Annotated in this window: 54 protein-coding genes (2 of these 54 only partly in view); 36 read left to right on the top strand and 18 right to left on the bottom strand. The window is 64.1% G+C overall.

Annotation, left to right across the window (positions count from 1 at the left end):
* A protein-coding gene (gene soxR, locus OOJ09_RS10600; RefSeq protein WP_269905165.1) for a redox-sensitive transcriptional activator SoxR crosses the window boundary here: on the top strand, positions 1–97 show its 3' end. It extends 347 nt beyond the left edge of the window; 97 of the gene's 444 nt are visible here — the last part of the coding sequence; its start codon lies beyond the left edge, outside the window; it ends in the stop codon at positions 95–97.
* A gap of 27 nt (positions 98–124) precedes the next feature.
* Here soxR and OOJ09_RS10595 read toward each other — a convergent pair whose 3' ends face one another.
* Positions 125–382 carry a hypothetical protein gene (locus tag OOJ09_RS10595; protein WP_269905164.1) on the bottom strand — a complete coding sequence of 86 codons (258 nt, stop codon included), beginning with the start codon at positions 380–382 and terminating at the stop codon, positions 125–127.
* A gap of 169 nt (positions 383–551) precedes the next feature.
* Between OOJ09_RS10595 and hemF the strand changes: the two genes are divergently transcribed.
* From hemF to OOJ09_RS10575, 4 genes are all read left to right on the top strand, one after another.
* The gene (gene hemF / locus OOJ09_RS10590; RefSeq protein ID WP_269905163.1) at positions 552–1,466 is read left to right on the top strand and encodes an oxygen-dependent coproporphyrinogen oxidase; all 915 of its coding nucleotides are present in this window, start codon (positions 552–554) and stop codon (positions 1,464–1,466) included.
* Positions 1,467–1,633: 167 nt separating this feature from the next.
* Positions 1,634–1,819 carry a DUF1059 domain-containing protein gene (locus OOJ09_RS10585; protein ID WP_027044022.1) on the top strand — a complete coding sequence of 62 codons (186 nt, stop codon included), beginning with the start codon at positions 1,634–1,636 and terminating at the stop codon, positions 1,817–1,819.
* 375 nt (positions 1,820–2,194) lie between these two features.
* A complete protein-coding gene (locus OOJ09_RS10580; protein WP_269905162.1) occupies positions 2,195–2,773 on the top strand; it encodes a hypothetical protein in 579 nt (192 codons plus the stop codon).
* Between the two features lie 84 nt (positions 2,774–2,857).
* Complete coding sequence (locus OOJ09_RS10575; RefSeq protein ID WP_269905161.1) at positions 2,858–3,838, top strand: S8 family serine peptidase; 981 nt, start codon at positions 2,858–2,860, stop codon at positions 3,836–3,838.
* A gap of 100 nt (positions 3,839–3,938) precedes the next feature.
* Here the strand turns inward: OOJ09_RS10575 and OOJ09_RS10570 are convergent, their stop codons facing one another.
* Genes OOJ09_RS10570 through OOJ09_RS10560 form a run of 3 tightly spaced genes read right to left on the bottom strand, consistent with a single transcriptional unit; the run spans position 3,939 to position 6,459 of the window.
* Positions 3,939–5,201 carry a CCA tRNA nucleotidyltransferase gene (locus OOJ09_RS10570; protein ID WP_269905160.1) on the bottom strand — a complete coding sequence of 421 codons (1,263 nt, stop codon included), beginning with the start codon at positions 5,199–5,201 and terminating at the stop codon, positions 3,939–3,941.
* Positions 5,198–5,830, bottom strand: a complete 633-nt coding sequence (locus tag OOJ09_RS10565; protein WP_269905159.1) for a CoA pyrophosphatase — start codon at positions 5,828–5,830, stop codon at positions 5,198–5,200. The genes OOJ09_RS10570 and OOJ09_RS10565 overlap by 4 nt, the downstream gene beginning before the upstream one ends.
* Entirely contained in the window at positions 5,830–6,459 is a 630-nt protein-coding gene (locus tag OOJ09_RS10560) for a DUF1285 domain-containing protein (RefSeq protein ID WP_269905285.1), read from the bottom strand. The genes OOJ09_RS10565 and OOJ09_RS10560 overlap by 1 nt, the downstream gene beginning before the upstream one ends.
* 142 nt (positions 6,460–6,601) lie before the next feature.
* Between OOJ09_RS10560 and OOJ09_RS10555 the strand changes: the two genes are divergently transcribed.
* The 4 genes from OOJ09_RS10555 (at position 6,602) to OOJ09_RS10540 (ending at position 13,864) form a co-directional block, all read left to right on the top strand.
* On the top strand, positions 6,602–7,606 hold the full coding sequence (locus tag OOJ09_RS10555; RefSeq protein ID WP_269905158.1) for an AAA family ATPase: 1,005 nt from the start codon (positions 6,602–6,604) through the stop codon (positions 7,604–7,606).
* Between the two features lie 265 nt (positions 7,607–7,871).
* Positions 7,872–8,909: a DUF58 domain-containing protein gene (locus OOJ09_RS10550; RefSeq protein WP_269905157.1), complete on the top strand. Its 1,038-nt coding sequence runs from the start codon at positions 7,872–7,874 to the stop codon at positions 8,907–8,909.
* The gene (locus tag OOJ09_RS10545) at positions 8,906–11,728 is read left to right on the top strand and encodes a DUF4159 domain-containing protein (RefSeq protein ID WP_269905156.1); all 2,823 of its coding nucleotides are present in this window, start codon (positions 8,906–8,908) and stop codon (positions 11,726–11,728) included. Before OOJ09_RS10550 ends, OOJ09_RS10545 begins: the two co-directional genes overlap by 4 nt.
* Positions 11,729–11,791: 63 nt before the next feature.
* Positions 11,792–13,864, top strand: a complete 2,073-nt coding sequence (locus OOJ09_RS10540; RefSeq protein WP_269905155.1) for a hypothetical protein — start codon at positions 11,792–11,794, stop codon at positions 13,862–13,864.
* Positions 13,865–14,322: 458 nt separating this feature from the next.
* Here OOJ09_RS10540 and clpS read toward each other — a convergent pair whose 3' ends face one another.
* The 4 genes from clpS to OOJ09_RS10520 form a co-directional block, all read right to left on the bottom strand.
* Positions 14,323–14,628, bottom strand: a complete 306-nt coding sequence (clpS, locus tag OOJ09_RS10535; protein ID WP_091579443.1) for an ATP-dependent Clp protease adapter ClpS — start codon at positions 14,626–14,628, stop codon at positions 14,323–14,325.
* 140 nt (positions 14,629–14,768) lie between these two features.
* A complete protein-coding gene (locus OOJ09_RS10530) occupies positions 14,769–15,083 on the bottom strand; it encodes a hypothetical protein (RefSeq protein ID WP_269905154.1) in 315 nt (104 codons plus the stop codon).
* Between the two features lie 218 nt (positions 15,084–15,301).
* The gene (locus OOJ09_RS10525; protein WP_269905153.1) at positions 15,302–15,577 is read right to left on the bottom strand and encodes a hypothetical protein; all 276 of its coding nucleotides are present in this window, start codon (positions 15,575–15,577) and stop codon (positions 15,302–15,304) included.
* A gap of 38 nt (positions 15,578–15,615) precedes the next feature.
* A complete protein-coding gene (locus tag OOJ09_RS10520) occupies positions 15,616–15,915 on the bottom strand; it encodes a hypothetical protein (protein WP_269905152.1) in 300 nt (99 codons plus the stop codon).
* A gap of 270 nt (positions 15,916–16,185) precedes the next feature.
* On the opposite strand from OOJ09_RS10520, the gene OOJ09_RS10515 reads away from it, so the two are divergent.
* Positions 16,186–16,902 (top strand): response regulator, encoded by a 717-nt coding sequence (locus OOJ09_RS10515; protein WP_269905151.1) that lies wholly within the window; start codon positions 16,186–16,188, stop codon positions 16,900–16,902.
* On the top strand, positions 16,899–18,305 hold the full coding sequence (locus OOJ09_RS10510) for an ATP-binding protein (protein WP_269905150.1): 1,407 nt from the start codon (positions 16,899–16,901) through the stop codon (positions 18,303–18,305). The genes OOJ09_RS10515 and OOJ09_RS10510 overlap by 4 nt, the downstream gene beginning before the upstream one ends.
* 51 nt (positions 18,306–18,356) lie before the next feature.
* On the opposite strand, the gene choV is transcribed toward OOJ09_RS10510, so the two are convergent.
* From choV to OOJ09_RS10495, 3 genes are all read right to left on the bottom strand, one after another.
* Positions 18,357–19,538 carry a choline ABC transporter ATP-binding protein gene (gene choV / locus OOJ09_RS10505; protein ID WP_269905149.1) on the bottom strand — a complete coding sequence of 394 codons (1,182 nt, stop codon included), beginning with the start codon at positions 19,536–19,538 and terminating at the stop codon, positions 18,357–18,359.
* A complete protein-coding gene (gene choW / locus OOJ09_RS10500) occupies positions 19,535–20,389 on the bottom strand; it encodes a choline ABC transporter permease subunit (protein WP_269905148.1) in 855 nt (284 codons plus the stop codon). Before choW ends, choV begins: the two co-directional genes overlap by 4 nt.
* A gap of 132 nt (positions 20,390–20,521) precedes the next feature.
* The gene (locus OOJ09_RS10495) at positions 20,522–21,457 is read right to left on the bottom strand and encodes a choline ABC transporter substrate-binding protein (protein WP_269905147.1); all 936 of its coding nucleotides are present in this window, start codon (positions 21,455–21,457) and stop codon (positions 20,522–20,524) included.
* A 238-nt stretch (positions 21,458–21,695) separates the two neighbouring features.
* Here OOJ09_RS10495 and OOJ09_RS10490 point away from each other — a divergent pair, with 238 nt between their 5' ends.
* The 9 genes from OOJ09_RS10490 (at position 21,696) to OOJ09_RS10450 (ending at position 32,643) form a co-directional block, all read left to right on the top strand.
* A complete protein-coding gene (locus tag OOJ09_RS10490) occupies positions 21,696–22,307 on the top strand; it encodes a thymidine kinase (RefSeq protein WP_269905284.1) in 612 nt (203 codons plus the stop codon).
* Between the two features lie 112 nt (positions 22,308–22,419).
* Positions 22,420–22,809, top strand: a complete 390-nt coding sequence (locus OOJ09_RS10485; protein WP_269905146.1) for a c-type cytochrome — start codon at positions 22,420–22,422, stop codon at positions 22,807–22,809.
* Positions 22,810–23,143: 334 nt separating this feature from the next.
* Positions 23,144–24,232, top strand: coding sequence for a hypothetical protein (locus OOJ09_RS10480; protein WP_269905145.1), 1,089 nt, complete (start codon positions 23,144–23,146; stop codon positions 24,230–24,232).
* 40 nt (positions 24,233–24,272) lie between these two features.
* Complete coding sequence (locus OOJ09_RS10475; protein ID WP_269905144.1) at positions 24,273–25,418, top strand: hypothetical protein; 1,146 nt, start codon at positions 24,273–24,275, stop codon at positions 25,416–25,418.
* A gap of 24 nt (positions 25,419–25,442) precedes the next feature.
* Positions 25,443–27,353 carry an AAA family ATPase gene (locus OOJ09_RS10470; protein ID WP_269905143.1) on the top strand — a complete coding sequence of 637 codons (1,911 nt, stop codon included), beginning with the start codon at positions 25,443–25,445 and terminating at the stop codon, positions 27,351–27,353.
* A 131-nt stretch (positions 27,354–27,484) separates the two neighbouring features.
* Positions 27,485–27,901, top strand: a complete 417-nt coding sequence (locus OOJ09_RS10465) for an endonuclease domain-containing protein (RefSeq protein WP_269905142.1) — start codon at positions 27,485–27,487, stop codon at positions 27,899–27,901.
* Between the two features lie 109 nt (positions 27,902–28,010).
* Positions 28,011–29,312 carry a DUF6638 family protein gene (locus tag OOJ09_RS10460; RefSeq protein ID WP_269905141.1) on the top strand — a complete coding sequence of 434 codons (1,302 nt, stop codon included), beginning with the start codon at positions 28,011–28,013 and terminating at the stop codon, positions 29,310–29,312.
* Positions 29,313–29,416: 104 nt separating this feature from the next.
* The gene (locus OOJ09_RS10455; protein ID WP_269905140.1) at positions 29,417–30,541 is read left to right on the top strand and encodes a DUF2333 family protein; all 1,125 of its coding nucleotides are present in this window, start codon (positions 29,417–29,419) and stop codon (positions 30,539–30,541) included.
* Positions 30,542–30,963: 422 nt separating this feature from the next.
* The gene (locus tag OOJ09_RS10450; protein ID WP_269905139.1) at positions 30,964–32,643 is read left to right on the top strand and encodes a formate--tetrahydrofolate ligase; all 1,680 of its coding nucleotides are present in this window, start codon (positions 30,964–30,966) and stop codon (positions 32,641–32,643) included.
* A gap of 66 nt (positions 32,644–32,709) precedes the next feature.
* On the opposite strand, the gene OOJ09_RS10445 is transcribed toward OOJ09_RS10450, so the two are convergent.
* Positions 32,710–33,354 (bottom strand): cysteine hydrolase family protein, encoded by a 645-nt coding sequence (locus OOJ09_RS10445; protein ID WP_269905138.1) that lies wholly within the window; start codon positions 33,352–33,354, stop codon positions 32,710–32,712.
* A 127-nt stretch (positions 33,355–33,481) separates the two neighbouring features.
* On the opposite strand from OOJ09_RS10445, the gene OOJ09_RS10440 reads away from it, so the two are divergent.
* Positions 33,482–34,477: a GlxA family transcriptional regulator gene (locus tag OOJ09_RS10440; RefSeq protein WP_269905137.1), complete on the top strand. Its 996-nt coding sequence runs from the start codon at positions 33,482–33,484 to the stop codon at positions 34,475–34,477.
* Positions 34,478–34,482: 5 nt separating this feature from the next.
* Here the strand turns inward: OOJ09_RS10440 and OOJ09_RS10435 are convergent, their stop codons facing one another.
* Entirely contained in the window at positions 34,483–35,040 is a 558-nt protein-coding gene (locus tag OOJ09_RS10435) for a sugar O-acetyltransferase (protein ID WP_269905136.1), read from the bottom strand.
* Positions 35,041–35,224: 184 nt separating this feature from the next.
* On the opposite strand from OOJ09_RS10435, the gene OOJ09_RS10430 reads away from it, so the two are divergent.
* The 6 genes from OOJ09_RS10430 (at position 35,225) to OOJ09_RS10405 (ending at position 42,891) form a co-directional block, all read left to right on the top strand.
* Positions 35,225–35,686, top strand: coding sequence for a DUF4126 domain-containing protein (locus OOJ09_RS10430; protein ID WP_269905135.1), 462 nt, complete (start codon positions 35,225–35,227; stop codon positions 35,684–35,686).
* Positions 35,683–37,059 carry an FAD-containing oxidoreductase gene (locus tag OOJ09_RS10425; protein ID WP_269905134.1) on the top strand — a complete coding sequence of 459 codons (1,377 nt, stop codon included), beginning with the start codon at positions 35,683–35,685 and terminating at the stop codon, positions 37,057–37,059. The genes OOJ09_RS10430 and OOJ09_RS10425 overlap by 4 nt, the downstream gene beginning before the upstream one ends.
* Before the next feature lie 121 nt (positions 37,060–37,180).
* Positions 37,181–38,359: an MFS transporter gene (locus OOJ09_RS10420; RefSeq protein WP_269905133.1), complete on the top strand. Its 1,179-nt coding sequence runs from the start codon at positions 37,181–37,183 to the stop codon at positions 38,357–38,359.
* An 86-nt stretch (positions 38,360–38,445) separates the two neighbouring features.
* Positions 38,446–39,501, top strand: coding sequence for a succinylglutamate desuccinylase/aspartoacylase family protein (locus tag OOJ09_RS10415; protein ID WP_269905132.1), 1,056 nt, complete (start codon positions 38,446–38,448; stop codon positions 39,499–39,501).
* Positions 39,502–39,748: 247 nt separating this feature from the next.
* Positions 39,749–41,938: an anthranilate synthase gene (locus OOJ09_RS10410; protein ID WP_269905131.1), complete on the top strand. Its 2,190-nt coding sequence runs from the start codon at positions 39,749–39,751 to the stop codon at positions 41,936–41,938.
* A gap of 5 nt (positions 41,939–41,943) precedes the next feature.
* On the top strand, positions 41,944–42,891 hold the full coding sequence (locus tag OOJ09_RS10405; RefSeq protein ID WP_269905130.1) for a cation diffusion facilitator family transporter: 948 nt from the start codon (positions 41,944–41,946) through the stop codon (positions 42,889–42,891).
* A 182-nt stretch (positions 42,892–43,073) separates the two neighbouring features.
* Here the strand turns inward: OOJ09_RS10405 and OOJ09_RS10400 are convergent, their stop codons facing one another.
* A complete protein-coding gene (locus OOJ09_RS10400; RefSeq protein ID WP_269905129.1) occupies positions 43,074–44,183 on the bottom strand; it encodes a hypothetical protein in 1,110 nt (369 codons plus the stop codon).
* 100 nt (positions 44,184–44,283) lie between these two features.
* On the opposite strand from OOJ09_RS10400, the gene OOJ09_RS10395 reads away from it, so the two are divergent.
* The 4 genes from OOJ09_RS10395 to OOJ09_RS10380 all read left to right on the top strand — a co-directional run bounded on the left by OOJ09_RS10395 (position 44,284) and on the right by OOJ09_RS10380 (position 47,283).
* Entirely contained in the window at positions 44,284–44,721 is a 438-nt protein-coding gene (locus OOJ09_RS10395) for a DsrE family protein (protein WP_269905128.1), read from the top strand.
* Between the two features lie 61 nt (positions 44,722–44,782).
* A complete protein-coding gene (locus OOJ09_RS10390) occupies positions 44,783–45,565 on the top strand; it encodes an SDR family NAD(P)-dependent oxidoreductase (RefSeq protein ID WP_269905127.1) in 783 nt (260 codons plus the stop codon).
* Positions 45,566–45,627: 62 nt separating this feature from the next.
* Positions 45,628–45,936, top strand: a complete 309-nt coding sequence (locus tag OOJ09_RS10385; protein ID WP_127414722.1) for a putative quinol monooxygenase — start codon at positions 45,628–45,630, stop codon at positions 45,934–45,936.
* A 246-nt stretch (positions 45,937–46,182) separates the two neighbouring features.
* Positions 46,183–47,283 (top strand): AbrB family transcriptional regulator, encoded by a 1,101-nt coding sequence (locus tag OOJ09_RS10380; protein WP_269905126.1) that lies wholly within the window; start codon positions 46,183–46,185, stop codon positions 47,281–47,283.
* 132 nt (positions 47,284–47,415) lie between these two features.
* On the opposite strand, the gene OOJ09_RS10375 is transcribed toward OOJ09_RS10380, so the two are convergent.
* Genes OOJ09_RS10375 through OOJ09_RS10365 form a run of 3 tightly spaced genes read right to left on the bottom strand, consistent with a single transcriptional unit; the run spans position 47,416 to position 49,677 of the window.
* On the bottom strand, positions 47,416–47,730 hold the full coding sequence (locus OOJ09_RS10375; RefSeq protein ID WP_269905125.1) for a nuclear transport factor 2 family protein: 315 nt from the start codon (positions 47,728–47,730) through the stop codon (positions 47,416–47,418).
* Entirely contained in the window at positions 47,730–48,506 is a 777-nt protein-coding gene (locus OOJ09_RS10370; protein WP_269905124.1) for an esterase family protein, read from the bottom strand. Before OOJ09_RS10370 ends, OOJ09_RS10375 begins: the two co-directional genes overlap by 1 nt.
* A 4-nt stretch (positions 48,507–48,510) precedes the next feature.
* The gene (locus OOJ09_RS10365; RefSeq protein ID WP_269905123.1) at positions 48,511–49,677 is read right to left on the bottom strand and encodes an ATP-grasp domain-containing protein; all 1,167 of its coding nucleotides are present in this window, start codon (positions 49,675–49,677) and stop codon (positions 48,511–48,513) included.
* A 524-nt stretch (positions 49,678–50,201) separates the two neighbouring features.
* Between OOJ09_RS10365 and leuA the strand changes: the two genes are divergently transcribed.
* From leuA to OOJ09_RS10345, 4 genes are all read left to right on the top strand, one after another.
* A complete protein-coding gene (leuA, locus tag OOJ09_RS10360; RefSeq protein ID WP_269905283.1) occupies positions 50,202–51,878 on the top strand; it encodes a 2-isopropylmalate synthase in 1,677 nt (558 codons plus the stop codon).
* A 184-nt stretch (positions 51,879–52,062) separates the two neighbouring features.
* Positions 52,063–53,835, top strand: coding sequence for a tetratricopeptide repeat protein (locus OOJ09_RS10355; protein ID WP_269905122.1), 1,773 nt, complete (start codon positions 52,063–52,065; stop codon positions 53,833–53,835).
* 217 nt (positions 53,836–54,052) lie between these two features.
* Positions 54,053–54,856 (top strand): alpha/beta fold hydrolase, encoded by an 804-nt coding sequence (locus OOJ09_RS10350; protein WP_269905121.1) that lies wholly within the window; start codon positions 54,053–54,055, stop codon positions 54,854–54,856.
* Positions 54,857–54,968: 112 nt separating this feature from the next.
* Positions 54,969–55,586 carry a hypothetical protein gene (locus tag OOJ09_RS10345; protein ID WP_269905120.1) on the top strand — a complete coding sequence of 206 codons (618 nt, stop codon included), beginning with the start codon at positions 54,969–54,971 and terminating at the stop codon, positions 55,584–55,586.
* Here the strand turns inward: OOJ09_RS10345 and OOJ09_RS10340 are convergent.
* Positions 55,570–56,493, bottom strand: a complete 924-nt coding sequence (locus OOJ09_RS10340) for a metallophosphoesterase family protein (protein ID WP_269905119.1) — start codon at positions 56,491–56,493, stop codon at positions 55,570–55,572. The two genes, OOJ09_RS10345 and OOJ09_RS10340, sit on opposite strands and share 17 nt — an antisense overlap.
* 53 nt (positions 56,494–56,546) lie before the next feature.
* Between OOJ09_RS10340 and OOJ09_RS10335 the strand changes: the two genes are divergently transcribed.
* Positions 56,547–56,561, top strand: partial view of an NUDIX domain-containing protein gene (locus OOJ09_RS10335; protein ID WP_269905118.1) — the 5' portion only. 483 nt of this gene lie beyond the right edge of the window; 15 of the gene's 498 nt are visible here — the first part of the coding sequence; it begins with the start codon at positions 56,547–56,549; its stop codon lies off the right edge, out of view.

The raw sequence follows: 56,561 nt of genomic DNA, 5'->3' as shown, positions 1-56,561 counted from the left end.
CTGCGGCTGCATGTCGATCGACAAATGCCCGCTCAGGAACAAGGGCGACCGGCTGGCAAGGGAAGGCACCGGCGCAAGGCGACTGGTGGCGGGCTGAGCCCCCTTGCCGGGAGCACGCCGCGCTTCAATCCGCCGCCGGCAACCGCCTGATGGTGAATTCGATGAGGTCCCCCGGCCGCTCGAACCAGCTTTCGATCTCGGTCCAGTAGGCCTGCTTGGGAAAGCGCTCGAACCATTCCTTGGCCTTGAGCCGCGCATCGGGGCGCGGCAGCAGGAAGGTCTCGCGCAGGAACCCGTCGCGCGGCACGCGCGCACGCTCGGCCCGGCTTTGGTCGAGCCTTTTCTTCAGGCCATCCAGCGGCGGTCTTGCCGGGGTGCGCACGAAAGAACTCCTTGCACCTGGCGCATGACCCCGAAGTCGGAATCGGGTTTCGGAAAGGATCATGCGCAAAACCAAAGTGACTTGACCCTGCTCCTTAAGAGATTAGGGATCGCGCCCGGAAAAGACGAGTCTTTTGTAGGGACTCACCGCGCGCATCCGGAGACGGCACTTGGAACGACCTGAAATACCGGCTGGCCTGCCCGCCGACATCGAAGAGAAGAAGATGAAGGCGCGGTTGTGGTTCGAGGCGCTGCGCGAACGCATCTGCGCTGGGTTCGAGCAGATCGAGCAGGATCTGCGAGGCCCGCTGGCTTCATGGTCGCCGGGCCGTTTCGAAAAGACACCGTGGGAGCGTGATCAAGGCAAGGGCGGCGGCGGCACAATGTCGATGATGCACGGCCGCGTCTTCGAAAAGGTCGGCGTCCACACCTCGACCGTTTACGGCGAGTTCTCGCCGGAATTCAGGAAGCAGATGCCCGGCGCCGAGGAAGACCCGCGCTTCTGGGCCTCCGGCATTTCGCTGATCGCACACCCCTGGAACCCCAACGTGCCGGCCGTGCACATGAACACGCGCATGGTGGTCACATCCAGACAATGGTTCGGCGGCGGCGCCGACCTGACGCCGGTGCTCGACCGCCGCCGCGTCCAGGACGACCCCGATACAACAGCCTTCCATCGCGCCATGCAGTTCGCTTGCGAGAAGAACGCCGACATCGCCGATTACCCGAAATTCAAGGCATGGTGCGACGAGTACTTCTATCTGCCGCATCGCAACGAGCCGCGCGGCACCGGTGGCATCTTTTTCGACTGGCTGCATTCGGGCGAGGACAAGGGCGGCTGGAATGCCGACTTCAACTTCGTCCAGGATGTCGGGCGCTCCTTTCTCGTCGTCTACGGCCACCTCGTGCGCGCCAATTTCAACGAGAACTGGACCGACGGCGACCGCGACGAACAGCTCATCCGCCGCGGCCGCTATGTCGAATTCAACCTGCTTTACGATCGCGGCACCATCTTCGGCCTGAAGACCGGCGGCAATGTCGCATCCATCCTGTCCAGCCTGCCGCCCGAGGTCCGCTGGCCGTAAACGCCTGGTAAGCGGAAGTCGCGCGGCGCTTTGATGCAACCAGACCGCCCCTTCCGTGTTAAAGTCCCTCCCGCTCGTGGTCCGAAGATCCGACCCCGGAATTGGACGATGGGCCAAAAAGTGCCGGAGCCTCGACCAGGCTCCACGGAGGAAAAAGGAGAAATCCCATGAAGGAATTTCACTGCGGGTCGCTCGTTCCCGGCTGTGACTGGCACACACGTGCCGACGAGGAGGCCGAAGTGATGCGCCGTGCCGTCGAGCACATGCGCGAGACGCATGGCGAGACGGTCATCCGCGAGACGATGATCGAGGCGATCCGCTCGCGCATCGAGAAGGTCCGCGACGCCGCGTAGGTTTTGCGCGGCCTGGGGTTTGTCACCTCAAGATTGAGTGCAAGCAGATCAAGAGCGTTGGGCGGCGATGCCCGCGATTGGCGTTTGACGCCGTCGCGGGCGATCCAATGCATGTCGCCCAAAAGGTGCCCGGGTATCGGGACAACGACATGCATGAAAACTAAAGACGCAAGCGCGGCGCATGAATCCGTTTCGGCGCGGCGCGACCCACAGCCTGCGAGGTCAATAAATTACATTTGCCTCAGCTAAGGTAAACCCTGCGGTAACCGAACCCGTGCGACTGTCAGGCGGATAATCCCGGCTACAGAGGGCTGCCAGAGAAGCCCGTCGCCGCCAGGCACTGGTCCGGAGTCGGTGGGGCGAGGTGTTTCGCGCATGCGCGAAAAGTCCGGCAATAGAGTGAGTTTCCGCACGACGGCGCTCCTGCTGTGCGCGCTCCTTGGGGCGTCTCCGGCGATTGCCCAGGAAATGACGACATCGGTGGTCGACATCCATCAGGGCTCGCCGCTCAGCGATCAGGCGAGAGGCCTGGGCGACGGCGGTTATGAACTGCAGAACGGCAGCCGGGTATCGTTCAACCAATGGTACCGCGCGAGCTGGGTCGACATGCACGTGGACCTGCTGACCCAGATCACGGAGGATACCGGCATCCTTTGGGGATTTGGGACCGGAGAAGAAGGCGAGAAGTATCGCATCGAGCCCAGCCTCAAGCTTGGTTTCCTCACCCAGATGCATCCGAGTCCGAACAGCACCCTTTCCCTGTCGCTCACCACGACCATCGGCGGCAAGCTCACCGAAAAGCCCTGCGAGGCAAGCTACGGCGATTTGGGTACCTACAGCGTCAATTGCCGGCTCGCGGCCAGCCAGCTGGCGCCTGAGGAAACCTTGAAATATCTGGTTAACGCTAAACCGGAGAGCCAGCATCTCTGGCTGAATTACCGTGTTACTTTCTGATCGCGAGGGGTGCGTGAGACGTCACGTGGCCACCGGAAATTCGCGATCGTCCATGCTAGCTCTTGTTTGAACCGGGGTAGGAATATGTCAGATAATCGTTGGAAGTTCGGTATCGCCACGGCCCTCGCCATCCTGTCGGCGCCGGTAGCATCGGCACAGGAGGCCCCCGATGCGGACGAGATGGCCGCGCTGTGCCACGGCGGCGGCCTGTCCATATGCGTGAGCGCAACGATCCCTGCTGCGGGCACACAAGCGGTGCAGGGGTGGATGAGCCCCGACGTTGGCGCCGCTTGGGCCGCGGGATACAAGGGCAAGGGCGTCACGATTACGATCGTCGATGACTTCAGAAGCTCATCGCGCTTCTCCGGCAATTTCGGCGTCGGAGTACAAACCCAGCGGCACGGTGAATGGACCCGCGAAGAAGCCGGCATGATTGCGCCCTTGGCGACCATCAGGTCGAAGGACTTCTCAACCAGTTCGGCCGTCGGCCTGGCGCCCGGCCTGAACGTGCTCAACCTGAGCTATGGCATGTACGCCAAAGCGGGCTACAGCCCGAACCAGATCGGATGGAGCGCCGAGGAAGCCTCCATAATCTCCTATGCCACCAAAGGTACGGCCGTTGTTTCGAAGGCCGCGGGCAACGACGCGGTTGCCGTGGGCGGTGTCACGGGCGGCCAGCAGGACTATCTCGACCTCGCCCTGACCGGCAAGCAAACGGCGATCTTCGTCGGCGCGCTGTCGACGAATGGCACGACAACCAACAAGGCCCAGCTTGCCTGGTACTCCGACTACGCTGGCTCCAACCCGCTCGTGCAAAGCCACTTCCTCGTGGTTGGTGTTGATGGAAGCAAGACAGGCCTTTATGGCACCTCCTTCGCCGCGCCGATCATTTCAGGATATGCTGCGATCATCGGCAGCAAGTTCACCAAGGCGACGCCGACCCAGATCACCAACGATCTGCTCAATACAGCTCGTACCGACACGCTGGTCAACTATAGTGCTTCCGTCTACGGCAAGGGCGAGGCAAGCCTTTCACGCGCCCTCGCTCCCGTATCGATCAGGTAGGTCAGCGACGCTTCGTCCGGCGAGGTCGTCGCCTCGGCCGTGTTCCAAATGGCGGTTTTCGGCGACGTCGGACCGCAGGGAGCGGCGGTCGAACCAGGCTCTAAGTTTCAAGTGCCTTCGCGGCGCGTTCAAGCAACGCGCCGCGATCAGGCGCAAATCCCGCTTCGATCCATTCCGCCTCGAGATTCTTGAGGATCTCACCGAGCTTCGGCCCTGGAACAGCGCCGAGCGCGGTCAGATCGGCACCTTTCAGCGGAAACAGCGGTTTTTCCCATTTGAGCGCATAGGCCAGCAGTCGCGAAAAGCCGCCGGCCTCGAGCAGCGCGTCGGTGTCCTCGACAGCACGCACCCGTGCCCCGGCGAGCGACAGCCGGAGCCGGTCGACAAATCCCTGCCGGTCGCCGCGATAGAGCCTTTTCGCCAGCTCGCTCTCGCTCGTCTTCGGCTCGACGGCAGTGGCCAGCGCCCAGTGGCGCAGGCGCTCGGCTTCCGCCGTCGACAGTCTCAGCCTGTCGGCGAGCGTCTTCATGCGCGCCGCGTCCGGCGGCACGATCGCCTCCAGCCTGAGCAGCGGATCCGCCGCCCAGCCCAGATCCTTCTCGGCCTTGGTCACTCCATGGATGGCATCGATGCCCCATTTCTCGCTCTCGGGCAGCGCGCCGGTCAGCACGCCGGCCTGGCGCATCCACAGCAGCGCCCGCGATGGATCGGGCGCCGACAAGAGCTTCTTCAGCTCGGACCAGATGCGCTCGGCCGAAAGCTGGACCAGCCCATCCTTCAGCCGGGCACAGGCTTTCAGCCCTTCGGCGTCCGGCCGGCCGTCGCCGTACCAGGCGAAGAAGCGGAAGAACCGCAGGATGCGCAGATAATCCTCGCGGATGCGCGCTTCCGGATCGCCGATGAAGCGCAGCCGGCGCGCCTCGATGTCGGCGACGCCGCCGACCAGGTCGACAACCGTGCCGTCGGCCTCCGCATAGAGCGCGTTGATGGTGAAATCGCGCCGCTCGGCGTCAAGTTTCCAGTCGCGCCCGAACGACACCTTGGCACGCCGGCCGTCGGTCTCGATGTCGGCGCGCAGGGTGGTGGTCTCATAGGGCTTGCCGCCGGCGATCACCGTGATCGTGCCGTGCTCGATGCCGGTCGGCACCGCCTTGAAGCCTGCCGCCTCGGCGCGGCGGATGGTGTCCTGCGGCAGGCAAGTGGTGGCGATATCGATGTCGGCGACCGCTTGGCCCATCAGCGCGTTGCGCACGGCGCCGCCGGCGACACGTGCTTCTTCACCGTTCTTCGCCAGAACGGACAGCAGGCGCTGCAGATGCACATTACCGAGCCAGTCGACCCTGCCCGCGATCGAGACACTCACGCATAGAGCCTTTCATAGAGCGTACGGATGATGCCGGCGGTGACGCCCCAGATGCGCTGGTCGCCATAAGGCATATCGTAGAAGAACCATTCGAGATCGTTCCACATGCGGCTGTCGCGCTTGTGATTGGCCGGGTCCATCAGGAAGCGCAGCGGTACTTCGAAGGCGGCGTCGACCTCGTCGGCGTTGAGCGTCAGCTGGAAACTGGGCCGCACGATGCCCAGCACCGGCGCGATGCGATAGCCGCTGCCGGCAACGTAATCGGGCATGCGGCCGATGATCTCGATGCGATCCCGGCCAAGGCCGATCTCCTCGAAGGTCTCGCGCAGCGCCGCCGCTTCGGGGCTGGCATCGGCCGCATCGATGGTGCCGCCGGGAAAGGCCACCTGCCCCGAATGGCTGCGCAGCTTTTCGGCCCGTTTGGTCAGAAGAACCGTGGCGTCCCCGTCGTGATCGACCACCGGGATCAGCACCGCGGCATTGCGCAGCGCCTTGGCCTGGCTGAGGCGCGGATGGCCGGGATTGAAGCGATGATCGCCGTAGTCGTCGCCGGCATGCGCATCCGGCTGCGCGGCAAAGCGCGCGCGAAAATCGGCTGACGAAAACGGCCTCTGCGTCGTCTGGTCCATCACCTACTCAGCCGCTTCAGTTGGTCCGCCGGCATGATTGGAAACACCGCGCCCTTCGAGCGCACGGCGAACATGGTCCTGCCGCCGATCGCGATTTCCTCGCCATGCCCGACCAGCTCGTACATCACCGGCCGCGCCACCAGCGCCTCCAGCCGGCCGCGCACCAGCACATAGGGCTTCAACCCGCCGGTCTCGCTTTCGTCGACGAAGCGCAGCGGCCGCTCCGGCCCGGCTTCCACGACATCGCCGACATTGGTGCGGAAGGTAATGGCTTGCGCGTCACCGCTGCCCGAAACATCCATTTCGACGGCGATGAACGGCGCGTCGGCAACGCGGATGCCGACCTTTTCCACAGGCGTTACCAGATAGGTCCTGCCGTCCGCGTCCTTGCGCAACACGGAGGAGAAAAGCTGCACCAGCGGCATGCGCCCGATCGGCGTGCCCAGGTAAAACCAGGTGCCGTCGGCCCTGATCTCCATGTCGAGATCGCCGCAGAAGTCGGGATTCCAGCGTTCCACCGGCGCCGCGCCCTTGCCGGCGCGGGCGGCACGCGAGATCAGCGCCTCGAGACCGCGCGCCTCGGTGGCGGTTGTAAGGCTTTGTTCGCGATGTTCGGAGTGTTCCGTCATGGTCACGAAATAGTCACTGTTGTTCCGCTTGTCAGCCTAGGTCTGTGATTTAAGTTTTGGCATAGGCGCCACGCGAGGCCGAATCGCGGCAACCTGTGCTATGGTGCGGGCCGGTATTTCCAACCACAAGGATCGATGCGGCATGAGCGTGATGGTCAAGGAAAGCCCGATCAGCGAAAAGGACATGATCGCCGAGGCCGAGAGGGCGCTGGCCGATATTTCCAAGGTCCGCGACGGGGTCGGCCGGGTCATCTTCGGCCAGGAGAACGTCGTCGAGCGCACGCTGGTGGCGCTTTTGGCCGGCGGCCATGCGCTTTTGGTCGGCGTGCCGGGCCTCGCCAAGACCAAGCTGGTCGAGACGCTGGGCATCGTGCTCGGCCTCGATTCGCGCCGCATCCAGTTCACGCCCGACCTGATGCCGTCCGATATCCTTGGCTCCGAAGTGATGGAGCAGGATGAATTCGGCAAGCGCTCCTTCCGCTTCATCTCCGGGCCGATCTTCGCCCAGCTTCTGATGGCCGACGAGATCAACCGCGCCTCGCCGCGCACCCAATCGGCGCTGCTGCAGGCCATGCAGGAATACCACGTGACCATTGCCGGCGCCCGCTACGACCTGCCGGCGCCCTTCCATGTGCTGGCAACGCAGAATCCACTGGAGCAGGAAGGCACCTATCCGCTGCCCGAGGCGCAGCTCGACCGTTTCCTGATGCAGGTCGACATCCTCTATCCCGAAATCGAGGCCGAGCGCCGCATCCTTTTGGAAACCACCGGCATCGAGGATGCGAAAGCGCAGAACGTGCTGCAACCGGTTCGGCTGAAGGAAATCCAGACGCTGATCCGCCGCATGCCGGTGCCCGAAAGCGTCGTCGAGGCGATCCTGACGCTGGTGCGCTCGGCGCGTCCCGGCCAGGGCAACGCCGAGACCGACAAGCATGTCGCCTGGGGCCCCGGCCCGCGCGCCAGCCAAGCGCTGATGCTGTGCACAAGGGCGCGCGCGCTTTATGAGGGACGGCTGGCGCCCTCGATCGACGACGTCCGTGCGCTGGCCGAGCCGGTGCTGCAGCATCGCATGGCGCTGACCTTCGCCGCTCGCGCCGAAGGCACCAGCGTGCGCGACGTGGTGGCGAAGCTCGTGAAGGGGATTTAGGGTCTGGACCCGATAGTATGATCGAAATGGCGCCTGAAATGGCAAAAAGATGCGAGGAGAATCGCGAAGGTCGGGAGCTTTCGCCCGCCCAAGCGATTCGACGACGCAGCTTGCAGCCATTTCGGCGTCCGGAGGATGTGGTCCATCTGCCCGACTATTTTGTCGCGAAGGGCTTGAAAGCCGAATGGCTTCCTGCGCCTTCGCTCCGCGTATCCGAACAGATGGCCTCACACCATTTCGGCCTAATTAGCGGGTCCAGACCCTGATGGCGCGCATTGGCGAGGTCCAGGCCCCGGCGGCGACGCGCGACGCGCTCGCCCGTGGCCGCTTGCGGGCCTCGCTTGTGCCTGACCTGCTGGTCGAGGCGCGCCGCATCGTCAACACCGTGATCGCCGGCTGGCATGGCCGCCGCAAGCGCGGCATCGGCGAGAACTTCTGGCAGTTCCGGCCCTATGTCGAAGGCGATGCCTCGCGCATCGACTGGCGCCGCTCGGCCCGCGACGATCATACCTATGTTCGCGATCGCGAATGGGAAGCCGCCCATACGGTCTGGCTGTGGGCCGACCCCTCGCCGTCCATGCTCTACAAGTCGACCGGCGCCGGGGTTTCCAAGCAATCGCGCGCGCTTGTGCTGGCGCTGGCCATGGCCGAGCTGTTGTCGCGCAGCGGCGAGCGCATCGCCTGGCCGGGTCTCACCGATCCGTTCACCGCCCGCAACGGTGCCGAGCGCATCGCCGCCCAGCTCATGCACGCCGGCGAGTTGCCGGCAAAACCCGATCTGTCCGGCATCCGCCGCTTCTGCGACATCATTATCGCCAGCGATTTCCTCGACCCGGTCGAGGAAACGATGGCCTGGCTTGATGTGCTCGCCCGGCATGGCGTGCGCGCCCACCTGATCGAGGTCGCCGACCCGGCCGAGGAAACCTTCCCCTATGCCGGCCGCACCGAGTTCACCGATCCCGAGACCGGCGACAAGCTGACCGCCGGTCGCGCCGAAATGCTCGGCGATGAGTACCGCCTGCTCTACATCGCCCGGCGCCAGGAACTGGCCGCCTGGTGCAAGCGCCTCGGCTGGAGCTTTACCGTCAACCATACGGATCGGCTGGCTTCCGACGCGCTGGTCCGCCTGCACATGGCCATGACCGCCGATGGCGGTTATGCCGGGCTGATCGCTGGTGGCGGTTATGCCGGGCTGATCGCTGGTGGCGGTCATGCCGGGCTGACCGCCAGTGGTCATGCCGGGCTGACCGGTGGCGGTCATGCCGGGCTGACCGCCGATCATGCCGGAAAGGTCGGCGCATGAGCTGGCTGCCGCTCTCCTTTGGCGCTCCCATGGTGCTGTGGGGCCTGCTGGCGCTGCCGGTGATCTGGTGGCTGTTGCGGCTGACGCCGCCGAAGCCGCAAACCGAAATCTTCCCGCCGCTGAACATCCTGGCACGGGTGCTGAAGCGCGAGGAGACGCCGCAGCAAAGCCCGTGGTGGCTGACGCTGCTCAGGCTCCTGATGGCGGCCCTGGTCGTCGCGGCACTCGCCGAACCGGTGTTCAATCCGCGCGAAAAGCTTCCCGCCGAGGGTGCGGCCCTCGCGCTCGTCATAGACAATGATTGGGCAAGTGCCGCCGATTGGGGCAAGCGCGTCGCCACCGCCGAGCGGCTGATAGCCGACGCCGGCTCGAACGGCGTGCCGGTCATCATCGCTTTCACCGCCGAAAAGCCCAATTCGGAAATCGGCCCCTTCGATGCCGCCACGGCCCTTGACCGGCTGCGCGCCGCCAAGCCGCGACCGATTCCAACCGACCGGCCCGCCGTCTATGCCCGCGTCGCCGGCGTGCTGGACACCTTGCCTGGCGCCAGCGTCGCCGTGCTCGCCAATGGCCTGGCGGCAAAGGGTGACGAGGCCGCCTTCAACACGCTTTTGTCCAGAAATGCCGCCCGCGTCGTCTGGGCGACCGCCGACCGGCTTTCGCTGGCCGGCCTGACCGCCGCTGACAACCAGGTCGACGGCTTTGCGCTGACCGCTATCCGCGCACCGGGCGACCCAGCCCCGGCGCAGGTCACCGCCGGCGCCTTCGACGACAAGGGCCGCCGCATCGCCGACGCGACGCTGACCTTTGCGCCGGGCGAATCCACCGCCACCGGCACCATGGCGGTGCCGTTCGAACTGCGCAACGACTTCGCCTCGATCGCGCTCGACGGCGAGCGCCAGGCCGGTGCGGTCCGCGTCCTCGACGAAAGTTCCAAGCGCCGTCGCGTCGGACTGTTGTCGCAGGCCGAGGCCGACCAGGCACAGCCGCTTCTGTCGCCGCTCTATTACATCAGGCGCGCGCTGCAGCCCTTCGCCGATCTCGTCGAGCCCTCCAGCGCCGACCTCGCCGACGCCATCCCGCAAATCCTCGACCAGAAGCCGGCGATGATTGTCATGGCCGATATCGGCACCATTCCCGCACAGGTCCGGCAAAGGCTGGTCGACTGGGTCGACAATGGCGGCACGCTGGTGCGTTTCGCCGGCTCGCGGCTGGCCGCCGCCGGCAATGACGATGACCTGCTGCCGGTCCGCCTGCGCACCGGCGAGCGCTCGCTCGGCGGTGCGCTGTCATGGACATCGCCGCAGCCGGTCACCGAATTTCCCAAGGCCGGCCCGTTCGCCGATCTTGCCCCGCCCACGGAGGTCACCGTCACCAGACAGGTGCTGGCCGAGCCGACGCCCGATATCGTCGAGCGCACCTGGGCGGCACTTGCCGATGGCACGCCGCTGGTCACCGGTCTGAAGAAAGGCAAGGGCACGCTGGTGCTGTTCCACGTCACGCCCGAGGCGACATGGTCGAACCTGCCGATCTCGGGCAGCTTCGTCGAGATGTTGCGCCGCCTCGTGCAGCTGTCGCGCAACCAGGGCGCGGCGGTCGCCAGTGCCGAAGCCGCCGCCACCTCGCTGGCGCCCTATCGCATGATATCGGCCGACGGCTCGCTGGTGCCGCCGACGCCGGATGCGCGGCCGCTGGTGCCGGCCGCCGGCCCGTTGCCTGTGACTTTCGAGAACCCGCCTGGCCTCTACGGCTCCGAGACCGGCGTCTTCGCCCACAACCTGCTTGAATCCACAAGCACTTTCGCGCCGCTGGCGCGCCCGCAAATCACTGTACCCGTCACATCGATCCAGTATGCGTTTGATGAATCGCGCAACCTGAAGGGCGCGCTGGTCGTGGCCGCCCTGGCGCTGATGCTGCTCGATACGCTGGTGGTGTTGTGGATGGGCGGACTGTTTTCGCGCCGTCGGCGCCGTGCCGGTGCCGTGGCAACCACCGCCGCGATCCTGATTGCGCTCGGCGCGCTGTTCGGCCATGCCGACCTTGCCCGCGCCGACGACGCCAAACCGGGCGACCAGGCGGCAATCGAGGCGATTTCGAAAACCCGCATTGCCTATGTGCTGACCGGCGTGCCGGGCGACGACGCGATCAGCCGCGCCGGCATGGAGGGCCTGACCCGCTTCCTGATCGAGAAGACCGCATTGGAACCGGGCGCACCCGCGGGTGTCGACATATCGAAGGACGAGCTGTCGTTCTATCCCTTGATCTACTGGCCGATCGATCCAGCGGCACCGATGCCGAGCCAGGCCGCGATCGCCCGCATCGACGCCTATATGCAGCAGGGCGGGACGGTGCTGTTCGACACGCGCGACCAGTTCGCCAACGGCATCGGCGCCGATTCGGCCAGCCCGGCGACGGAGCGGCTGCGCGACATCCTCGGCAACCTCAACGTGCCGCCGCTGGAGCCGGTGCCGTCCGACCACGTGCTGACCAAATCCTTCTTCATCCTGCCCGAATTTCCTGGCCGTTTCGCCGGCAGCCCGCTCTGGGTCGAGGCATCGCTCGATGCCAGCAACGCCGAGAACCGGCCGGTGCGCACCGGCGACGGCGTTTCGCCGATCATGATCACCGCCAATGATTTCGCCGGCGCCTGGGCGGTCGACGGGAATGGCGATCCGTTGCTGCCGACAGTGCCCGCGGACCCGATGCAGCGCATCTACGCGCTGCGCGCCGGCGTCAACATCATGATGTACATGCTGACCGGAAACTACAAATCCGACCAGGTGCACGTGCCCATACTGCTCGAACGGCTGGGGCAGTAGGATGACGGTCTTACCTGCACTCCCCACGCGGATCGACCCTCCCCACAGGGAGGGGGGTAACGCATGAACTGGTCGATCTCCTTCGAACCGCTGATCTCCTGGCCCTTGCTGGCCCTGGTGTTGGTGCCACTGCTGGCGCTCGCGCTCGTCGGCCTGTGGGTTCGCCAGCGCGGCGCGATGTTGCGCTTCGTCGCCCTGCTGGCGCTGGCCGCCGCGCTGTTCAACCCGGTGTTCCTCAATGAGGAGCGCGAGCCGCTGAAAAGCGTCGTCGCCCTGATCGTCGACCGCAGCCAGAGCCAGGATATCGGCGACCGCACCAGGCAGACGGACGAGGCGCTGGCCGGGCTCCAGCAGCGTCTTGGCCGCTTCAAGCAGTTCGACGTGCGCGTTGTCGAGGCAGGCAAGTCCGAAGCCGCCGAGGAGCGCACCGAAACGCGGCTCTTCGGCGCGCTCGAGGGTGCCTTCCGCGACGTGCCGCCGTCGCGCATCGGCGGCGCCATCATGATCACCGACGGCGAGGTGCATGACGCACCGGCCGGCGCACCCGATTTCAACGCGCCGCTGCATGCCTTGATCACCGGCAACGACCACGAAAAAGATCGCCGCATCCGCTTCGAGAACGCGCCCCGCTTCGGCATCGTCGGCAAGCCGCTCGACATGACATACCGGGTCATTTCAACGGAAAACGAGACCGGCCCGGTCGACGTGCGCGTCTCGGTCAATGGCGAGCAGGTCGCGGTCGAGCATGCCACCGTCGGCCAGGCCATGCCGCTGCAGGTGACCATTCCGGGCGCCGGCCGCAACATCGTCGAACTCGCCATCGATCGCGAGCCGGGCGAACTGACCGACACCAACAACCGCGCCATCGCGCTGATCGACGGCATCCGCGAGAACCTGCGTGTGCTGCTCGTCTCCGGCGAGCCGCATGCGGGTGAGCGCACCTGGCGCAATCTGCTGAAATCCGACGCCTCGGTCGATCTCGTCCATTTCACCATTCTGCGGCCGCCGGAAAAACAGGACGGCACGCCGATCAATGAATTGTCGCTGATCGCTTTCCCGACCCGCGAACTGTTCGTCGAGAAGATCAAGGATTTCGACCTCATCATTTTCGATCGCTACCAGCACCGGGACGTCCTGCCGATCCTCTATTACGACTACATCTCCGAATATGTCGAAAAGGGCGGTGCGCTGCTGATCGCGGCCGGCCCCGAATATGCCGGCGAAAGCTCGATCGCGCGCACGCCGCTGATGTCGGCCTTGCCGGCGATGCCGACCGGCGAGGTGGTCGACAAGGCCTTCTATCCGCGCCTCACCGATCTCGGCCAGCGTCACCCGGTGACGCGCGGGCTGGATGGTTCCGCCACCGAGCCGCCGCACTGGAGCCGCTGGTTCCGCACCATAGGCGTGCAGAACCCGGAAGGCGAAGTGGTGATGAAGGGTGCCGACAACCGGCCCCTGCTGCTGCTCGACCACAAGGGAGAAGGCCGCGTCGGCATGCTTCTGTCCGATCAGGGCTGGCTGTGGGCGCGTGGCTTCGAGGGCGGTGGTCCGCATGTCCAGCTCTATCGGCGCATTGCGCACTGGCTGATGAAGGAGCCCGAACTCGAGGAGGAGCGGCTGACCGCCGACGGTCGTGGCATGGTTCTGGAAATCCGGCGCCAGACCATGGCCGATGATCCGGGCACCGCGCAGATCATCACCCCGTCCGGCAAGACGATGACGGTCAAGCTCCAGAAATCCGAACCCGGCGTCTTCCTCGGCAGTATCGCGACCAGTGAAATCGGCCTCTATCAGGTCGCCAATGGCGACCTCACCGCACTCGCCCATGTCGGACCGGTCAATGCACCGGAATTCGCCGACGTCATCTCCACCGAGGACCGGCTGAAGGCGCCGGCGGAAGCGACCGGCGGCGGCGTGCGCCGGCTGGCGCCATCCACGGGCAGCGACGTGACGCTGCCCTCCATCGTGCCGGTGCGCTCGGCGGGCGACGCGTCCGGCAGCGACTGGATCGGCCTTCGCACCACCGACGACAGCGTGCTCAAGGCCGTCTCGCGCGTGCCGCTGTTTGGCGGTTTCCTCGGCCTCGGCCTGCTGCTTCTGGCAATGGGTTCGATGTGGTACCGCGAGGGACGGTAGTTTCCTTCTCCCCGTTCACGGCAGGGCGATCGCATATGGATTCTTACGAAGATAGACCCCCACCCTAACCCTCCCCACAAGGGGGAGGGAATGCCGCCGCGCGCTCTTACTCGGTGTCAAAACGTCGGCGATCTGCCGATGTCAGCGCCAACGGAAGTCTCCCTCCCCCTTGTGGGGAGGGTTAGGGGTGGGGGTTAATCGTAGAGCGAAAGCCCCGGCCGCCTATATGCGATTGCCCTGCCGTTCACGGGGAGAAGGTGCCCGAAGGGCGGATGAGGGGCGACGCCAGCATTGCTGCTGTGCCGAATCCGAAGGTCCCAGCGGCGGCGCTATTGCTCTCGACGCTTTACGACAAAGGTCGTCTGCCGGGGACCCCGTTGCCTGCGGCAACTCCCCAGCGTTCGCGGCCTTTCATCGGGCCACTGACACGATGAATTCGCCTATGGCGAACCGACCGCTCACTCTTCCGGTTCGGTCGTGAACAGCAGCGGGTAACCCTTGGCCTTGCCGGCATCGGTGGCCCGTGTCGCCTTGGTCTCTGCGACGTCCTTGGTGAACACCGCGACGACGCAGACGCCACGCCGATGCGCGGTGATCATGATCCTGTGCGCCTGGTCTTCGCTGAGCTTGAACTCGCCCTTCAGCACCGTCACCACGAACTCGCGCGGCGTGAAATCGTCATTGATGAGGATGACCTTGTAGAGTTTCGGCCGTTCGGTCTGCGGCTTGACCTGGACGCGCGGTTTTGTGGTGATTTCAGGCATCGGAACCGACAGTCTCGCCATCGACAGTTTCGCCCCGCATTTTGCCACGGGCGAAAGCGATCGTCCATTTTGATTGGCACGCGCACTGGCAGCGGATGAGCGCTGTCATTGGCAATGATGTGGGAATTGTTGGTGGCGGTTCAACGGCCCTGACGGCCAAAGATGCGGCGGTTTCCGCCCGCATCCGCCCGGCGTTCCATCCACGCAGCGATCGGCCACGCGACAACGCAGCCCAGCGTCACGCCGGTGAGTATGATCAGCAGCCAGGCCTGTACCGGCGTGATGTAGTCCCAGTTGCTGGAGATTGCCGGCGCGAACAGCGAAGGCTCGGTACGCCCGCTCGCCGGATCCGGCACCGGGCTGGCGGTGAGCAGGATCAGCACCCTGGCCACGCCGCTGGCGACCAGGCCACCGAGCACCATCGAACGCAGAATGGACGAAAGCCGCTTCTTCATGCGGACTGTCCTACACGGCCGGCGTTGCGAACGGGTTAAGCTTCATCGAGACGCCTGGCTGGAAGCCGCCGGCTTTCAGGCTTCGGCCAGGGTCGGGCCGGTTTTGCCGGTCCGCTTTCGTCGCCGGTGCACCGCCCTTCGATCACGCGCTTGGCAGAAGGCCGCTCCAGCCGGTTTGCGGCGGGAGCGGCCTTGATGGAAAGCAGACTTTGGACCGATCAGGGCTTCTTCGGAGCAGCCTTCGGGGCGGCCTTCTTGGGGGCCTTCTTGACCGGGCACTTGTGCTTCTTGGTCACCTTGCAGGCCTTCTTGGTGTCCTTCTTCGGAGCAGCCTTGGCCGGAGCGGTGGCAGCCGGAGCGGTAGCAGCGGGCGCGGTGGTCGTCGTGGTAGCAGCCGGAGCAGCGGTCGTGGTGGCGGCAGCGTTGCCCAGGACCGGCATCGAGAAGGCGAGAGCAACGGCGAGACCGAGGGCGGACAGGAGGGACTTCTTCATGGCTTCATTTCCTTTTTATGCGGGTCGAGTTTCGAGTGTCACTGAACCGGGTCGTTCGGCGTCACTCCAAGCAGCTTCAAAGCGTTTGCGAGCATCCGGATGCCCTGTGCCTGTTTCTTGGCGGCGCAGTACCGGTTTCCCTTTCTTTGAAGTGCCTTCGCCGCGGTGACCTGCGTTGCCGTGGCGTGGGTTTCGAGGGCTTCGTCAAATTGGCGGCTGAGATTGGCGCAACGTTCGGCCCGGGTGAGCGTCACCTTTGCATTCGATTGTCCGGCAGCGGCGGTGACCAGGCAAACGCCCAGCAACGCACCCAACAAACTGATCGACAACCTTGGCATCGGTTTATCCGTAACCCGCAGACTTGCGTCGCAGCCAATGACCTGACCGCTGCGGCACCGTTATGCCGTCCAACCTTTTCAGGAGTTTTTCCGGATTGTAGAATTTTGTTTCTGGATTGTTTCTGGATGGCCGGCGAAGGCGCCGATGGTGCGGAGACGCGCAATTCGCTGCACCTTGAAATGCAGGGCACTGGCCAACATATGGCCCGAATTCTATCGTGTGGCTCACCAACCAAGGATAGCTTGGCCGGCAACAGAGACGGGGCACCTGTGAAATCCGACGCACACATACTGATCGTCGACGACGACAAGGGCATCCGCGACCTGCTGCAGGAGTTCTTCCAGAAGCGCGGCCTGCACACCTCGGTTGCCGCCGACGGCACCGAGATGGAGACCATCCTGCGCCGCTCGCATGTGGACCTCATCGTGCTCGACGTGATGTTGCCCGGCAAGAGCGGGCTGGAACTGTGCCGCGACCTGCGCGCCCAGTATTCGACGCCGATCATCATGCTGACCGCCGTCACCGAGACGACCGACCGCGTGGTCGGCCTGGAAATGGGCGCCGACGACTATGTGCCCAAACCCTTCGACCCGCGCGAGCTGCTGGCCCGCATCCGCGCCGTGCTGCGGCGCAACGGCGCCGCCGAGCCGAAGCGCGCCACCGCCAAGCAGATCTACCGCTTCGCCGGCTGGACGATGGACTGTTCGCGGCGCCGGCTGACCGCTCCCGACGATGTCAGGGTCGAGCTGACCATGGCGGAGTTCAACCTGCTGCAGACCTTCGTCAAGAGCGCCGGACGCGTGCTGACCCGCGACCAGCTCATCGAACTCTCCGGAGGCGACAGTGACTATTCCTTCGACCGCAGCATCGACATCCTGGTCAGCCGGCTGCGGCGCAAGATGGAAGACGATCCCAAAACGCCCAAGCTCATCCTCACCGTGCGCAGCGGCGGCTACCAGTTCCTGCCCGAGACGACTTCCGAATGAGACGTTTCCTGCCGCAGACCCTACCCGTCTGGGTGCTGCTGATCGTCATTGCCGGCCTGCTGATCAGCCAGGTCGCGACCCTTTATATCGTGTCGCGCGACCGCGCCGCCGCCAACGACGTCGTTGACCTTTATCGCCTTAACGATCGTGCTTTCTCGCTGGTGCAGCTGATGCATGACGCCACGCCGGAGGAACGCAAGACGACGGCGACCGGCCTGTTCAATTCCGCCTACGCGCTCACCGTGTCCGACACGCCCGCGGTCACCTCGTCGATCGCAAGCGACGACGAACTGGCCGAACTCGAAGACATCCTCGTTGGCCGGCTGTCAAAGTTCGGCATCACCGACGCGCGCGTGCGGCGCGATCCGGCAACGCGCGAGGCCGACGACGCCAGCGGCACGGCGCCGGGACCCGATATCGGCCAGGTGGAGCGCGATCTTCTGGTGCTGGCCGCCGACTTCGCCCAGAGCGACAAACTGACGGCCTCGCTGCGCTTTGCCGACGGCCAGTGGCTGAACTTCACCGAGCCGATCACGCCCGTCGGCCCGATCCTGAGCTTCGACAGCCTGCCGCTTTATTCGCTGATCGCCGGGCTTGTGGTGATCATGTCGATCTGGTCGCTGCGCCGGCTGACTGCACCCTACCGGATGATGGAAACCGCCGTGAACAGGATCGGCACGGATCTGAAGAGCCCGCCTATCGCCGAGACCGGCAGCCGCGAGGTGCGTGCCGCCGCCAAGGCGATCAACGCCATGCAGGCCAGGTTGCGTGAATATGTCGAGGACCGCGAACATCTCGCTGCGGCGTTGGCGCATGACCTGCGCACGCCGATGACGCGGATGCGCCTGCGCCTGGAGCTGCTGCGCAAATCGGCGGTCCGCGAGGCGCTGGCGCACGATCTCGCCGATGTCGAGAGCATCGCCAGCTCGGTGATCGACTTTGCCACTTTCGAGGTGACCGAGGAAAAGAGCGAACGCATCGACTTCTGGTCGCTCGTGGAATCGATCGCCGACAGTTATGACGACGTCTCGTTCGACGACGATACCCGCTCACGCGGCCTCATCTGCATGGCGCGGCCTGTCGCGCTCAGGCGCTGCGTCACCAATCTGGTCCAGAATGCCGTGACCTATGGCAAGAAGGCGCATCTCAGCCTGCGCCGGTCGGACAACATGATCCTGCTCACCATCCGCGACGAAGGGCCTGGCATACCGCAAGCCCAGATCGACGCCGTGTTCGGCTCTTTCGTGCGCCTCGAACAATCCCGCAACCGCCAGACCGGCGGGCTCGGGCTCGGCCTGACCATTGCCCGCAACATCGCGCGCGCCGCCGGCGGCGAGATCAGCCTGTCCAACAACCCGGGCGGCGGCCTGCTGACGCAACTGCGCCTGCCGCTGGCGGCATAGAACGAGGCGCGCTCGATCGCTTCGCCTCGTCGCCTTCGGGTTCCGGAGAAACTACCGCCGCAGCACCGCCGACAGCACGTCGCGTATGCCGATGGCGCCGACGAAACGCGACTGGTCGTCGAACAGCGCCACGGGTGCGGTCTGCGAACGGTGCATGGCCAGCATCACCGTTTTCAGCGAGGTGCCGGGATTGGCCCAGAACACTTGCGCAGCTTCCTCCGACTGGCTCTCGACATCGGCGCATGACACCCAGACCGCCGGCTTGCCGTCGCGTTCGGCCGCCGCCACCAGCCCGTGATCATCGATCTTGAAGCGCGTCGTCTTGCGCCGGTCGAGCCACACCCAGCCGTCCTTGCCCTGTTCGAGGTCGCGCCGGTCGCGCATGACGTTCCAGGCGGTCAGCACCGACAGCGGGTTCACATTGGCGATGAAGTCGCGGACGTAGTCGTTGGCGGGCCGCAGCACGATGTCCTCCGGAGCGCCGGTCTGCACGATGCGGCCGCCCTCCATGATGGTGATGTGGCTGCCGATCTTCAGCGCCTCCTCGAGGTCGTGGCTGACGAAGATGATGGTCTTCTTCAATTCGGCCTGCAGCTGCAGCAATTCGTCCTGCAGCTTGGTGCGGATCAGCGGATCGAGCGCCGAGAACGGCTCGTCCATCAACAGGATCGGTGCCTCGGTGGCGAAGGCGCGGGCCAGGCCGACGCGCTGCTGCATGCCGCCCGAAAGCTCATGCGCGTATTTCTTCGACCACTGGTCGAGATTGACCAGCTTGAGCTGACGGTGCACGCGTTCCTTGCGCTCGGCCTCCGGCACGCCGGCAAGTTCGAGGCCGAGGCCGACATTCTCCTCCACCGTGCGCCACGGCAACAGGCCGAACTGCTGGAACACCATCGCCACCTGCTTCTGGCGCAGGCGCCGCAAGGTGGCCTGGTCGCACGTGACGACATCGACGATCTTGTCGCCGTCCTTGACCAGCACCTGGCCGCGCGACACCACGTTCAGCCGGTTGACGGCCCGCAGCAGTGTCGACTTGCCCGAGCCGGACAGGCCCATCAGCACCGAAATCTCGCCCTCGTTGACGGTCAGGCTGGCGCCGGCGCAGCCCAGCACGTTGCCGGTCTTCTCGAGAATCTCGGCGCGCGTCGCGCCGGCGTCGATCATCGCCAGAGAGCCGGCCTGGTCGGCACCGAAGACGATATCGACGTTTCTGAAATCGACGGCGACGGTCATTTCTTGCCTCCAACACCGATGCGGGTCATTCGGTCGAGCACGATGGCGAGCACGACGATGGCCAGACCAGCCTCGAGCCCGAGGTCGATGCGGCGCGAACCGAGCGCCCGGTTGATCTCGGTACCGAGACCGCCGGCGCCGATGAGCGCCGCGAACACCACCATCGACAGCGACAGCATGATCGACTGGGTGAGACCGGCCATGATGGTCGGCAACGCCGAGGGCAGTTCCACCTTCCACAACAGCTGGCTCTTGGTGGCGCCGAACGCCTCGCCCGCTTCGATGATCGACTTCGGCACTGAGACGACGCCGAGATGCGTGAGCCTGACCGCGGTCGGTATGACGAAGATGATGGTGACGATGAGGCCGGGCGCGTTGCCAAGACCGAACAGGGTCAGCACCGGGATCAGGTAGACGAAGGTCGGCAGCGTCTGCATCAGGTCGAGCACCGGCAGCATGACGCGATAGACCTTCGGCTTGTGCGCCGCCCAGATGCCGAGCGGCACGCCGATGGCCATCGCCATGGCGGCGGCCGCGACGACCAGCACCAGCGTCTGCACCGTCTGCTTCCAGAGGTTCTGGTTGATGATGAAGATGAGCCCGAGGAAGACACCGATGGCGAGCGGCCGCGAGCGCTGCAGCAGCCACGCGATGCCCGCGATGACCAGCGCCAGCAGCACCGGTGGCACCATCAGCAGGATGTTGACCAGCCCGTCGAGCAGGAAATTGAGGCCATTGGAGAAGGCTCTGAAGATGGTGTCGAAATTGTCGGTGAGGAAGCCGAAGAACGCCTTTCCCCAGGCCCCGATCGGGATCTTGTGATCGACCATGAATTGCGAAATCGGATCCATCTCACCCCTCTTCGTCCAGCAGCCGCCCTGCTCTCGGCTCGCGCAACGTCATCTTGTCACAGGATATGAAAAAGGGCAGCCTTTTCCAAAATGGCTGCCCTTAATTTCGGTCATGCCGAAATCACAGTCGGCTCAGCTTCCAAGCGCGGTCTTGATCGCCGCGGCAGCGTCGCCGCCGTCGAAGGTGGTCACGCCGGCGATCCAGGGTGCAACCGCGCCCGGATTTTTCTTCAGCCAGTCGGTCGCAACCGTGGTGGCATCGCCGCCCTTCAGGATCGCGTCCATCATCTGGCCTTCCATATCCAGGTTGAACTTCAAATTGGCGATCAGCTTGCCGGCATTCGGGCATTCGGTGGTGTAGCCCTTGCGCACATTGGTAAACACGGTGGCGGCGCCGAAGCCGCTGTCGCCCATGCCGTCGAGATAGGTGATCTTCATGGCGCCCATAACCGGATGCGGCGTCCAGCCGAGGAAGGCGATCCATTCATTGTTCTTCATCGACTGCTCGGCCTGCGTCAGCATGCCGGCCTCGGAGGATTCGACCAGCTCGAAGCCTTCCAGATTGTCCTTCGGGTTCTTGATCATGTCGAGGATGATGCGGTTGCCGTCATTGCCGGCCTCGATGCCGTAAATCTTGCCGCTGAACTTGTCCTTGAACTTGCCGAGGTCGGTCAGCGACTTGACGCCGGCGTCCGCCACATAGGTCGGCACGACGATGCCGTAGCCGGCACCGGTCAGGTTCGTGCTGATCGTCTCGACCGAACCGTCGGCGGTGTAGTCCTTGATGTCGTTGGTCATCGACGGCATCCAGTTGCCGAGGAAGACGTCGAGGTCCTTGTTCTTCAGCGACGCCATGGTGACCGGCACCGACAGCTGGATCACCTTCGGCTCGTAGCCGAGCGCGGTGAGCAGCACTGAAGCGACACCGGTCGTCGCCTGGATGTCGGTCCAGCCGACATCGGAAAGGCGCACCGTCTTGCAGCTTGCCGCATCCCCGGCATAAGCGGCACTCGTGGACAGCAGAGCCGCCAGGCCAAGGCCGGCGACGAAGGAATTCATACGCGACATAGATATTCTCCCATTGTGATTCTTTGGCGAAGCGTGGTTACGGTTTCTGTGCCCGCCTTGTTTCGTCAGCCAAACATCATTCTCGTGCGGTTTCAAGCGTCAAGGCAATCACGATCAACGGCGCGGACTGGCCAATCAGCGACACGCTTCCTGCTTTTGCGATGCGAGGGTGGTGTTTTTTGGGGGGAATGCGATGGCGCCCCTCCCCGCGCCGGGTCAAGTCGGCTTAAAAGGCGGCATGGCCAAGCTCTACTTCCACTACGCGACGATGAATGCCGGCAAGACGACGATGCTCCTGCAGGCGTCGTACAATTATCGCGAGCGCGGCATGACGACGATGCTGTTCGTTGCCGGCCATTATCGCAAGGGCGACAGCGGCCTGATCTCATCGCGCATCGGACTGGAGACGGAAGCCGAGATGTTCCGCGACGGCGACGATTTGTATGCCCGTGTCGCCGAGCACCACGGGCATACAACGGTGCATTGCGTTTTCGTCGACGAGGCGCAGTTCCTCGAGGAAGAGCAGGTCTGGCAGCTCGCCCGCATCGCCGACCGCCTGGACATCCCGGTCATGTGCTACGGCCTGCGCACCGATTTCCAGGGGAACCTGTTTTCCGGCTCGCGCGCGCTGCTGGCCATCGCCGACGACCTGCGCGAGGTGCGCACTATCTGCCGCTGCGGCCGCAAGGCGACGATGGTGGTGCGCCTCGGCGCCGACGGCAAGGTGGCCCGGCAGGGCGAGCAGGTGGCGATCGGCAAGGATGTCTATGTCTCGCTGTGCCGCCGCCACTGGGAAGAAGAGATGGGCCGCGCCGCGCCCGACGATTTCATCGGCTTTGTCGGGGGCTGACAGCGTGGCGGCCATCAGCGCCTTCCGCAATCCCGCCACGATGTAGCGTTTGTTAAGGCCTCGGTCCTATTTTGCGTCATCTCGTTCCAGCCAGAACTCGTCGGGGTCAGCCATGTTTCGAGCCGCTTCGCCTGCCGGTGTCCTTCTCCTTGCCAGTGCCCTTGCCGCCCATGCCGGAGGCGACCCGGCGCTTGGCAAGCACGTCTTCAACCGATGCATCGCCTGCCACGAAGCGGCCACCGATCGCGACAAGGTCGGCCCGCATCTGATGGGTGTGGTCGGCCGCACCGCCGGCAGCGCCGAGAGCTTCCTTGCCCACTACTCCGAGGCGATGAAGGGCGCCGGCGCCGCCGGCCTTGTCTGGAACGAGGCGAACCTTGCCGAATATCTCAAGGCCCCCAAGCTGAAGGTGCCTGGCAACAAGATGGCTTTCGGCGGCCTGACCAGTGACGACGACATCGCCAATGTCATCGCCTATCTGAAGGCCGATCCGAAGCCCTAGCAATCGTCGGCGCGCTTGGCGACGGCGCTCGCTCCAGCTGTTTCTCGAAGCCCTCGACTGGTTCAGTGCTGTGTCGAATTTCGAGGCATCCGCATCGGCGGAGATTGAACGCTTTCCCAGTCGCTTTGCTGGCGTGAAAGTTCAATGACAGCTGAACTACGCTCGCCCGACGCGGTAATCACGCCATGACCACGTCTCCACTGTCTTTCAAGGCCTTGGCGGATTCTTTTGTTTTCGGGCCGGCCTTGTCTTCACGTCTTTCAATCCCCGGATGCCCCACATATATTCGCCGCTGTTCGCAACCAGCGACCTGATGCCGAAGCGGGAGGCCCTAATGGCGACATTGCAGAATTTCGATGCCGAAATTGCCAAGACCAAGCAAGTCGTCCAGGACATGCGCACCAAGATCGAGCAGTCCGGTACCGTGCTGGATACGCTCGCCACCGCCGACAAGAAGATCGGCGACGCCAATTTCGACATCGAGAATGCCCGCATCGAGGATGTGCTGAAGCAGCAGAAGGTGATGGAAGGCAACATCGCCGACCTGATCATCGGGCTCGAGGATGCCACCAACGTCTTCGGCGCCGAATTCGAGAGCATGAAGAACTACACCGGCTGGGAAAATTTCGTCGGCATCTTCTCCAGCCAGAGCAAGCAGCGCATGCGCACCGACCGTGTCCGCAACATGTCGCTGGCCGGCAATCTGCAGGAACTGCTGGCCAAGTCCGACACCATCGTCGGCATCCTGAAGGCGCAGAAAGAGGTCCTCGATCAGCGCTACAAGACCTCCGAGGCCAGCCTGTCGCAGGTGATCGAGCGCCGCAAGACCACAATGTCCAACCTCGAAGCCGTGCAGAAGCGCATCGAGGAACTCAATCCGATGCTGCTCGACATCGAGAACAAGATTGCGGCCTCTACCAGCCAGAAGGATCGCACGCAGCTCGAAGGCGAGCGCTCCAAGCTCGCCACCGAATACAACGAGAAGCAGGCCAAGGAACAGGAGCTGCTGGCCGAGAGCCAGACGCTCGAGCGCTACACCTCGATGTTCCAGACCTTCGTCGATTCGCTCAACAACCAGATCGCCGCGCAATCGACGCTGATCAACAAGCTGACCATCGATACCGAGCAGCGCATCGTGCTCTACAAGGCGCTGGAAGATTCGCTGAAGACCGCCGCCCAGCAGGACGTCGCCCACAAGATCAACACGCTGGGCAGCCAGGTCGACAACACCGCCGAGGAAACCATGGCCGGCATTGGTGCTGCTTCGCAGAAGCACATCGGCGACCTGCTCGAGATGCACGAGAAGAACATGGTCGCCAGCGCCGACATCCAGCGCCGCAAGAAGCTGGCCGACGATGCCTTCGCCCGCCGCTTCGACGAGGTGCTGAAGAAGCACAATTCGGCCAACTACGTGCAGCAGTAATTGCCGCACGCACCGGTGCGACAATCCCAGGGCTGACAGCATGACCCCCGAAAACGACGCGGCGGCGCGATATTTCTCGGCGATAACGGCAGCACTCAGCGGGCTCGAAGTGTTCATGCGCGACGACCGCTCGCCGCTTTACCGGCATGGCATCGTCGCCGGGATCGTCGCCGAATACATCGCCCGGCTCGACAAGTCCTTTTCCTGCTGGCGCAACCGGCTGGGCTTCATGGACACGTTCCGCATCTCGCGCGCCGAAAGCGGCTTTCCGGTCTTCCAGAACCTGCTCGAACTGGAAAACGACCGCCGCCAGGCCGACGCGCGGCTTGCCAACATCCCGCTGGCCGGCGAACTGCGCGAGGAGATGGCCGACTTCATCCTGCGCCACAAGGAATTCCCCGAGGCGCTGCAGAAGTCGATGGCCGAGCGGCTCTACCTCGAGGACGTGAAAAGCGAGACCACGTTCGGCCCGTTCACGCTGGCGCAGACGGCCAAGGTCTCGGTCAATCCGAAGACCGCGCGGCCCTATTATCTCGTCCACTGGGCGACCTTCGACGGCAGCGCCAACCTGCCGCTGGTCTACATGGTGACGGTCGAGGATTCCTCCGAAGCGATGATCCGCCAGCTCGTCGACAGAAATGGCAAGCTGAACGAGGCAGTCGACATTCCGCTGCCGGTCGATGGCCTGCTCAATCCCGAGCTTGCCCACCGTTTCGACGATTTCACCGAGAAGAACTCGGCCTACACGCTGTCGCCGGCGACGATCGCCGTCAACCTCGACAAGGATTTCGAGCCGCTGCATCCCAAGCAGTTGCGCCGCGTCGTGCTTGGCCCGTTCTATTCGGCTGGCATTACCGACAACAACTCGACGGTGACCGAGGTTCTGGCCAAGGTGCGCAAGCCGGAAAATGCCTGGTTGCTGACCTGGACTATCCAGGAGGTCTATTCCAAGGGCGAGAAGCCCGGCCGCAAGGGGTTGTTTTCGAGCGAAAAGACGACCCAGGAATTCTTCATCAACACCGACGACCTCGAGGCCGCGCGCCAGGGCGTGTCTAGCTACGAAAACCACGCATTGATCCCGCACGAGGCCTATCAGGCGCTCTACGCCGCCGGCGAGGCGCAGAAGATCTTTTCCGGCTACAAGGTCCATATCCTGTCCAACGGACAGGTCATCTCAGACGTCTGACCGTCACACCACGGAGCACCCTTCATGGACACCGGCCTGACCACCATTCCGGAAGCGGCGATCGAGAAGCACCGCGCCACCGCGCAGAGCTTCATCACCCGCATCGTCGTGCTGGAGGATCCCTCACGCGAATCCGGCACCGCGCTTGCCGGCACCAACCGCCGCTTCGTCTCCACCGTCTCGGTCGGCTCGGTGCGCCGCACGCGTGAGGTCGAGCTGTCGAAAACCGTCGGCGCCGTCCATCCCGACGATCAGCTGCTGACCATCCCCCAGCACACGCTTTTGTTTCGCGCCCGGCGCGGCACGGCCATCGCGCTCGCAATATCGGACGTCTTCGCCGAAGGCTCGGACCTCGAAAGCCTGCAGGCCAGGAACACCCGCGCGCCCCTCGAAGGCGACGAGGCGTCCACCTTCAAGAAGCTTCTGTCAGCCTCGGCTTACATTTCTGCCTTCAGTCTCGCTTCCTATCTGTTCCAGCTGATCGACAGCGACGGCGAGGCGCCCAACGATAGTCCCGAGCCGGACTTCCTGTTCGATACGCCGCAGGACGCGGTGAAGTCGATCCTGGCCGGCCTCGACAAGGCGATATCGGGAGCCTCCGACGACGCCGACCTGATGACCAGGGCACGCGCCTTCGCCCGTGTCGCCATCGACGGGCTGTTGGCGCGCAAGGGCCGCTTCGACGGCATCGGCCCGTTCGAGAACGCCCATATCCGCATCGATGTCGACGACTTCACCCTCGACGGCTTCGATGTCGCGCCGGGCAAGCGGTCGAAGCCCCTGGTGATGACCTTCAAGACGCCGGAAGAGGTCGTCGGCAACCACATCGCCAAATACCAGTCGGTCAAGCTTGCCAAGATGCTGATGGCGTATGATTTCGAGCGCGAGCTGAACCCGTTCGTCGAGCTCGGCGGCTTCCTGTTCACCTTCATCGGCGATGGCGCGCCCGGCACCGGCAAGACGACGCTGATCCAGATGATCGCCGGTCTCGTGAACGGTTACTGCCAGGTCGCCGGTTATCCCTTCGCCTACGAGAATTTCGGCGTCGACCAGATCTCGTCCTACCAGGGCAAGTCGGGCCAGAACTGCCGCCAGTTCATCAACAACGTGCTCAACCCGCGCGTCATCGGCTTCGGCACCATCGACGACATCGACCAGGTGGCGGCCAGACGCTCCGACGACCGCGCCTCGGCCGGCCAGCAGGAGATCACCGGCGTCTTGATGGACGCCTTCGCCGGCGCCGCCACCGTGGTGCGCGGCAACTGCTCGTTCGGCATGTTCTCCAACTACCCCGAAAATGTCGACGACGCGCTGCGCCAGCGCGCCGGCGCCCGCTGGCTGGTCGACGGTCCGCAGACGCGCGATGACTACATCGACATCTTCGTGCTGCTCGCCGGCAAGAACCACAAGATCCCGCTCGGCGACCACAAGCTCTACGCCGCGCAGGAGATCCAGCGCGCCGTGACCGAGGCCTATGAAGAGCATGAGAAGCCGCAGGAAGACGGGCTGATGAAGGTCTATGAGCGCTACATGAAGGAGAACGGTGCGCCTAAATCCATGGCCGACATCGGTACTTATCTGCACCTGATCAAGGATGCCGAGCCGCGCTTCACCGGCCGCGCCATCAAGAATGTCACCGACGCCATCAAGATGCGCGCCATGGACATCGAGCTTCCCGACGATTGGTTCGAGAAGCCGGAAGCCTTCATGCACAAGGGCTACGACGAGAAGAAGGCGATGATCGAGGAGCTGCGCGGCCCGTTCTCGATGGACATGGTCATGCAGGAGATCAACCGTTACGCCGACAGCGAGTTCCGCTATTCCGACAAGTCCGACGACGCCGCCGTGGAGAAGCTGCTGCGCGACGCCCGCCTGCGCGAACGGGCGGCGCGCGAGATGGAGGAGATGAAGAAGAAGGGGCTGTGGAATGCGTGAGCTTCCGTCCCTTGTGAACCCTCGCCATCAATGGGCGGGTTGCAATCGCGATGCCGAAGGACGAAGCGCCAACGCTGACGCCCCCCTCTCCCCGTTCTTCACGGGGAGAGGGTAAGGGTGAGGGGCAGCGCATGCGTGGACCAGAAATCGAGACAACGGGGCGAGCGAGACGTCTGCGTCAATCGGACAATGACGCTGAAAATGCGCTTTGGCTCGAACTGCGGGACCGCAGACTGAACGGCCATAAATTCGTGCGGCAGTTTCCGATAGGCAGCTATTTCGCCGATTTTGCCTGCAGGGAACGCCAGCTTGTTGTCGAGGTGGATGGCAGTCAGCATGCCGACAACAAGTATGACCAGACCAGGGATCACTTCATGATTTCAAATGATTGGTCCATCCTCCGCTTTTGGAATGTCGACGTGTTGAAAGATCGGGACGAAGTACTCGAAACCATACTGGCCGCGATCGAGGGACGTCTCGAACGTCTTATCGAAACGCATGAGCTTCGATTTGTTGCCGCCAGAGGCTATGGAGAACCATGTCCTTGATCGTTCGCGCCGCCCCTCACCCTTACCCTCTCCCCGTGGAGAACGGGGAGAGGGGAGCATCAGCGTTGGAGTTCTGCCCTCCACCGCAATGTCCATTGGAACTGCACCTATGACCACCAAAAAACCCGACCTCCTTCGCGACAACGAGCTGATCTATGGCCGGCTGCTGATGGTCGACGAGCCGCATCTGATCCAGCGCTACAACAAGGCGCTTGCCGCGTTTGGCCTCAAGCCCTCCAAGCTCGAGAGTTTCCAGATCGACCGCACCGGCTTCTCGCCAGAGGTGGCGGATGAATACGGCGACCCTGACTATCTCGATCCCAACGAGGTCAATCGCCGTTTCATCATCCTGACGCCGTCACAGATCGACCTGCCGGTGGTTCACACCGCCTTCTCCAACACCTCGCAGCTGATGTTCGAGTTCATGTCCAAGAACCAGCGCGCCATCGACGCGCTGACGATCAAGGACGTCATCTACGGCGAGATCGAGGATTCCGTTCCCAAGGTCAACGACATCGAGGACCTGTTGTCGATCAACCAGGTCGAGTTCAAGGTGCTGTCGGCGGAGGATGTGCTGGGCAAGGCCGCCGAACTCGGCAAGCTCGTCGACCGGCTGAAGCAGGAGCCCGACGCCTGGCGCGACAACGCCATGCTGACCCGCATGGTGGAACTGGCCAAGGTTTGCGGCGACATCCGCGAGAACGCGCTGGTGCCGGACCAGGTCATCTTCCGCCACAATGCCTACTGGACCAGCCATTTCGGCGGGCTCTACGTGTTCGTCGATCCGGACATGACGACGGTGATCAGTGATCCGGCGGCACCCGGCTTCCGCCGCTCGCGGCCGTGGCAGGTGAGCTATATCTCGATCAACGATGCCGACAAGGTGTTCAAGTTCCTCGCCTCCACCGGACGCATCGAACTGCCGCGCGCGTCCTGGATCGAGGCATCGGGCTATCTCGAGCACCGTGCAGAGATGGTGGTGCGCGCGTTGATCCGCGACGCCGAACCGAACCGCAATCTGACCGATGTCGACAAGGTCTGGCTGCAGACCTGGATCCAGAGCCATGCCGACCTGATCACCAGGGACGGCAAATTTCCCTTCCTCAACGCCGCCAAGCGCGAGATCGCCCAGCTTGGCCACCTCAAGATCGACGATGTCTTCCCGCAGCAGCGTTTCCTGGTCGTCCGCGCCAAGCCTGATCACCCCGACGCCTGGCTGACCAACCGGCTGATCTCGGATTTCGTGCCGTCGGACTTCGTCTCACGCTACATCTTCAACAAGCAGGGCTTCTACAAGGACTATGACGGCTTCAGCGACGCCTGGCGATCGCATGTTGTGGACGTTCTCAAAACCACATATTTGAAGGACAAGGTGGCGTTTCGCACACGCCTCTACGGCCTGACTGACTAGAACGAAATGAGCCGTCATTTCGTTCTAACTTGTTGTTTTGGCGCATGATGTTATCCAAAAAGTCTGTAACTTTTTGGCATCATGCTTTGAGGGGTGACATCGCCATGCTTGATCCGATCGTGAACTTCTTCACCCGGATTTTCCAATGGATTGGCCGCGGCATCGGCCTGCTCGTCGGCGTCATCCTGTGGCCGTTCATGTGGGCCGGGCGCTGGTACACGCAGCGCGGCTGGATCCTGAAGGCCGCGGTCGGCCTGGCTCTGCTGGTATTGATCGGCCTGTACGCCAATTTCTTCTACGCCACGCAGTGGTGGAACAATTTCAACCCGAACTATCCAGACACTTACAGCTTCGAGAAACGCAACATCTCCGCCGGCGAACAAGTCGCCGCCGGCGCCGGTACCGATACAGCCAAGACCTGCGGAAATTCCGGTATCGCCCAGGTGGCGGCCGACCTCACCGACTTCAATGTCAACCAAAATGCCTGGATCTCGTCGATGATCCTCTACAAGGTCGGCCTGTTCGGCATCGACTGGGACCACACGCCGTGGATGGACAACAAGGCTTCGTTCCAGCGCGGCATCAACCAGGCGGTGCGGCGCACGGCGACCGAGCTTGCCGACAATCTCGGCCGCGTGCGCACCACCTCGCAGATCGACAACGATCTGCAGAATGCCCGCGGCAATCTGCAGTTCGACGAGGAGACCTGGTATTTCGGCCTGAGCCCGTTCGGTCCGAAGACGCCGACGCCGAGCTATTATCGCGACGCCGTGCGCATGCTGCGTTCCTTCAACGCCCGGCTCGCCACCTGCCAGGCCGCCTTCGATGCCCGCGCCGACAATCTGAAGCAGTATATCGATCGCATATCGTCGGACATCGGCTCAACGTCGGCGATCCTCAAGGAGCGCGCCGAGAACCACAATGACGGCTGGTTCGACTTCCGCGCCGACGACCGCTACTGGTTCGCCTATGGCCAGCTCTACGCCTATTACGGCCTGATGAAGGGCGCCCAGGCCGATTTCGAGGACGTCATCAAGGAAAAGCACCTGCAGAGCCTGTGGGACACGATGGACTCGCAGTTCGTCTCGGCCCTGAAGATCCAGCCCTTCATCATCGCCAATGGCCGTGAGGACGGCTGGCTGTTGCCGACGCACCTGACGACGATGGGTTTCTACGTGCTCAGGGTGCGCTCCAACATGGTCGAAATCAGCAACGTCCTGATGCAGTAACGCTGTTCAGCCCAATACATGTCGCCCAAAAGCGACCTCGGCTTTGGGAGAACGACATGCCCAAAGACAAAGACCTGAAGCACATAGCCTGAACCCGATCAGGCGCGATGCGCTTCAGGCCCGGGCGATGGCGAATTTGCGCCGTCGCTTCTGTCGCATTCCGTGCATTGTGCGGCTGTTTTGAGACGGCGGAAGCGCCTCTGCTCTGGCTTCTATACGGCGCGGCAAGCGGAGCAGAAAGAACCGATGGCAGGTCGGCCGCCGCAGAGGAATTTTCTTCACAGGAAACATAGTTGCATGCAAGTTGACGCCGCGGCAGCGACAGGGTTAGAACATGCCTGTGCGCCCGCGCCCGGTTTCAACCTGCTTGCAATAGAGATCAAACCCGTCCCCTCCACCGTCCAATCCAGAGGAAAGCCGTCATGGCCGAAGTGAAGTCCGACATCGAGATCGCGCGCGCCGCCAAGAAGAAGCAGATCCAGGAGATCGGCGCCAAGATCGGCATCCCGACCGAACACCTGCTGCCCTACGGCCACGACAAGGCCAAGATTTCCGCCGAGTTCATCAAGTCGGTGAAGGGCAACAAGGACGGCAAGCTGATCCTCGTCACCGCCATCAATCCGACGCCTGCCGGCGAAGGCAAGACGACCACCACGGTCGGCCTCGGTGACGGCCTCAACCGCATCGGCAAGAAGGCGATCGTCTGCATCCGCGAGGCCTCGCTCGGACCGAATTTCGGCGTCAAGGGCGGTGCCGCCGGCGGCGGTTACGCGCAGGTCGTGCCGATGGAGGACATGAACCTCCACTTCACCGGCGACTTCCACGCCATCACCACGGCGCACAACCTTTTGTCGGCGCTGATCGACAACCACATCTACTGGGGCAATGAGCTCGGCATCGACACCCGCCGCGTCGTCTGGCGCCGCGTCATGGACATGAACGACCGCGCTTTGCGCGAGATCATCTGCTCGCTCGGCGGCGTCGCCAACGGCTTCCCGCGCGAGGCCGGCTTCGACATCACTGTCGCCTCGGAAGTCATGGCCATCCTGTGCCTGTCCACCGACCTGAAGGATCTCGAAAAGCGCCTCGGTGACATCATCGTCGCCTATCGCCGCGACAAGTCGCCGGTCTACGCCCGCGACCTCAAGGCCGACGGCGCCATGGCCGTTCTGCTCAAGGACGCGATGCAGCCCAATCTGGTGCAGACGCTGGAGAACAACCCGGCCTTCGTCCATGGCGGCCCGTTCGCCAACATCGCGCATGGCTGCAACTCGGTCGTCGCCACCACGACGGCGTTGAAACTGGCGGACTATGTCGTCACCGAAGCCGGCTTCGGCGCCGACCTGGGCGCCGAAAAGTTCTTCGACATCAAGTGCCGCAAGGCCGGCCTGAAGCCGGCGGCGGCGGTCATCGTCGCCACCGTGCGCGCCATGAAGATGAATGGCGGCGTCAAGAAGGAAGACCTCGGCAAGGAAAACGTCGAGGCGGTGAAGAAGGGCTGCGCCAACCTCGGCCGCCACATCGAGAACATCCGCCAGTTCGGCGTGCCGGCGGTGGTCGCCATCAACCACTTCTATTCCGACACCGACGCCGAAATCCAGGCGATGAAGGACTATGTCGCCTCGATGGGTGAGGAAGCGATCCTGTGCAAGCACTGGGCCAAGGGCTCGGCCGGCATCGAGGATCTCGCCAACAAGGTGGTGGCGCTGGCCGAATCCGGCGCCTCGCAGTTCGCGCCGCTCTATCCCGACGCCATGCCGCTGTTCGAGAAGATCAACACCATCGTCCAGCGTATCTATCGCGGCTCCGAGGCGATCGCCGACAAGTCGGTGCGCGACCAGTTGAAGGCCTGGGAAGAAGCCGGCTATGGCCACCTGCCGGTCTGCATGGCCAAGACGCAGTACTCCTTCTCGACCGACCCGAACCTGCGCGGCGCGCCGACCGGCCACACCGTGCCGGTGCGCGAGGTCCGGCTGTCGGCCGGCGCCGGTTTCGTCGTCATCATCTGCGGCGAGGTCATGACCATGCCCGGCCTGCCCAAGGCGCCGTCCTCGGAGAAGATCTTCCTCAACGAGGCCGGCCAGATCGAAGGCCTGTTCTGAGATCTTGCCGTCTCGGCAACAAAAAGGCGCCGCAGCGATGCGGCGCCTTTCTTGTTTCAAGAGGTTCTATGCCGCGTTGCGTGCCAGCGCCCGCTGGTTGGACGCATGGATCGTGTCGCGTTCCGGCAGGGTGCCGGTGTTCAGGCACTCGACCCATTCGGCGGTCTTCAGCACGGCCGCGAAGCGCGACTGCAGGATGATCGTCACCACGCGATGGATCTCCTCGGCCGAGGCATAGCCGGCGCTGTTGGCATAAGGCACCGAGCCGGTGGCGTCGGACAGGAATTCCACCGCAAAGCCCATATGCACGGCGTGGATGATGGTCGACAGGTCGCAATTGTGCGTCATGTAGCCGACGACCGTGATCGTATCGATGGCATTGGCGCGCAGCCAGTCCTCGAGATCGGTCCCGGTGAAGGCGGAGGGCAGCAGCTTCTCGACATAATGGTCGCGGCCGCGCCTGGCGATCTCGGGATGCAGTTCGCCGCCATGGCTGCCCCTGGCGAAGATCGGCGACGTCTCGGGCGCCATCTGCTTGACGACCACCACCTTGACGCCGGCCGCCGCCGCCGCGTCCATGGCTCGCGCCACATTGACGACGCTGTCGCGAAATGGCGGGTGCTGGATGGCCAGGTTGCCGCCGTCATAGTCGTTCTGGACATCGACGACGATCAGCGCCCGGCGCGGCGTGGTGTTGACTGGGGCAGACATGGTGTTCTCCTTTTCGGCTTGAATGCGATGGGCCGAAAATAGGCGGATGGCCGGACAGCCAAAAGTGTCCCGATTGACATCATTCGCAAGAATTGGGACAATCCGCATTCAATTGCCGGAAACACCCATGACCGACCCGATCATCGCCGTCCTCGCCTTCGATGGCATCAGCCCGTTCCATCTTTCCGTGCCGTGCCTGGTGTTCGGCGAGGACAGGACGGCGCTTGGCCTGCCGCGCTTCGAGTTCCGCATCTGCGCGGGCAAGCCCGGCCCGGTCCACACCGAGGCCGGACTGACCGTTGCCGCGCCGCACGGGCTCGAAGGGTTCGACGGCGCCGATATCGTCATCATCCCGAGCTGGCATCATCTCGCCGAGCCGCCGGCACCGCTGCTGATGGAGGCGCTGCGCCAGGCGCACCGGCGCGGCGCGTTGATTGTCGGCCTGTGCCTGGGAACCTTTGCCATCGCCGCGGCCGGGCTGCTTTCGGGGCGCGGCGCGGCGACGCACTGGGCCTATGCCGAGCGGCTGCAGAAACTCCATCCCGACATCGCTGTCGATGCCTCGGTGCTCTATGTCGACAATGGCGACGTCGTGACATCGGCTGGCGTCGCCGCCGGCCTCGACTGCTGTCTCCACATCGTGCGCGCCCGCTATGGCGCGGAAGCCGCCCTTCGGCTCGCCCGCCAGATTGTCCTTTCCCCGCATCGGCAAGGCGGGCAGGCGCAATTCATCGAGCACCCGGTGGCGAGGAGCGCGGACGCCGACCGCTTCACCCAGGCCCTCGACGCGGTTCGCGCGACGCTCGGCGAAACGCACAGCCTGGACCGCGTCGCCGAAGCCGCCGGCCTGACACGGCGGACCTTCACCCGCCGCTTCCAGAAATCGATCGGCACCAGTTTCGGCGAATGGCTGACCAGCCAGCGGATCGAACTGGCGCAGCGGCTGCTGGAGGCAACGGAGAAATCGATGGACGTCGTGGCCTTCGAGGCCGGCTTCGGCAGCGCCACGTCGCTGCGCCAGCATTTCGCCGCCCGGCTCAGGACGTCGCCGGCGCAGTACCGGCGCGAATTCTCGCAGCGCGCCGATCAGGACGAGCGCATGGCGCACGCCCTTTCGTCCTGATCCGCTCAGTTGCGCTTGATTGCCTTAGCCGGATTGCCGACCACGGTGGTGTTGTCGGGCACGTCGCGCGTCACCACGGCACCGGCACCGACGATGGCGCCCTCACCGATGCGGACGCCGCCGAGGATGACGGCGCTGCCGCCGATCCAGGCATTGGCGCCGATGTCGACCGGCCTGGCGATTTCGAGCCCGGCTTGCCGCCCCGCGGCCTCCCTGTGATGCTCGGCGCAATAGATCTGCACATTCGGGCCAAGCAGGGTTCCGCTGCCGATGCGCACTGCCGCCGTGTCGAGGATGGTGCAACCGGCGTTGAGAAAGACGCCGTTGCCGAGAAAGATGTTGAAGCCATAGGCGCAGTGGAAAGGCGCCTCGATGCGAGCCTCCTCACCCACCTCGCCGAGCAGTGCTTTCAGGCCCGGCCCGAGGTTTCCGCGCTGTCGTGGCGGCAGCGAATTATGCTCGAAAACCGCGTCGCGCGCGATGACGCGCAGTGTCTCCAGTTCGTCATCGAGGCATGTGTACCATTCCCCGGTCGCCATCTTCACGCGCTCGCTTCCAGCCATGGCGGTGTCTCCATTTGACGTGATTGCCAAAGCACACTTGCAGTGGACGGGAAAGAGCCGGCGTCACCGCGGCATCGAGCGCAAAATCCATTCCGATTTTCGGAGTCATGCGCTGGTCAAATCCAAAGCCTATGCTAGCCTGTTCTTTCCGAGCTGTCCCGGCCCGGGATCGAGGGGATCAACCATGCTGTATGTTCTCGCACTCCTGATCGGCGTCATTGCCGGTCTTCGCGCCATGACCGCGCCGGCCGCCGTCGCCTGGGGCGCTTATCTCGGTTGGCTGCCGGTCGCCGGCACCTGGGCGAGCTTCATGAGTCACTGGGCCGCTGTCGGCATCTTCACCATCCTGGCCATTGTCGAGCTGGTCACCGACCAGCTGCCGTCGACGCCGAGCCGCAAAGTGCCGCAGCAGTTCGGCGCCCGCGTCATCATGGGCGCCTTCACCGGCGCGGTGATCGGCGCGACTGGTGGCGCCACCATCGGCGGCCTGATCGCCGGCGCCATCGGCGCCGTCATCGGCACGCTGGGCGGCGCCGAGGTGCGTGGCCGGCTGGCGGCTGCCTTCGGCAAGGATCCGCCCGCCGCCTTCATCGAGGACGCGGTGGCGATCATCGGCGGCCTGCTGATCGTAGCGGCGGTGGCATGACGGCGAAAACCTTCGACGCCATAATCATCGGCGCCGGACAGGCCGGCCCTCCGCTGGCCGACCGGCTGAGTGCCGCCGGTATGCGCGTGGCACTGATCGAGCGCAAGCTGGTCGGCGGCACCTGCGTCAACGCCGGCTGCATGCCGACCAAGACCATGGTCGCCAGCGCTTATGCCGCGCATCTCGCCCGCCGCGCCGCCGACTATGGCGTGACGATCAGCGGCCCCGTCGGCGTCGATTATGCCAGGATCAAGGCGCGCAAGGACAAGGTGTCGAACGACGCCCGCACCGGGTTGGAGACCTGGATTGCCGGCATGGACGGATGCACGCTCTATCGCGGCCATGCGCGTTTCGAATCCGCCAACACGGTGCGCGTCGGCGACGACCTCCTGACCGCCGAAAAGATCTTCCTCAACACCGGCGGCCGCGCCTCGGTGCCCGATTTGCCGGGCATCCACGACATCGACTACCTGACCAATTCCTCGATGATGGATCTCGACGTGCTGCCGCGCCATCTGATCGTCGTCGGCGGCAGCTACATCTCGCTCGAATTCGCGCAGATGTTCCGCCGCTTCGGCAGCGAGGTCACCGTCATCGAAAAGAGCCCTCGCCTGACCGGCCGCGAGGACGAGGACGTCTCGGCTGCCATCCTGTCGATCCTCGGAAACGAAGGCATATCCGTCCATGTCGGCGCCGACGACATCGCTTTCGCCAAACAGGGCAAGGACATCGCCGTCACCTTCTCCGCCGGCAAGGCGCCGGCTGTCGGCTCGCATGTGCTGCTGGCGCTCGGGCGCACGCCCAACACCGACGACCTCGGCCTCGACAAGGCTGGCGTCGAGGTCGACAAGCGCGGCTTCGTCACCGTCGACGACCAGTTGCGCACCAGCGCGCCCGGCATCTGGGCGATGGGCGACTGCAACGGCAAGGGCGCCTTCACCCATACCTCCTACAACGACTACGAGATCGTCGCCGCCAACCTGCTCGACAACGATCCGCGCAAGGTCAGCGATCGCATCGAGGCCTATGCGCTCTACATCGACCCGCCGCTCGGCCGCTGCGGCATGACCGAGGCCGCGGTGAAGAAATCCGGCCGCCGCGCGCTGGTCGGCCAGCGGCCGATGACCCGCGTCGGCCGCGCCGTCGAAAAGGGCGAGACGCAGGGCTTCATGAAGATCCTGGTGGATGCCGACACGCGGGAGATCCTTGGCTGTTCGGTGCTCGGCCCCGGTGGCGACGAGGCGGTGCATTGCGTGCTCGACCTGATGTACGCCAAGGCGCCTGTCGACACGCTGGCGCGCGCCGTGCACATACACCCCAATGTCTCGGAACTGCTGCCCACCATCGCCCAGGAGCTGAAGCCGCTGGCCTGATGGCCCGCGGCCCACCTCCAAGCTCTTCCTTTTCTGCATTGCTGCAATGCATCAACGCCGCTTGCGCACGGCATCCCCCTCCGCGCAGTCTCCATTTGAACCGATTCAGTCTGGACGCCCCATGCCCTTGCCGATCCTTGCGCTTGCCATTGCGTCCTTCTGCATCGGCACCACCGAATTCGTCATCATGGGCTTGCTGCCGGAGGTCGCCGCCGACCTTGGCGTGTCCATCCCTTCGGCGGGCCTGCTGGTCACCGGCTATGCGCTCGGCGTCGTCTTCGGCGCGCCCGTCGTCGCCATGGCCACGGCGCACCTGCCGCGCAAGCCGGTGCTGGTCGGGCTGACCGCTTCGTTCGTCGTCGGCAATCTGTTCTGCGCCATCGCGCCCGACTATTGGACGCTGATGGCCGCGCGCGTCTTCACCGCTTTCGGCCACGGCGCCTTCTTCGGCATCGGCTCGGTCGTCGCCGCCAGCCTGGTGCCGCGCAACAAGCGCGCCAGCGCCATGGCGCTGATGTTTGCCGGACTGACGCTTTCCAACATCCTCGGCGTTCCCGCTGGCACCGCGCTTGGCGAAGCCTTCGGCTGGCGCGCCACCTTCGTGGCCGTGGTCGGCATCGGCCTGATCTCGGTCGCTGCCATCGCCTGGCTGGTGCCATCTGACGTAGCCGAGCCGAGCGGCGGCGGACTGCGCGGCGAGTTGCGCGTGCTTGGCAAGCTCCAGGTCTGGCTGGCGATGCTGATCGCGGCCCTTGCCTCGGCCAGCCTGTTTGCCGTCTTCACCTACATCAAGCCCTATCTCACCGACGTATCCGGCCTGTCCACCTCGGCGGTCACCTGGGTGCTGCTGCTGTTCGGCGCCGGCATGACCATCGGCAACATCATCGGCGGCAGGCTGGCCGACTGGAAACTGATGCCGACGGTCATCGGCACGCTGCTGTTGCTGGCGCTGCTGTTTGTCGGCTTCATGCAGTTCGGCGCCATGGCCAGCGTCGCCATCGGCATCGTCTTCCTGTGGGGCCTGCTCATCTTCGTCGTCGTGCCGCCACTACAGATCCGCGTCGTCGAAGCGGCTTCCGAGGGACCGAACCTTGCCGCGACGCTGAACCAGGGCGCCTTCAATGTCGGCAACGCCCGTGGCGCGTGGATTGGCGGCGTGGCTCTTTCCGCCGGCGTTTCCTATGCCAACCTGCCGCTGGTCGGCGCGGCGCTGGCCCTGCTGGGGGTTGCCGTCGCGGTGCTGTCGCAGGCGATGGATCGACCGGCACCCGTTGCGACCCTTCAGGCCCCTGCCGAGTAGCTTGCGCCCATCGCGCCGCACGCTGGACCAATCGACAGCGTAGCAACAAAGATGCATGTCTTCAGCCGACTTTTCGGAGACATTCCATGCAGAAATCGATCGAACGCATCACCGGCGAAAGCGAAGGCGTTTCCTACGAATTCCCGGTGTTCCGCTTTAACGGTGCCGACAAGGCCGCCCCATCCGCCTATCTGCAGGCCGCACTCCATGCCGGCGAGTTGCCGGGCGTCGTCGCCATCGACGCGCTGATGCCTATGCTCAACAAGGCCGAGGCCGAAGGCCGCATCAAAGGCTCGCTGACGATCGTGCCCTGGGCCAACCCGATCGGCCGCGCGCAATATCATTTCGGCGAGCACCAGGGCCGCTTCCATTTGGGCACCCGCGCCAACTTCAACCGCGGCTTTCCGCTGCTCGCCGCGCCCGACCCGGCACTCTTGCCCAAAACCAGCCTTGGCGGCGCCGACAAGCGGCTGAAGACCCGGTTGCTGCAGCTTTCGCTCGGCCACGACATCGTGCTCGACCTGCATTGCGACGACGAAGGCCTCGCCTATCTCTACGTCCACAACAGCCTGTGGCCGGCCATGGCCGACTGCGCCGCCGCCATGGGCGTCGATGCGGTCGTGCTGTGGAGCGAAGACACCGACGGCACCTTCGAGGGCGCCTCGATCATGCCCTACCAAAACGTTCCCGCCGATGTGGCGAAACTCGACCGTCGCGTCGCCACCACGGTCGAATATCGCGGCATCCTCGATGTCGATGGCGCCTTGGCCGCCGCCGATGCCGAAGGGCTCTACCGGCTGCTGGCGGCGCGTGGCGTGATCGCCGATAGCGCCCTGCCCGCGCCTGGCCCCTTCACCGGCGTCGTTGCCCCGCTGGAGAACATCGACATGATGCCCTCACCTCGGGCGGGTGCTGTCCTCTACGACGTGAAGCCCGGCGACCGCGTCGCCAGGGGCACGCGGCTGGCCACCATCGTCCACGCGCCGGGCGAAGCCGACGGTAGCACGCAAGTGTTCGCGCCCCAGGACGGCCTCATCCTGACGCGCCGCTCGCGCCGCATCATCCGCGCCGGTGAAGACCTCTTGAAACTGGTCGGCGACAGGAAGAGCGCCGACGCCAGATCCGGCACGCTGGAGGACTGAACTTCACCACCGTCATGGAATCCAGTTGCGCGGCTGTTCAATCGCCGCTATGGGAATCCGCATGAACATGCGTTCGACCAAGACCATCTGGTGGTGGGCCTGCTGACAGCGGCCTGTTCGAACGCGTGCGCGTGAAAATAGAGGGTGGCCGCAACGGAAAGTCCGGGCGGCCATTTGTTTTTTCAAGCCATTCCCGGGTCCGTTGCCCCAAGAAGCTGACATACCCAAGACGCTGATGGAGACGGCAATGACGATGAAGGTTCTGGAAAACGGCGCTGAAAGCTTCGTGACGGCGGGCGGCATAACCATCACCCGCGAGCGCCACGACAGGCCTTATGAGGGCGCGATCGACAGCTATGTCGATGGCTTGAATGCGCGCCGGGGCGCGGTGTTTTCCTCGAACTACGAATATCCCGGCCGCTACACGCGCTGGGACACGGCCATCGTCGATCCGCCGCTGGTTATCTCGGCGCGCGGCCGCGCCATGCGCATCGAGGCGTTGAACAGCCGTGGCGAGGTGCTGCTGCCGGTCATCGGCAAGGCGCTGGACAGCCTGGCCGATGTCACCATCGTCGAGACATCGAAGAAACTGATCCGCCTCGACGTCGCCAAACCCGGCCGTGTTTTCACCGAGGAGGAGCGTAGCCGCGTTCCTTCGGTCTTTACCGTGCTGCGCGCCATCACTGCCCTGTTCAAGACCGAGGAAGACGCCAATCTCGGTCTTTACGGCGCCTTCGGCTACGATCTCGCCTTCCAGTTCGACCCTGTCGACTACAAGCTCGAGCGCAGGCCGAGCCAGCGCGACCTTGTGCTGTTCCTGCCCGACGAGATCCTCGTCGTCGACCACTATTCGGCCAAGGCCTGGACCGATCGTTACGACTATGCGGGCGAAGGTTTTTCGACCGAAGGCCTGCCGCGCGACGAAATCGCCGAACCGTTCAAGATCGCCGACCGCATCCCGCCGCGCGGCGACCACGAGCCGGGCGAATACGCCAACCTGGTGCGCCGCGCCATGGAGAGCTTCAAGCGCGGCGACCTGTTCGAGGTCGTGCCCGGCCAGATGTTCTACGAGCGTTGCGAGACGCAGCCAGCCGAGATTTCGCGCAAGCTTAAGTCGATCAACCCCTCGCCCTATTCCTTCTTCATCAATCTGGGCGAAGGCGAATATCTGATCGGCGCCTCGCCGGAAATGTTCGTGCGCGTCAATGGCCGCCGTGTCGAGACCTGCCCGATCTCGGGCACCATCAAGCGCGGCGACGATGCCATTTCCGACAGCGAGCAGATCCTGAAGCTGCTCAACTCGAAGAAGGACGAATCCGAGCTCACCATGTGCTCGGATGTCGACCGCAACGACAAGTCGCGGGTCTGCGAACCGGGTTCGGTACGCGTCATCGGCCGCCGCCAGATCGAGATGTACTCGCGCCTGATCCATACCGTGGACCACATCGAGGGCCGGCTGCGCGAAGGCATGGATGCCTTCGACGCCTTCCTGTCTCACGCCTGGGCGGTCACCGTCACCGGCGCGCCGAAACTGTGGGCCATGCGCTTCATCGAGCAGAACGAGAAGAGCCCGCGCGCCTGGTATGGCGGCGCGATCGGCATGGTCAACTTCAACGGCGACATGAACACTGGCCTCACCCTTCGCACCATCCGCATCAAGGACGGCATCGCCGAGGTGCGCGCTGGTGCCACATTGCTGTTCGACAGCATTCCCGAGGAAGAAGAAGCCGAAACCGAACTGAAGGCATCCGCCATGCTCTCCGCCATCCGCGACGCCAAGGCCGGCAATTCCGCCAGCACCGAGCGCACCACCGCGCGCGTCGGCGACGGCGTCAACATCCTGCTGGTCGACCACGAGGACTCGTTCGTCCACACGCTCGCCAACTATTTCCGCCAGACCGGCGCCAATGTCTCGACCGTGCGCTCCCCGGTTCCGGAGGAGGTCTTCGACCGGCTGAAACCCGACCTCGTCGTGCTCTCGCCCGGACCCGGCACGCCCAAGGATTTCGACTGCGCCGCGACCATCAGGAAGGCGCGTGCCCGCGACCTGCCGATCTTCGGCGTCTGCCTTGGCCTGCAGGCCCTGGCCGAGGCCTATGGCGGCGAACTGCGGCAACTGCACATACCGATGCACGGCAAGCCGTCGCGTATCCGCGTCTCGAAGCCGGGCATCATCTTCTCCGGCCTGCCCAAGGAAGTCACCGTCGGCCGCTACCACTCGATCTTCGCCGATCCGGTGCGCCTGCCCGACGATTTCATCGTCACGGCCGAGACGGAGGACGGCGTCATCATGGCTTTCGAGCACCGCAAGGAGCCGATCGCCGCGGTGCAGTTCCATCCGGAATCGATCATGACGCTAGGTCACAATGCCGGCATGCGCATCATCGAGAACATCGTCGCCCATCTGCCGCGCAAGGCCAAGGAAAAGGCAGCCTGACGTCGATGGCCGAAACCGAAAGCACGATGGCGATAGCGGCCAAGGCCGCAGCGAAGCGCAAGGTCGCCAACCTTGCCTTCTGGTCGATCGTGGTCGCCTTTGTCGTGCTCGGCCTGAAGCTTGCCGCCTGGTACGTCACCGGCTCAGTCGCGCTCTATTCGGACGCGCTGGAATCGATCGTCAACGTCATTGCCTCGGTCGCCGCCTTCTGGGCGATCCAGGTCAGCCACAAGCCGGCCGACCAGGATCACCCCTTCGGCCACCACAAGGCGGAATACTTTTCGGCGGTTTTGGAAGGCGTGCTGATCGTGCTCGCCGCGTTGCTGATCCTCAACGAGGTCTGGCGCTCCTGGCAGACGCCCGTGCCGCTCGAACAGCCGTGGAAGGGTCTTGCCGTCAACGGCGTCGCCACCGCCATCAACGCCTTCTGGGCCTGGACGCTGATCCGCGCCGGCAGGGCGGAGAAATCGCCGGCGCTGGTCGCCGACGGCAATCACATCATGACCGACGTCGTCACCTCGATCGGCGTCTTCGGCGGTCTGGTCGGGGCGATATTGACCGGCTGGCAGATCCTCGATCCGGCACTCGCCGTCATCGTGGCGCTGAACATCCTGTGGCAGGGTTGGCACGTGATCGGCTCGTCGATGAACGGCCTGATGGACCGCGCCGTCGACACGCAGGCGCACATGCGCATCCGCGACGTCATCTCGGCCAATTGCAAGGGCGCCCTCGAGGTGCACGACCTGAAGACGCGCATCGCCGGCCGCGCCACCTTCATCGAGTTCCATCTGGTCGTCGATGCCGACATGACGGTCGGCGCCAGCCATGTCATCTGCGACCGCATCGAGGATGCGCTGAAGGCCGATATCCCCTCGGTACGCGTCACCATCCATGTCGAGCCCGACGACGAGGCCAAGCTGCCGAAAGGCACGACGGCCGTGCCCTTCGCATAGTCTTGCGCTAGCCTGAGGGCTGTCGAGATTCAGGTCAGGCCGAGCCGAGAATGGTGGCATCCGAGAACCGGAGCGGAGCGTACTTGGAAGTACGTGAGCACAGTTCTACTGCGACGCAGTAGAACGGGGAAGCGCAGGAAGCCGCCGTTCGCAGGCCGGCATCACCTGAATATCGGCAGGCCTCACGGCGCGCAGGCCGATTGCGGCATCGGCTGCAGCCGGTAGACCTTGTCGTCGGATTTCGTCTTGCCGTCGGCGGCCTTCGAACACAGATCGACGATCGCCAGGCTGCTGTTGGGATTGGCCAGCATCATCGTGCCGTTGGCGCCGCGCTTGAGGAAGATCTCCTTCTGCTCGATGTCGCAGGAGAAATCGCTCATCTTCGAACTTGCCGCGCAGCGCCACTGGTCGGCCTCGCCCTGGCAGGAATAGGTCTGCGTGACCTTGCCCGACTTCTGCCGCGTGGTGACGGAGATGGCGATATCGGCGCCGTTGGGCCAGTTGGAGGCATCGCCGCCCGAAGCGAAGGACGCCAGTTCCACCGGCCCGCGGAAAACCCGGATCGATTGCGTCAGCTGGTTGGGATGCGAGCTGAGATGCGCCGCGTCATAGTCGCGGCCGTAGCAGAACGCCTGGTCGGGCTTCAACCGTTCGCGCAGCGGGGGCCCGAGCGCCGGATCGACCGGATCGATGCGCGCGAACTCCGCCTTGCAGGTCGCGGCCGGCATCGGGTCGAGGCGGAAATTATCGTCCTCCTTGCCCAGCGCCTGCCTGTCATATTCGGCCGTGCCGAGTTCCTCTTCCGAACCGGCATCGAGATAGATATCGGGCTGCAGATCCGAGAGCGTCAGCCGTCCCTTGTCGTCGACCTTCAGTGACGCAAGCGTGCGGTCGCATTCCATGCCGCAATGGATGGGACCGGTCTTGCCGTCCTCGGACTCATGGTTGCACCAGCCCCCGGCCCATTCCGGCGTCTTGGCGCCGCGCACGGTGGTGGTGACAAAGGCATTGTAGGACGTGCCGGAGGGGGCCGGTTCCTCGTTCGGACGGCTGACCGGATCATGGCCGTAGTAGAAGAAGATGCGCGCCACCTTCTGGCGCGGATGTGCCTTCAGGTGGGCGGCATCATAGACACGGCCGAAACAGGCATCTGCGCCGTTCGGGCTGAGTTCGGTGAGCTTGAGCGCATCATCGGCCAAGGCCGGGCCGGCAAGCACAGCAAGCAGCGCGGCGCCAAATCCGGCGCGGACAACTGTCTTCCATTCCGGAAACGCCCATCCCCTTGACGCCATGTAACCTCTCCTCGCATCGACAGGACGCTGCGTCATTTTATGCTAGTATTGCGGCCGCAGCCACGCAATTTGCGGTGGCCGCCAAGCGGAGGAGGATGCGATGCGCCGGCGCGATATGTTCCGTGCGGTTCTTGCCGGAACCGGAGCGTTTTTCGGCCTGCGCGTGGTGCAGGCGGCGGCCGCGGAGCCCGCCAGGCAGAAGGTCGCCTACCACCTTAGCGATCTCGACAAGGTCAATTTCGTGCTCGGCAACATCAAGAACCACTATGACGGCACCGGCGGCAATGTCGAAATCGTGCTGGTCGTGCATGGTCCAGCCCTTGCCGCCTTCAAGTCGAAAGGCATATCGGCCGCGGTCTCCGGCCGCTTCGCCGGCCTGGTGCGGCAGGGGCTCGAGCCGCGGGCCTGCGCCAACACCATGCAAGGCATGGACATTTCGCTCGCCGACTTGCTCGCCGGTTTCCATGCCGCCGACAAGGGCGGCGTCGTCAAGCTCGCCGAACTGCAAGGCCAGGGCTACGCCTATCTGCGCCCCTGAGGCTTGAACATCTGGGGGGCAAGGGCCTACGAAGGACGGCAACCATCCCGGAGGAACAGCAGTGCCAGCCACCACCACCCTCAGCATCCCCGATCTTGCCGGCAAGGCAGTGCTGGTCACCGGTGCGTCGACCGGCATCGGGGCGGCACTCGCGCTGGCCTATGCCGAGCAGAAATCCAGGGTGGCGCTGCACTACAATTCCAGCCGCGAAGCCGCCGAAAAGCTCGGCAAGACGATTGCCGACAAGGGCGGCGAGGTATTCCTCGTCCAGGGTGACTTTTCCGTTCCCGCCGATGTCGAACGCGTCGTCGAGGACAGCGCGCGGCATTTCGGCCGCCTCGATGGGCTGGTCAACAACGCCGGCGGCATGCTTGGCCGCGTGCCCTATGCCGAGCAGACCGAAGCGCATTACGACGCGGTGATGGACCTCAATGCGCGCTCGGTGCTGACGGCCTCGCGCAAGGCGATCCCATGGCTGAAGAAACAGGGCGGCTTCATCGTCAACACCTCGTCGATCGCCGCGCGCAACGGCGCCGGCGGCGGCGCCGGCCTTTACGGCTCGGCCAAGGCCTTCGTCTCCAATGTGACGCGCGGCATGGCCAAGGAACTGATCGGCTTCGGCATCCGCGTCAACGCCGTGGCGCCCGGCACGATCCTCACCCCCTTCCACGAGCGCTATTCGACCGACGAGCAGATGAAGGGCATGGTCGCCACCATTCCCCAGGGGCGCGCCGGCACCGCGCAGGATTGCGTCGGCGCCTATCTGTTCCTCTCTTCCGATCTTCTGAGCGGCTACATCACCGGCCAGGTGATCGAGGTGAATGGCGGCCAGTTGATGCCGTGAGCGGCGGCCTGCATACTGGCGATCTGCGTGTTCTTGTCGAAACCTTGAAGGGAGACAATGGAATGTACGGACTGATCGGCAAGATGCGGGCGGCGCGCGGCCAGCGTGACGCGGTCATGGACGTCCTGCGCGCCAGCACCGGTGCCCTGCCGGGTTGCCTGAGCTATATCATCGCCCGCGACCCCGCCGATGCCGATGCGATCTGGGTCACCGAAGTGTGGACCGACGCCGAAAGCCACAAGGCCTCGCTGCAGCTTCCCGAAGTCCAGGCGGCGATCGCCAAGGCGCGGCCGTTCATCGCCGGCTTTGAATTCCAGGTCGAAACCCACCCTGTCGGCGGCTTCGGGCTGGCCGACGGCAAGACCGGCTAGAGCATGATCCCGAAAAGTGGAAAACGGTTTTCGGAAAAGATCATGCTCAGGCAAAGAGCAACTCAAGGAAGAGTGTGAAACGGTTCTCCCGGGAAAAGCGCACAGCGCTTGCCCTTGAGAATTGCGTCCAGGCAAAGAGATGGAGCGGTTCTGCGTTTTCGCGAAACGATGAACCGCTCCAAGGCGGGCATCCTTTTTCGGCTCGGCGGGGTTCGCATCGTCCCGCTTCGAGGCTAAGACCAAAACATGGATTCCTCGGCCGAGCAGCCCCAAGACCAGTCCGCTGTCGAGCGCATGACGCGCCTGCACAAGCTCTGGCAATGGCTGGCCCTGCTGATCGTTTCGACGCTGTTTGCCGGTGCGCTGGAACTCGCCGCGCTGCCGGCGGCGCTGCTGATTGGACCGATGCTGGCGGCGATCGTCGCCGGCACCAATGGCGCCACGGTGCGCGTGCCGCGCCTTCTGTTCGGCGCCGCCCAGGCGGTCGTCGGCTGCCTCGTCGCCGCTTCGATCTCGGCTGGCATCTTTCCCGTTTTCTATCGGGAATGGCCGCTGTTTCTCGGTGTGGTGATTGCCACCGTCACAGCCTCCAGCCTGCTCGGCTGGCTGATCAGCCGCTGGCGCGTCCTGCCCGGCACCACCGCCGTCTGGGGCTCGTCGCCAGGTGCCTCCACCGCCATGGTGCTGATGGCCGGCGCCTTCGGGGCCGACCAGCGGCTCGTCGCCTTCATGCAATATCTGCGCGTTATCTTCGTCTCGATGTCCGCGGCTCTCATTGCCAAGATGTGGGTCGACACGTCGGGCGTTGAAATCCCCGCCATCATCTGGTTTCCGCCGATCGAGCCGCAAGCCTTCGCCGCCACCATCGGCATTGCGCTTGTCGGCGGCCTGTCGGGAAAACTGCTCAGGCTGCCCTCACCCTTCTTCCTCGGCACCTTCATCCTCGGCTCCATCATCCATCTCGGCCTTGGCGTGGAAATGCAGTTGCCGCCATGGCTGCTGGCCGTCAGCTATGCCTTGGTCGGCTGGTCGATCGGCCTGAATTTCACCCGAGCGATCCTGCGCCATGCGGCGCGCGCCTTGCCGCAGATCATCGCCTCGATCGTGGCCTTGATCGCCTTTTGCGGCGGCCTCGCCTTCGTGATCAGCCATCTGCTCGGCATCGATCCGCTGACCGCCTATCTGGCGACCAGCCCCGGCGGCATGGACAGCATCGCCATCATCGCCGCCGCCGCGCGACGCGTCGACATCTCCTTCGTCATGGCATTGCAATCGGCGCGCTTCCTGATCGTGCTGCTGGTCGGCCCGAGCGTGGCGCGGCTGGTGGCGAGAAGTGTCAGGGAGTGAAGGGCCGGTCTCCATGAATGCCGGCCGGTCCTGGGCCGGCTGCCCCGCTATAGTCGTCTTCCTTGACCTGCGTCGCGGGTCGGCACCGGAACGCGAGGCCGCACCTTTGCCGGCATGCCAGGAAGGGTAATGTCAGGTGATGACGAGGCTCGCTATGCGATCGCCGTCCAGCGTGAAGGTCATGTCGCCCTCGCCGTTGAAGCCGTCCCCTGTGACGGCGATGTGGACGCGGTAGCTGCCTTCAGCCGCCGTGATGCGGACGATGCGAAGATGCGACTTCACGCCGATATTGTCCGACTGGTTCCAGCGGGCAATCTGCTCGCGGCCCTGGAACGATCGTCCCCAGTCGCTCAAAACCGCGTTGTCGGCAAAGGCGCCAAGAAAAGCTTCGGTATCGCCTTCATTGGTGGCCTCGACAAAGCGGCGTATGGGTTCTGGCGTGGTCATCAGTCAAGACGATGCATCAGATCATCATCCAGCCAGCGGCCGAAGAAATAGACCAGTTGCTTGTGCCACCACGGCCAGTCATGACTGACGTCGCCGCCCCAATAGTCGACCCAGGCGGGAATGGATTTGTCGCGCAGGATCTGTTCCAGCTTGCGCGTCTCGACCAGCATCCGCTCTTCCCACGCGCCTTGCCCGCAGCAGAAGATCAGCCGCAGCGCCTTCAGGCGGCCAAGCAGCTTCTGGTCGACGATGCCGGGCAGATAGTCGAGAGGCGAATTGTAGAAGATGTCGCCGTCCAGCGCCTTGCCGAAGAAGTCGCGGGCCGAATAGACGCCCGACAGCGCGATGACGCCGCTGGCCAGTTCCGGAAAGCGGAAAACGAAGTTCGACGAGTGGTAGGCGCCCATCGAACAGCCTGAGAACAGCGGCTTCAGCTTGCGCCCGCCATTGGCTTGCGCGGCCATGGACAGGAACTCCGGCAGTGCCTCCTCGCGCACATAGCGGAAATAGGCCTCGTGACGGGCGATGCGATGCGCGGCATCGGCATGCTTGTCGAAGAAGGATTCCGAATCGATGCCGTCGACCGTGAACAGCTGGATGCGGCCGGTGTCGATGAACTCGGCCAGCGCGCCCACCCCGCCCGAATCCTCGAACTGGTAGAACCGTCCTTGCGAGGTCGGGAACACCACCACCGGCCGCCCGGCATGGCCATAGCGCTTGTATTCCATGTCGCGGCCGAGATTGCCCGAGAAATTCCTGTGATAGGATATATCCATCGCCTCACGCCTTTTCCGCGTGGATGTAGGCGACCGCCTCGCGCAGCGCCGCTGGGTCCTTCGAGCGCATCTGGTAGGCGTAATTTCCCATGGCGCGGCTGAAAACCTCTTCAATGGCCTGATGATGGACGATCTTGTCGCGGTGCGCCGCTAGCACGTCCTCATGGCTGTGCAAATAGTGAAGGTGACGCTTGCGGCTGGCGTAAGCGGTGAAATACTTGCCCTCATAGGGGCCACCGGCGGCGTCCTTGACCACCATGTCGGCCCAGGCCGCATAGACGTCGATGTCGAACGTGTAGTTGATCGCATCGGTCATCCAGGCGCCGGGCGGTCGCATGTTGACCTCCAGCGCGATGACGCGGTCGTCCCGGGTCTCGAACAGCTCGATGTGGAAGAAGCGCTCGCGCACGTCGAATGCCTTCAGGATCTTGCGGCCTGCCTCCTCGACCGCCGGGCTGATCCTGGGAAAACAGGTGTAGCTCATGTGGCGGTCCTTGTTGACCACCTCCATGACGCTCTGGTCGTAGCGGTGGCTGGCGGCCAGCACCACCTCGCCGTCGCGGTTGACCAGCCCGTCGAACGTCACCACCAGCCCCTCGATGAACTGTTCCATGACGAAGGTTACGTCCTCGGGCTTGTCCCTGAAGAACTGGTCGAGTTCCCTGGCGTTGGAGATCTTGAAGGTGTTCGAGGCGCCGGAGCCGGTGTCGGGCTTGACCACCACCGGATAGCCGACGCGGCGGATGAAGGTCATGGCCCCGGTTCGGTCGGAGCATTTTCGCTGCGCGATGGTGTCCACCCCGCTCTTGCGGAAGAAGGCGCGCATGCGACTTTTGCGCTTCAAATTCTTCACGAAATCGAGTTTGGTGCCATAGATGTTGAAGTCGGTGCGGATGTTGGCTTCCAGTTCCAGCCAATGCTCGTTGAGCGATTCAAAACGGTCGATGCGGCCCCATTTGTGGATGAAATGACCCATCGCCCGGAACACCGGATCGTAGTCCTCCAGGTCGGCGACACGGTAGTATTCCGAAAGCGCCGCCTTCAGCTTGCCGTCCAGCGCGTCGTAGGGTGCGTCGCCGATGCCGAGCACCGTGGCCCCGGCCTTCTTCAGCCGATCGCAGAAATCGGCGCCGTTGGCGGGAAAATGCGGCGAGAAGAACACGAAATTCATGGATGACCCCTCCCGACGACAGGACATCGCGGCCCCCTCGATGTCCAAGTCTGGCGCATTTGCAGCGCGCGGGGAAGAGCACTCGCGTGGGTACATTACTCGACAAACACTGGCCCGCCATGCGGTCCCACTTGCCTCTCACGAACCGCTCCTGTATGAGAGCCGCCATGAACACGCGCGCCGCCAACGCTTCCCGTCCGACCGGTTTTTCCGGCGAGACCGTGCGCGCGCTGGCTTCCACCCTGCTTCTTCTCGGCCTTATCGGCGATCGCCGGGTTCGCTGAAGGAGCGCCCGGCGGTCGAACCGCCGCGCAGGCACATGCTCCTTGGCCAGTCATAACAATTGGCAAGTCACATCAAGCGAACGAAAATCTGGTAAAGGCGCAGCTCGCCATCAATCCGCCCGAGGGTGGACCCGTGAGCCGCCGGGAGAAACGACGATGAACGCACGAGAAGAAATCCGCCCCAACGCTGTCGCCGGCAGCAAGCACGCAGCCCAGGGCATGCAGCACGCAGCCCGGGGCATGCCTGATGCGGCCCGCAAATATCAACCCTATCCAACCGTTGGCCTCACCGACCGTACATGGCCCTCGAAGGTCATCGACAAGGCGCCGATCTGGTGCTCCGTCGACCTGCGCGACGGCAACCAGGCGCTGATCGATCCGATGGGCCACGATCGCAAGGCGCGCATGTTCGCGCTGCTGCTCGACATGGGCTTCAAGGAGATCGAGATCGGTTTCCCGTCCGCATCGCAGACCGATTTCGATTTTGCCCGTTGGTGCATCGAGGAGGGCAACGTGTCGGCCGATGTCTCGCTGCAAGTGCTGGTGCAGTGCCGGCCGGAACTGATCACCCGCACTTTCGAAGCACTCAAGGGCGCTACCAACCCGATCGTCCATTTCTACAATTCGACCAGCGAATTGCAGCGCCGCGTCGTCTTCGAAAAAGACATCGGCGGCATCAAGCGCATCGCCACCGACGCCGCCAAGATGATCACCGACATGGCGGCCAAGGCTGGCGGCGGCTTTCGCTTCGAGTATTCGCCGGAAAGCTTTACCGGCACCGAACTCGAAGTGGCGCTGGAGATCTGCAACGCCGTCACCGAGATCGTCAGGCCGACGCCCGACAACAAGCTGATCATCAATCTGCCGTCGACGGTCGAGATGTCGACGCCCAACATCTATGCCGACCGCATCGAATGGATGTGCCGCAACCTCGACAACCGCGAGAACCTGCTGATCTCGCTGCATCCGCACAATGACCGCGGCACCGGCGTCGCCACCACCGAGCTCGGCCTGATGGCCGGCGCCGACCGCGTCGAAGGCACCCTGTTCGGCAATGGCGAGCGCACCGGCAATGTCGACATCGTCACGCTGGCGCTCAACATGTATACGCAAGGTGTCGACCCGGGGATCGACTGCTCCGACATCAACCGGATGAAGGACGTCTACGAATATTCGAACCAGTTGAAGATCCCCGAGCGCCACCCCTATGTCGGCGAGCTCGTCTACACGGCCTTTTCCGGCTCGCACCAGGATGCCATCAACAAGGGTATGAAGGCGCTGAAAAAGGCCAACAAGAGCCTGTGGGAAGTGCCTTATCTGCCGATCGATCCGGCCGATGTCGGCCGCAGCTACGAAGCGATCATCCGCATCAACTCGCAGTCGGGCAAAGGCGGCATCGCCTATGTGTTGCAGGCCGATTACGGCCTCAACCTGCCGCGCAACCTGCAGATCGAATTCAGCCAGGAAATCCAGGCGATCACCGATGCCGAGGGCAAGGAAGTGCCGGCCAGGCGCATCTACGAGCGCTTTCTCGAGACCTATGTCGACCAGCCGGGCGCGCGGCTGAAATTCCTCGACCACCACACCTATCCGGACACCGTGGTCAAGGGCCGGCGCGTGGTCGAGGCGACCATCCTCGACAACGGCAAGGAAGTGACGATATCAGGCACCGGCACCGGTCCGATCGACGGCTTCGTCGATGCGCTGTCGCGCCATCTCGGCGTCGAGATGTCGGTTCTCGACTATTCCGAGCACTCGATGCAGCGCGGCTCGAACGCCTCGGCCATCTCCTATGTCGAGATGGAATATCCTGATGGCAAGCTGTTCGGCGCTGGCATCAACACCAACATCGTTGCCGCTTCGCTGGAAGCGGTGATGTCCGCCGCCAACCGTATTGTCGGCAAAAGGGCCGGTTGACGCACGACCAGAACGAAGGTCGGGACCATCCCCATCTGGTGATCGGTTCCGATCCTTCGCATCATTAACCACCGCTGAATTATCCGGTGGGGTACGTGATCGCATAATGGGTGTATACTTGTGTGGTGGTGCGGGAACGATATGATCGCACCTCAACCTGTGCCGACGTCGAGAGGATCGACACTTGCAGCATGCGACGCCTGCCGCCCCCGCAGTGCGCGAGACACTGGAGCGACTGCTTGCCAGCGAAACGTTCGGGAGATCCGAGCGCGCGCGTAAACTGCTTCGCTATCTTGTCGAGCGCGAGCAGGCAGGGGAAGCCGACAGGCTGAAGGGCTTCTCCATCGCCATGGACGTCTTCGGCAAGGACGGCGATTTCGATCCGTCGACCGATGCCGTGGTCCGGGTACAGGCGGGCAGGTTGCGCGACCTGCTGCAACACTATTTCGCCAACGAAGGCGTCGCCGAGCCCGTCCGCATCGCCATTCCACGCGGCGGTTATGTTCCAGCCTATGAGCTCAATGCGATCCGCCTGCCGGAAACCCTGCAGCCTGCCGGGCAAGCAGAGGCGGCGGCCCCGGCCGAACGACCCACTGACACCGGCGACACTGTTCCCGCCGCGCCATTGCTGGCTGCCGTGCCCTCGCCCACCCCCTCGGTGGTGCGCCATCTCCGCTTTTTCTGGATGGCGATCGCCCTGGTCATCGCCATGCTGGGCGTTCTGATCCTCCGTCAGGGCAGCACGGCCTTGCTGGCGGGCGGCGACGTGTCGGCAACGATCGAGACGGCCGGCGCAACCAGCAGCATCGCCCCATTGCCAATGGCTGAGGCCCTGCCGCTCGTCTACATCGCCGTCAAGGCCGATGGCGCCGATGCCAGCCGGGTCGCCGCGTCGCTGCGCGCCGGCCTGAGCAGCTTCGATACGATCGACTTCATCGGTCGCGACGCCGCCAACGGACCCGATCCGGCCAATGATGCCACGAGCTTCATATTCGACATCCTGCCTGGCCCTAACGCCGGCGATATCACGATCGAACTGCAGAGCATGGCAACAGGACGGGTGCTTTTGTCGCGCAACCTGACTGCCGCCGACAGCGCGCCGGCCGCCGTCGAGGACCATATTGCCGGCATCTTGACTTCGGCCGTTCCCGCTTCCGGCACGATCTACAGCTACATCGAGCAAAGCGGCATTCAGACCGGCCTGACGCAGTGCTTGCTGCTCAACGACAAGTATTATCTCGACCAGAACGGCAAGACCCATGAGGCCGCATATCGCTGCCTCGAGGCCCTTGCCGGCAACGGGGCGAAATCGTCACTGGTCTATTCTGAGCTTGCCTCGCTGCATCTCGAGGCGGTTAACGATCACTACGCCTATCCACCGGATGCGACGGTCGAGAAAGCCGTGGAACTTGCCCATCGCGCCGTGCAGATGGGACCGACCAGCCCTTACGCGCATCGCTCCTACGGCTACATCAATTCACGCATCGGCAATGCCGACGAAGCGCTCCGCTGGATGCGGAAGGCCTATGATCTCAACCCCTATGATCTCGCCATGGCCGCCGCCTATGGCTATGGGCTGATTTTCGCCGGCCGATATGCCGAGGGAACGCCGATCCTCGCCCATGCCGTGGACACCTCCAGCGGGCACCCGACATGGTGGGATTTCGGGCTTTTCGCCGGCGAATTCATGCTTGGCGACATGAGCAAGGCCACCATTGCCAGCAACGCGTTGAGAACGACCGCGACCAAGTCGCATTATCTGGCCGCCCGGCTGATCGGCGCCAAGATCGCTGGCCAGGACGCGCAGGTGCGCAAGCTGCTCGATGAACTGACCGCCAAGTTTCCGAAATTCGCCGCCAATCCGCGCTCAACTTTCGTCGACAGGAAATACCCGGCCGATCTGACCGATCGGCTGGTCGATGCCTTGCGCGCCGCCGGGCTCGGCAACGCCAGCTAGCACGAACGACATGCACGGATCGTGGCATGACGCACCACGCCAAGAAGGAATACGATGCACTCCGATCGCCGAATGTCGATCGGCTCCGGGGTTTCTGTCGGCAACCGCTGTCAATCGCGAAGATTTTACTGGCTATCGCCCTGGACAAGGAGCAATTCAGCCACATTCGATGTCGCGCGTCCTGCAATAATAAATAGATCAAAAGCCTTTAGCTTTCATGACCTCATCGCTTTATGCCGCCGAACAGGGTGTTGGCTCGAAGGCCATCGTCCTGCTGCATGGTTTCGGCGGCTGCCACGATGTCTGGCGCGAGGTGATCTCCTCGCTGGCGCCTTCCGCGCGCACGCTGGCCTATGATCTGCCGGGGCACGGGCTATCGCTCGATTTTCCCGCGGCCGGCCCAGCCAAGGTGGCGGCAAAGGCCATTCTCGCCGATCTGTCGGCGCGTGGGCTGAAGCGCGTTCATCTCGTCGGCCACTCGATGGGCGGTGCGGTGGCAACGCTGATGGCGTTGGCCGAGCCTGGAAAAGTGGCCTCGCTGACGCTTCTGGCTCCGGGCGGCTTTGGCCCCGAGATCAACGGCCCGCTGTTGCGCCGCTATGCCGGCGCTGCCGACAAAGCCGAGATCCAGGCTTGCCTTGCCGCCATGTCCGGCCCCCGCAGTCCGCCTTCGGAGCGCATCGTCGACGTGCTTTGCGACATGCGCAAGCGTTCCGGCCAGTCGCCGAAGCTTGTCGAGATCGCGGCCGCCATGACCGCGGACGATCGGCAAGGCGTCATCCCGCGCGACCGCCTGGAAGGGCTGAACATGCCGGTGATGGTGGTGTGGGGAACCGATGACACGGTGCTGCCCTTTACCCAGGCGGATGGCTTGCCGGCGCATTTTCACGTGCATCACGTGCTGGAGGCCGGCCATATGCTGATCGAGGAAGCCCCCGCTCTCGTCGCCGAGATCATTCGCCGCAACACCAACCGCCGCGCCAGGCCGCATCGCCTGAAGTTCGCCGCCGCGGCCAGCTGACTCTGTCGGGCGCGATCCCTTCCGGAACGCCTCGATCCCGCCGATCTCGCCAGTGCATTTTGCCGGCGGCTGTGTTAACTCCGTGTTAACCAAACCCGCGAGGCAAACGCCAATGAAGGAAGCAGGCGAGAAGATAAACGATCCGTCGAAAAAACTGTCCGACGCCATCCGTGACGTGAAGAATGCCTTTGCCGACCGTGACGACGTCGTCGTCGATATGCGCGAAGCCCATCGCATGCGCCTCGAGCTGCTTGCCGCGGAACTGGCGCCGGTTTTTGCCGATGTTCCCGCCGACATGGACAATTTCGACTTCGTCGTCTCGTCCGGCTTGCAGCCGCGGCTGTGGATCGACGCCGTCAGCCATGTCGCGATGGGACGCGACCGCCGCACCTATCGCTTCCTCAGGGACACCCGCATCGGCCGTGTGGTGCTTGCCGAATCGACCGACATGAGGCCCGTTGCCGATTCCGTGACGCGCTACGTCGCCGAGCGTGTCGTCGAGCGTCAGAGAATGATGGAAGGTGGCGTCGAGCCGGCTGTCGCCGGCCTGAAACGCGCCGACGTTCGGGAAGCCGAGCCCCCACTGCGGTCGACGACGCGCAGCGCGGGCTGGTCGGCGTTCCTGTCCGGCCTTGGCCTGATCGCCGCTGGCGCACTGGTCGGGCTGGCGGTGTCGGTCGCCTTGTTCTGGGACCGCATCGTGGCCATGGTCCTCAGCTTACGGCCGTAGCAGCTGCGGCACCCAGCTCCAGCGTCTGCAGATCGGAAGGCGGTATTGCTGGCCCGGTCAGGCCACGCCGGGTCAGCCGGATCCGCCAATTGCCCTTTTCGCCGTCGATGTCGAACAGATTGTACTGCGCCGCCGGGTGCTTGCCGCCCGGCGCCTGGCCGGCGGCGGCGACGCCGACCACCGGAACCCGGGTGCCCCGGGTACCGATGAAGAACAGCGACGGCAGGTGCGAATGGCCGTGCAGGACGAGCTCGGCGCCATGGCGGCGAATGATCTTGTGGAACCGGGCAATGCCGAACAGCCGCTTTTGCTGCGAGACCGCGCCGCGCACCGGCGGATGATGGATCATGATCACGCGAAACAGCCCTTGCCGGCCCGTCGCGTCGAGAATCTTGCCGAGCCGCCCCGCCTGCCCTTCCATGAAGAAACCGTTGGCCATGAACGGCGCGGTGGCGCGCGCCGTCGAGACGCCGATCAGTGCGACCTCGCCGCGCTCGCGCAGATAGGGGAAGGCGTTGCGATCGACCGGCGTGTTGATGCCGTCGCCGCTCATCCACGCCGCCCATGACCGGCAGACCTTGTCGAAGGCTCCGGGAACATAGGCGTCGTGGTTTCCCGGAACGACCGAAACGTCATGTGGCGATCCCAGCGTCTCCAGCCAGTGCCTGGCCATTTCGATTTCGGCGTCGAGCGCCAGATTGACCAGGTCGCCGGTGACGGCGAGGTGATCGGGGCTCCTCGCCTTGATGTCGGCGACGATCGTGTCGATGACGGCGTCATGCATGTGGCGGCGGCGATTGCGCTGCCAGTTGACGTAACCGATCACGCGCTTGGAGGCGAGATCGCGATAGGTTACATCGGGAAGCGGCCCCAGATGGACATCGGAAATATGCGCGAGCCTGAACATCCGTCTTTCATATGCGACGCGCTTCCCGCTTTCCACCCACGGTTTCTCTACTGATGACGACAGGCTCG

Origin of the sequence: Mesorhizobium qingshengii, assembly GCF_027563465.1 — a bacterium.
Taxonomy (GTDB): domain Bacteria; phylum Pseudomonadota; class Alphaproteobacteria; order Rhizobiales; family Rhizobiaceae; genus Mesorhizobium; species Mesorhizobium qingshengii_A.
Note: the sequence above shows the minus strand (reverse complement) of the source record. Positions and strands in the feature narration are given on the sequence as shown.

Bases quoted from the DNA above. Each gene is read 5' to 3' on its own strand.
- OOJ09_RS10340 (WP_269905119.1), bottom strand. From the start codon at position 56,493: ATGTTCAGGCTCGCGCATATTTCCGATGTCCATCTGGGGCCGCTTCCC.
- OOJ09_RS10415 (WP_269905132.1), top strand. From the start codon at position 38,446: ATGCAGAAATCGATCGAACGCATCACCGGCGAAAGCGAAGGCGTTTCC.
- OOJ09_RS10520 (WP_269905152.1), bottom strand. From the start codon at position 15,915: ATGCCAAGGTTGTCGATCAGTTTGTTGGGTGCGTTGCTGGGCGTTTGC.
- OOJ09_RS10365 (WP_269905123.1), bottom strand. From the start codon at position 49,677: ATGAATTTCGTGTTCTTCTCGCCGCATTTTCCCGCCAACGGCGCCGAT.
- OOJ09_RS10445 (WP_269905138.1), bottom strand. From the start codon at position 33,354: ATGTCTGCCCCAGTCAACACCACGCCGCGCCGGGCGCTGATCGTCGTC.
- OOJ09_RS10435 (WP_269905136.1), bottom strand. From the start codon at position 35,040: ATGGCTGGAAGCGAGCGCGTGAAGATGGCGACCGGGGAATGGTACACA.
- OOJ09_RS10450 (WP_269905139.1), top strand. From the start codon at position 30,964: ATGGCCGAAGTGAAGTCCGACATCGAGATCGCGCGCGCCGCCAAGAAG.
- OOJ09_RS10540 (WP_269905155.1), top strand. From the start codon at position 11,792: ATGAACTGGTCGATCTCCTTCGAACCGCTGATCTCCTGGCCCTTGCTG.
- OOJ09_RS10495 (WP_269905147.1), bottom strand. From the start codon at position 21,457: ATGTCGCGTATGAATTCCTTCGTCGCCGGCCTTGGCCTGGCGGCTCTG.
- OOJ09_RS10440 (WP_269905137.1), top strand. From the start codon at position 33,482: ATGACCGACCCGATCATCGCCGTCCTCGCCTTCGATGGCATCAGCCCG.
- OOJ09_RS10425 (WP_269905134.1), top strand. From the start codon at position 35,683: ATGACGGCGAAAACCTTCGACGCCATAATCATCGGCGCCGGACAGGCC.
- leuA (WP_269905283.1), top strand. From the start codon at position 50,202: ATGCCTGATGCGGCCCGCAAATATCAACCCTATCCAACCGTTGGCCTC.
- OOJ09_RS10525 (WP_269905153.1), bottom strand. From the start codon at position 15,577: ATGAAGAAGTCCCTCCTGTCCGCCCTCGGTCTCGCCGTTGCTCTCGCC.
- OOJ09_RS10385 (WP_127414722.1), top strand. From the start codon at position 45,628: ATGTACGGACTGATCGGCAAGATGCGGGCGGCGCGCGGCCAGCGTGAC.
- OOJ09_RS10380 (WP_269905126.1), top strand. From the start codon at position 46,183: ATGGATTCCTCGGCCGAGCAGCCCCAAGACCAGTCCGCTGTCGAGCGC.
- OOJ09_RS10585 (WP_027044022.1), top strand. From the start codon at position 1,634: ATGAAGGAATTTCACTGCGGGTCGCTCGTTCCCGGCTGTGACTGGCAC.
- OOJ09_RS10485 (WP_269905146.1), top strand. From the start codon at position 22,420: ATGTTTCGAGCCGCTTCGCCTGCCGGTGTCCTTCTCCTTGCCAGTGCC.
- OOJ09_RS10455 (WP_269905140.1), top strand. From the start codon at position 29,417: ATGCTTGATCCGATCGTGAACTTCTTCACCCGGATTTTCCAATGGATT.
- OOJ09_RS10465 (WP_269905142.1), top strand. From the start codon at position 27,485: ATGCGTGGACCAGAAATCGAGACAACGGGGCGAGCGAGACGTCTGCGT.
- OOJ09_RS10470 (WP_269905143.1), top strand. From the start codon at position 25,443: ATGGACACCGGCCTGACCACCATTCCGGAAGCGGCGATCGAGAAGCAC.
- OOJ09_RS10580 (WP_269905162.1), top strand. From the start codon at position 2,195: ATGCGCGAAAAGTCCGGCAATAGAGTGAGTTTCCGCACGACGGCGCTC.
- OOJ09_RS10575 (WP_269905161.1), top strand. From the start codon at position 2,858: ATGTCAGATAATCGTTGGAAGTTCGGTATCGCCACGGCCCTCGCCATC.
- OOJ09_RS10530 (WP_269905154.1), bottom strand. From the start codon at position 15,083: ATGAAGAAGCGGCTTTCGTCCATTCTGCGTTCGATGGTGCTCGGTGGC.
- OOJ09_RS10545 (WP_269905156.1), top strand. From the start codon at position 8,906: ATGAGCTGGCTGCCGCTCTCCTTTGGCGCTCCCATGGTGCTGTGGGGC.
- choW (WP_269905148.1), bottom strand. From the start codon at position 20,389: ATGGATCCGATTTCGCAATTCATGGTCGATCACAAGATCCCGATCGGG.
- OOJ09_RS10565 (WP_269905159.1), bottom strand. From the start codon at position 5,830: ATGGACCAGACGACGCAGAGGCCGTTTTCGTCAGCCGATTTTCGCGCG.
- OOJ09_RS10430 (WP_269905135.1), top strand. From the start codon at position 35,225: ATGCTGTATGTTCTCGCACTCCTGATCGGCGTCATTGCCGGTCTTCGC.
- choV (WP_269905149.1), bottom strand. From the start codon at position 19,538: ATGACCGTCGCCGTCGATTTCAGAAACGTCGATATCGTCTTCGGTGCC.
- OOJ09_RS10350 (WP_269905121.1), top strand. From the start codon at position 54,053: ATGACCTCATCGCTTTATGCCGCCGAACAGGGTGTTGGCTCGAAGGCC.
- OOJ09_RS10475 (WP_269905144.1), top strand. From the start codon at position 24,273: ATGACCCCCGAAAACGACGCGGCGGCGCGATATTTCTCGGCGATAACG.
- OOJ09_RS10420 (WP_269905133.1), top strand. From the start codon at position 37,181: ATGCCCTTGCCGATCCTTGCGCTTGCCATTGCGTCCTTCTGCATCGGC.
- OOJ09_RS10410 (WP_269905131.1), top strand. From the start codon at position 39,749: ATGACGATGAAGGTTCTGGAAAACGGCGCTGAAAGCTTCGTGACGGCG.
- OOJ09_RS10480 (WP_269905145.1), top strand. From the start codon at position 23,144: ATGGCGACATTGCAGAATTTCGATGCCGAAATTGCCAAGACCAAGCAA.
- OOJ09_RS10560 (WP_269905285.1), bottom strand. From the start codon at position 6,459: ATGACGGAACACTCCGAACATCGCGAACAAAGCCTTACAACCGCCACC.
- OOJ09_RS10405 (WP_269905130.1), top strand. From the start codon at position 41,944: ATGGCCGAAACCGAAAGCACGATGGCGATAGCGGCCAAGGCCGCAGCG.
- OOJ09_RS10555 (WP_269905158.1), top strand. From the start codon at position 6,602: ATGAGCGTGATGGTCAAGGAAAGCCCGATCAGCGAAAAGGACATGATC.
- OOJ09_RS10460 (WP_269905141.1), top strand. From the start codon at position 28,011: ATGACCACCAAAAAACCCGACCTCCTTCGCGACAACGAGCTGATCTAT.
- OOJ09_RS10375 (WP_269905125.1), bottom strand. From the start codon at position 47,730: ATGACCACGCCAGAACCCATACGCCGCTTTGTCGAGGCCACCAATGAA.
- OOJ09_RS10510 (WP_269905150.1), top strand. From the start codon at position 16,899: ATGAGACGTTTCCTGCCGCAGACCCTACCCGTCTGGGTGCTGCTGATC.
- OOJ09_RS10370 (WP_269905124.1), bottom strand. From the start codon at position 48,506: ATGGATATATCCTATCACAGGAATTTCTCGGGCAATCTCGGCCGCGAC.
- clpS (WP_091579443.1), bottom strand. From the start codon at position 14,628: ATGCCTGAAATCACCACAAAACCGCGCGTCCAGGTCAAGCCGCAGACC.
- OOJ09_RS10400 (WP_269905129.1), bottom strand. From the start codon at position 44,183: ATGGCGTCAAGGGGATGGGCGTTTCCGGAATGGAAGACAGTTGTCCGC.
- OOJ09_RS10345 (WP_269905120.1), top strand. From the start codon at position 54,969: ATGAAGGAAGCAGGCGAGAAGATAAACGATCCGTCGAAAAAACTGTCC.
- OOJ09_RS10395 (WP_269905128.1), top strand. From the start codon at position 44,284: ATGCGCCGGCGCGATATGTTCCGTGCGGTTCTTGCCGGAACCGGAGCG.
- OOJ09_RS10550 (WP_269905157.1), top strand. From the start codon at position 7,872: ATGGCGCGCATTGGCGAGGTCCAGGCCCCGGCGGCGACGCGCGACGCG.
- OOJ09_RS10490 (WP_269905284.1), top strand. From the start codon at position 21,696: ATGGCCAAGCTCTACTTCCACTACGCGACGATGAATGCCGGCAAGACG.